Genomic DNA, 57,671 nt, shown 5'->3' with positions numbered 1-57,671 from the left:
TTCATCAATATTCTCGACAACAGCTTCAGGCTGGACCTCACAGCCGAGGGCGGACAGGCAACATTGCGCCTGCAGCGGCTGCCTGGTCGTCAGATCCTGAACAGCTTTGCCATCGAGCATCTGTTTCTGACCCTGTACCGGACGATTTGCTGGCTTGCGAATGCGCAAATTCCCATCGTCAGGGTCGATCTCGACTATGATCCGCCGGTACATGAAGCCGAGTATGGCTACATATTTTACAAGGCACCTGTCGTGTTCGATCAGGCCGCACCGGCAATGATCTTCAGCGAGAAAAGCCTCAACCTGCCAAACCTGCGCAACCGAAGTGACCTGAACGACTTCACAAAAGACACATCTCTTCGGCTCCTCTCCCAAACCTACAATTCCGACAATTACTCCATGCGCGTCCGTCTATGGCTTTCGAAGATGCTCATGCAGGAGAACTATGCGCCGGACATTGAAACCGCCGCGGACCATTTTCGGCTTCACCCTCAGGCACTGCGGCGCAAACTGAAGAAGGAGGGTTCATACTACAATGAGATCAAGACCGAGGCGCGCCGGGACATGGCGATCAATCTGATCAGCCACAAAACAGACACGGTCGAATCGATCGCCTTCCAACTTGGATTCTCAGAATCCCGAGCTTTTGTGCGCGCATTCAAATCTTGGACGGGCCTGACACCCCTAGCTTACCGAAAAATGAGCAATCAGTTGTGATTCCCAATTTTCAACTAAAAATAAAAACGCAGACTCTTCGACTTAAGTCGTCTCGGGAAAGACGCCCATAATTTAATCCAGCATGAGATTTGTCAGAGCGAGTATGCTGTCCGGCTTTGAGCGCAAATTGGCAGGCTTTCTAGCTTAGCCAACCGCGAAACAGCCATATAAGCGCGGGCATGACAATGTAGGTCATTAGAACCACGATGGCCCCGACAGCTATGACGGTGACGAGAAAATCCTGATGCGGAAGCATTCGGGACAATAGGCTGGGGATCAAATAGACAGGGGCTAGAAGCCCCACAAAAGTGAGCACCGCCATTTTGTTTTTCGGAGGCGGTTTGCAGTCGGGTTTTGCATTGTTGGATGGCATGGACACTGCTCATCTCCCTGTCTATTCCGGTGTCGATATGCGCAGCGGCGGAGCAATCGCGCCGCCTCGCGAGTTTCGAAACACTAGCTGGACCTTACTTGCTCAATGGCGCTGGCCCGAACCTGGCCAGCAAGTGTCGCCCAATCCATGTCGAGCGCAGAGTATAGCTCGAACGCTTTCGGCAAGGCATTGTCTGCAAGGATTTCGACCATAAGACTCGATCCATCAGCGACAACGACTCCGCTCTGAACGAGACGTGCAATCCCGGTTTCCCGCTTGGTGAGATTGAATGTGCCGCTTGCATCGACGGCGACGTAGGCTTCGTAACCTTCTCGGACAGCTCGCATGGCCGGAAGTGCAGCACAGACTTCTAGCGACACGCCTGCAAAGATTAGCTTGTTCCGACCAGTCGCGCGGATCGCAGCCTCAAAGCGGGCATCGTCCCATGCGTTCACCGTGGTTCGGTCGATAAATTCTTGGCCTGGCAGCGCAGCCTGCAACTCTGGAAAGGCGGGGCCCCACAGCGTGTCTGCCGACGTCGTTGTGGCTACGACAGGGACGTCAAGCACGCGCGCCGCCTTGGCGAGGCCAACCACGTTGTGCTTCAGTTCGGCAATTGAGAAATCTCGTATGCCGGTCATCAGGCCGACCTGGTGATCGACTAGGACGACGGCCGCATTCGCCGAGGTTAGCGGTTCGGGGTTATGGTGATTCAAAGACATTTTCTGCTCCTTTTTGAGTGTCTGAGCGGCTTGGTTTTTAGACTCAGCTTTCGTCGATCGATCCGAGTTTGCCGGCTGCGTGGGCGGCGAACATCGCGTCAACTTCTTCTTCCGAACTCATCGCGAAAGGCCCGCGCTGCACGAAGGGTTCGCGCAAGGGTTCGGCCTGAAGGATGACGAACAGGGCTCTGGAATTTCCGGTGATGATCGTGGCTTGGCCGTTTCCCTTACCGGTCAGCGCGATTGAAGCGCCGCGCCCCAGGGATAGCGATGTCTTGTCGTTCTGGACCTCGATCGATCCGCCTACACTCAATATCCAGGCGCTGTACCCCGATGGGATTTGATGCTCGAAGGATGCCCCCTCGTCCAACTGCACATCGAGAACGGTCATCGGGAGCGCCGGCGAGTCCGCCCCCGTATGTCCGCCGCTTTGCCCCAGCATGAGGCGCGCACGATACCCGTCGCCAAGAATCTGCGGCATGTCTGAGGCTTTGACATGAAGGGACTCTGGTGTGTCGTACTTCATGCGCGCCGGCAGGTTCACAAAGACTTGGAGCGCATGCGTGCGGGCGCCAGGACGAGGTTTTTCGTCATGTACCGCACCGCGCCCGGCCTTCAGCCAGTACAAATCGCCCGGCATCAGATCGATGTCATGGCCGAGACTGTCCTTGTTGTTGAACGCGCCTTCGCTGTCTTCAAACAGTATGGACACAGCCGACAGACCGGCATGGGCATGAGGCCCGAAAGTAGGCGCTGTCATTGTGAAATGATCCACCATTATGAGGGGATCCATCGATCCGGAAAACATCGTGTGCCTGAAACTCAGCGCTTCGAACCCGGTCCCGACGAAGAACGGTTTTCCTTGAACCGGTGACAGTTTTTCGCTGCCCCTATTCTCGCCTGGTTCTCGTAAACTCTGGGCCATTGGACTTCTCCTCTTATGCGAGAAGAACGTAGCAATGGAACAAAGTGGCTAGAATTACCTTTTCTTGGGACTTATCGTTCTGTAAATAGAACTATGATCCAGGATCCGACGTTCGATCTGAACGACTACGTCTATTTCTATCACGTGGTTGAACAGCGAGGATTCGCGCCTGCCGGCCGGGCGCTGGGCGTCCCCAAATCCCGCCTCAGCCGCCACATACAGCAGCTGGAGACCCGTCTGGACGCGCGGCTTATCCAACGCACGTCCCGGCAATTTGCAGTCACCGATGTCGGGGCCGAGTTTTTCCGGCACGCCAAGGCGGTCGTGGAAGAAGCTCAAGCGGCAGAAGCCGCGATAAAACGGCGAAGCGAGGCGCCGCAGGGCAAGGTCCGCATTTCCTGTTCGGTGGGTGTTGCGCAGTTTGCCCTCCAAACACTCGTCTCGGACTTTCTGAGGCAGCATCCGAAGGTCGAGATCGGGCAATTGGTCACAAATGAAATGGTCAATCTGATCGATGCCGGCATCGACCTGGCGATCAGAGGGCATGTGGAAAGCTTGCCCGATTCCAGCCTTATCCAGAAGCAGGTTGCGAACGTGGAGTGGTGCCTGTTCGCGTCTCCCCGCTACATAGAGGAGTCCGGCGAACCATCTACGCCCGAAGACCTGAACGGCCAAAGCGGACTGTGCCTTGGCTGGCGCAAAGACATTGATCAATGGCGCCTGCGTTCGAGCGGCAATAAATCGAAGATCATTCAATTTATCCCAAGACTTAGCAGCGACGATATGGTGACGCTCAAGGAAGCGTGTGCTGCAGGTCTGGGGATCGTCTCCCTTCCCGCCTATGTCTGCGCAAATGATGTAAGGATCGGCCGGCTTCTGCAGGTACTGCCAGAGTGGATCTCTGGCGAAGCGACGCTCAGCCTTCTGCAGCCAACACGGAAGGGCACCACGCCTGCAGTGAAGGCGTTCACAGAGCATGTAGCCCGAGAATTGCCTGAGCTTGTCTCGGTCAAATGACCACACGCCGCGGCTAGACATTCGTACAAAATCACGAAGCTTGGTAACTCCGAGACATCATGTGGGGATTATAAACAGCTCGATCACCTAGACTACACCCTGCCGGACGCGCGAACCTATTGGACCGCAAAGACCGTGACTGCAATACCCTATGTCGCTGCCTCTGTTCTGCTAATCGCGAGTGCTCAGGTTTGAAATCAAACCTTGCAATCCATTACCATTTGAAATGATAAAGTCGATTTCTGTTTCCGGGATGATCCGGACGTCTTCTATGGGCGCAGAAGGAGACATTAGAGTTTCTTGCGAACGCGCTGAATTCGAACGAAATCAAGCGTTCCGGTTAGATCGGACCAATCTTGGGAATGGAAGTCGAGACTGCATTCATCGATGCCCCAGCGGAAATCGCTGCGTTTTTTGAGAGGGACGAAACAGGGATCTATCCCTTTGATGATCTTTCGTGTTGCGCGGACGCGCTGACCGATCCTGCTGGTGCTGTCAGTCTAATGCGACCCCTTCTCCAGCATCGCTAGGCGCACCTGATCCTATCCAGCCAGAAGCTGGCGCCATTCTTGGAGAGCAGCGTCGCGGTTTGATTTGAAGGTCTGTCGGCGGTTGATGTGGCGGTCGAGATTGAAGTGATTATGGAACGAAGCGTGGGTCGAAGCGAACTTCTGGAGGTTTGACATCCGCCTGAACCTCAGCATCGCCCGCTCTCGTCGTCGGAATGGAAGGTGGCTGTTTTCAGCCCGATTATTGATGTGGCGACCGACCTCCTGTCGGTCTTGGTTGCCAATCTCTTTCATCGCAGCGCCGTAGGACCGCAGCCGGTCCGTGACGATGGTTCTGGGCGCGCCGTAGCGCTTCATGGCTTTCTTCAGGAAGCGCAAGGCCGCTGATTTAGCACGTGTTTTCGTGACGTAGCTTTCGAGGACTTCTCCCTCGTGATCGACTGCACGCCAGAGATAATGCGTCTCGCCTCGGATCTTCACGAAGACCTCGTCGAGGTGCCACTGCCATTGCGTGATTTGGCGCATGTAGCTTGCCCGCCGCACCGGGATCTTGCCGGCAAACATCGGCCCAAACCGATCTACCCAAGTTCGAACACTCTCATGGCAGACGTCAATTCCACGCTCGTGAAGGAGGTCTTCGACGTTGCGAAGGGACAGCGGAAAACGAACGTACATCATGACCGCGAGCTGGATAATCTCGGGCGACGTTTTGAAGTAGCGGAATGGATTGCGGGTCATGAAGCGAAGCTAGCGAGGCTGCCCTCCTCGCTCAATCGGCCTGTTCTCCTGACAATGCCTCACCGCAAGCTGGATGATCTCATGCGACGTCTTGAAGTAACGAAAAGGCGAGTTGGGCATTCCCTACCCTGGCGCATCCGACGAAATCGGGAAGTTCCGCTGACAATGCCCCCTTCAGAGCAACTCGACAACTGCATCATGATTTCCGCATCGACAGGCGACATCGGACATGCGGGCCTTCACGCCAGTGCCAAGGTCGACCACCGGTTCAGCTCTGACCTGTCTAGATGTCAGTCGAAGCTCATCACCTTCGGCCGAACCTGCCCATTCACGGGAGTCGAGATGGAGGTTGCCGCTCGCACAGTCAAACAGCAGTACCGGTCCAGCAAGAACGCAACGTCGTGCATCTAGACCTGGCATCGCTTTTACATCCTCGTAGGCGTCCGGCCGTGCCCAAATCGTCCTGCCCTTGAACACGCGTGCCGCATCGTGGCCCAACATCTTCAGGCCATCAAGCGTTTCCCTACCAACGCCCATCATCGCCACCGGATTGAATTGACGACTAAGCGATTCAACGCGCCCCGCATCGTACGGGCTGAGATCAGCGTTCGTGCCGTACATTCCCAGAATCTGGACAGCGTATTCGAAGGGTGCAAACTGAATGACTTCTGGTGTCGTCGAAACATTGGTGATCACGCTGCCGGGACTGAAACCGAAACTTTTCAGCGTACGGACCATGTTCACGCCCGCACGGTCGAGTTCGGTCCGGCGCGACCCATAAAAGTGCATTCTTCCGCCGACCGTATAGCTGCCGATGACGTCTGGCCGTGGTGTATTCATGACTTTGTTACCCGTGGAATCTTGTGAGGAGGTCCAAGCTTCAGTAATTCCTGTTCGTCGACGAGTTCGACAATCAGAGGCACACCAATCTCACTGGCGATTTTGTCATGAAGCCGGCCGCGAAGGGCGTCAGGCGACCCCGCAAGTCTCTCGGTGTTATAACCGATGCGAAGTTTCAGCGTGTCCATTTCCCGATGTGTACGGACGATCTGGAACAATGCTGCACGCGTTTCGCTCTCATTCTCAACCAGCCCCATGATTTCGCGAGGCAGAATGGAACGACCCTCAACAAGGATCTGATCCGTGGCGCGACCGAGCAGGTTGAATTTTGCATGAGTGCGTCCGCATCCGCAGGGTGTTCGGTCGATGACAACAAGATCCCCGGTTCGATATCGCACCAGCGGCGAGAGGCGATCCACCAGCGTTGTTACAACGAGTTCGCCAACTTCTCCATCTGCGACCGGTTCAGCAGTGATTGGATCGACGGCCTCAATGAAAGCGAGGTCCTCATACGCATGAAAACCGTCGTGCATGCGACATTGGCTGGCACCAGCAACATCGCCAAGGCTTGTAGTTTCGAAGATTTCCAATCCCCAGGATTTGGTCAAGTTCTTCAGCCTTTCGCCAAGGGGCTCACCGCCAAAGACCGCGCCTTTATAGGACTTGAACACGTCGACAGGATCGTCGCCGGTCTTTTCGAAATATTGCTCCATCGCCAAGATCAATGGTCCTGGGAATATGCTCATTGTGACCGGCCGATAGATTTTTGAAGCCTCGATCAGGCGAGGAATTTCTGTCGGTGACATCGAAAAGGCAATCTCGCACAGACCGAGTTCCATGGATGCACGACGCCTGTGACCTCCGCGAAAAGTGAACATGATATGGCAGATATGATCGCCGGGGCGCGCGCCGATATGCCAAAAATCACGACTGTAACTTTCTTCGGAGGGCATGCGCCGCCAATTGGGCACGGGCGTTGGATCTCCGGTTGTTCCGGACGTCGTTCCAATCGAAACGGTCTGACCCGGAATGCTCACGCTCATTCCACCCGATGGGTCACCGTTACGATCGCGAAACTCGCGGATATCATCCTTGGTGATGAACGGCGCCTTTTCCATGAAATCAGCGGTCGACTTTATGTCGGATGGACTGACCCCCGCTCTTTTCCATACTTCGTTTATCAGGGGGGCATTTTCGAAAGCATGCCGACTCATCGCCGTGATTGCGGCTTCCTGATGCGCGTCGAGGAATGAACGCGGCGCAACTTCGATCGGATCAAGTACGTCTGGCCATTCTGCTTGTGATTGTGACGCCATGATTGGTCGCCTCCTCCCTTTTCGGTGCCGGCTTTAGCCGACTTTTGGATAACCTCCGCCACCGTAGGCTTGGTCAACCTTGGCCCGGTCAACAACTCCGCCTGGACCGCGCGGAAGCGCTTGAGCGAATTCAACAATCTTCGGCTTTTTGTAGGATGCCAGGCGTTGGCGGCAGTGCTCGATGAAGTCCTCGGGCCCATGTTCGCTGCCAGGCTTCCTGACTATGATGGCCTTCACATTCTGGTCCCAGGTCGGGTCCGGCACACCAATGACGCAAACATCAGCGACCCCGTCGTGAGTTTTAAGGCAGGCCTCGACTTCAGCAGGATAAATGTTTTCGATGCCAGATTTGATCATCGTGGTTTTCGGCCCGACGAAAACGATTGATCCATCCTCCAGCCGCCTGCCCAGGTCATTGGTTCGATGCCATCCATTAACGACTCGTCGGGCGTTTTCCTCGGGGCGGTTCCAGTAGCCGCACATAACGAGCGGACCTCGCGCCAGGATTTCTCCCGTCTCGCCAATCGGTAATTCCTCGCCATTATCATCGGCGATCTTTGCCTGGAGGAAAGGCGATGGACGGCCGGCCGCTTCGCCTCCCATCCATTTGGTGATCGTCAGGCCGCCGATTTCCGTCTGGCCGTACCCACCCGGTGCACTCATCATAGGTGATGATCCAGGCATCACCAGAGGGATCCTGTAATCGGACATTTGGGCATCCCTGAAGATGCTCGAAACGTCGTATTTGCCATCCTTGTTGATAGCCCGCATCTGTTCGATCGTAGGCGGCGCAATAAAGGCATGGGTAAGCTTTTCGGATTCGACAATCTGCAGGAGTTCTTCAGGATCAACCCGGGCCACAAAGGCGTTCCGGCCTCCGGCCATGAATGTGGCGAGTGCGCCCATCAGCACACCGACATGAAACATGGGACCTGATACGAGGTAGCCTGATGTTTCCGTAACCCCCTGCCCCACCTGGTTCAACCAGGACACAATCAGCAGGGATTCATGACTGAGCAGAGCTGCGCCGGGTTTGCCGGAAAACCCGGCCGTATAAATCGCCAGCAAAGGCTTTGATGTCTCAACAGGGTCGAACTCCCTTGTCGGGTCGGCAGTCGCAATCAGATCCTCGTAATTCGTTTCGCCTTCACAACCATCATGGCAGATCCAGTTAGAATCAGGACGCCAAGCATCCCGGGCCCCGCGATTGATTTCACCAACATCCTTATTTTGCCACAGGACGACCTTGGGATCGAAATCATCCAGCGCAAACGCGATCTCTTCAGACGACCATCTCCAGTTTGCTGGACACATGATTGCGCCGACCCGGGCACTCGCCAGAAGAGCTTCCAGAACGCGGAAGCTATTTTGTCCAAGCCATAGCACCCGGTCACCCCGGCCAACGCCATGATTGCGAAGAACCGTGGCAAGCCGATTTACACGGTCGTCGACTTCTTGGAATGAAAAGCGGTGAGCACCATCGACGATGGCGGTCAGGTTCGGGCGACACCGCGCCTGTTCTTCCAGCAGATCACCCAGCCCATAGGCATGGACACTGAGATACGGTGCAAGCGCCTGATGCTGTTTCATGACACCTTGCTCCTTAAACTGGTCGGAAAACTGGCAACAGCCAGCCATCCTGAATCGGGTTCCAGTCGACCTTGACCTTCATGCCAATTTCGACTTTCTCCGCGTCGATGCCGACAAGATTTGACACGAGGCGGGCGCCAGGGGCACCGTCAAGATCAACAACAACCGGGACATAGATGAGTGGCTCGCCAGAATATGGCGAGCGGGTACAAATCGCGAAGCTGAAGACGGTCGCAGTCCCAGGCAGCTCGGGCCAGTTCATTTCCCGACTCTGACACTCAGGACAATAAGGCGTCGGCGGCATACGGAAATGACCGCATTTTGCGCACTGGCAGGCCGTGAGTTTCTTCTCCCTAGCCATCTGCCAGAAGGGCTCTGTCGACGTGTCTGTGCTGATCGCAATCTTGTCGCCGGGCAGCAATTGCGCGGGTCCATATTCCAGAGACATATCAGGCCCTCCTCAGAATGCAGCCGGACACGGGAAGGGACGCTGGCCCACCGGTTACGAGAGCGAATTCGGCGTCGTCGACCTGATTCACGGCAACCCCTCGCAATTGCTCGACCGCCTCGCGGGTATGGGTGGCCCCGATAATGTAGGCTTCCGACAATTGGCCACCATGAGTGTTTACCGGAATCGAACCGCCCTTGTAGCGAATGGCGCCGCTCAGAACGAAATCATTGCCCTCACCCTTTTCGCAGAAGCCGTAGTCTTCAAGCTGCATGAGAACCATCGCGCTGAAATGATCATAGATCAGCGCCACGTCCATATCGGCAGGTTTCAATCCGGATTGTTGCCAAAGGCGATCGCCGATCGGTTTGTGTCCGGAGGATCCGAAATGAGGGTCCGGCATGCCCATCCAGGCAAAGGCTCGCCCCCATTCGCGCTGCCCGCCATGCGCTGCCGCGTGGATGAGGACCGGCTTTTGCTTCAGATCCCTGGCTCTTTCTGTACTCGTCGCGATCCAGGCCACCGCACCGTCCGTTTCGAGGCAGAAATCGAGTCTGCACAGCGGGTCGGCCAGCATCGGGCTGGCAAAATACTCTTCCTTTGTCAGCGGGGTCCGCCGCATCGCGCCTTCCCGGTTCAAGGCATTCTCACGCTGGCTGATGACGATTTCAGCAAATGCGTCCCGCGTCGTGCCGTAGAGATGCATATGCCGGCGCGCGAGGACGGACATCAGATGGCCCGGCCCGACAAGGCCGGAAGGCTGCAGGAACGAATTTTCAGGGCTGGGCGCGCTCGCGCCGAATACAGTGCCAAGGCGCTGCTTATACTGCTGCAACGCCATGACGGTAACGACATGCGTCGCATCTTCATTCATGATGGCCGCCGTGGCGAGGCCAACAGCTCCAGCTGCACCGCCGCCGCCACTCGTCAGCGCCGCGGTAAATTTCACCTCGGGAATACCGAGCATTTCCATCAGGGACGCTGTGTCAGCCTTGTCTCCATAGCCCATCTGGGCACCAGAATAGTAGGCGAATCCGTCAATCTGTTTGACCGAAATACCGGCATCGTCGCAAGCCTTCAGAATGGCTTCGCCGACCATGTCGTTGATTGTGCGCGGATGGCTCTGTCCGCGGACATAATAGTCCGTTGCCCCGACGCCGACGATTGCGCACCTGTCCTGATTGATCCAGACCAAAGCTGGCCTCCCTATTATCGGATCCTCGGATCACTTATATAACTAGGTTATAGATAGACAGAATGCGCTTTGTCCAGCGCTACACGCCAGAAATTGCGATAAATCGACCTAAGAGAAGTGAAGGCGGCGGTATTTGCCACCAAAGTAGAGCAAGGGGTCTCGCCGCGGCTCAAACTTTGCGCGAAGCACTTCACCAATCAGGATTTCATGGTCGCCACCGTCAACGATCTCCTGTTGGCGGCACTCGAAGTTCGCCAGTGCCCCATTGATGAGGGGCACGTCATGGTTCCCCCGCTGCCAGGGGGTTTGGGCAAACCTGTCTTCACCTGGTTTTGCGAAGGTGTTCGAGATACCTTGCTGCCCTATGTGCAACACGTTGACGCCGAAGTGCGACGCTGCTTTCAGGGAGCTGAGAGATCCGGCCGATTTGGCGATGCAGACTAGCAGTAGCGCCGGATCAAGAGACACTGATGTGAAGGAGTTGGCCGTCAGTCCGATTGGCGACTGTTCTCCAGTCATGGCTGTAACGACTGTGACCCCCGTCGCGAAGCAGCCAAGCGCATCCCGAAGGGTTCGCGCATCCGAACCGGATCTATACTCAGGCGTGAACCTCGGAACTCGCCGCTCCAGGAAATCGACAATCGCGGCATTGAAAAGATCTGAGCGTTCTTCTGTTACAAGATGACGCGATTCCTTGATCTCGGCGAATTCCGGATTCTTGAAGCTCTCAAGAAAACGAGTCGCAGCTTCATGTTCAGTAAGCTCTGAAAGCGCACCCCTGACGAAAAGGACAGGAAGCTTGATATTGGTCGCGCTGCGCGTGATGCGGGCCAGGGTCGACTCGATATCAAATCCATCCAGAAACCGAACATCCCAGGGCAATGATCCGGCGTCCGTTTCAGCGCGTTTCTTGAGCGCATCCGATATCTTCCGAGCCTTCCTCACATCTATTTCGGGCGGCGCATCAACCAAGACCAGACCCGTTGCAAGGTGACTGCCCTCTTCACCAAGTGCGACACTGGCGATCCAGCCGCCAAGCGAGGCTGCAACAATGACCGGCCGCGACCCAAGTTCATTGAGGACGGACTTGAGGTCGCCAACATACGCATCCAGATCGTAGCGCCCGTCTTCGGGCCAGTCGCTTTCACCATGGCCGCGCAGGTCAAGACTGATGACATAGCGACCGGCCTTGACCAGAGACTCCACGGTTGGCTTCCACATGTCCCGTGTCTGGCCTCCGCCATGCAACATCAGGACTGCGGGGTCCTCGGGCCATCCCTGCACATCCGCCTGAAGTCGTGCCCCTGCGAACCCGATATATTCCTGAAGTGGCATAAGATCTTCCTCCCTCATTCATGCTTTCGCAGATGCATCTCTGTTCAACCATTCGGTAATCATTCTGGACCGCCGCTTGATCATGAGACGAGCGATCTCCTCATCTCTCGCTAGTACAGCATCGCAAAGAGCCAACTGGAGCTCGCGGGCGCGGCGGCGATCTTCCACTGTCTGGAAGAAGCGCAGATTCTGTTCCTTGCGACCAAAGGTGTAGCCGATCTCGATAAACAGCATGAAAGCAGGGTTGCCGCTCATTTGCGCCAACAGCCTGGCCAGCTCTGTTTCCTTCCTGATCAAAAGGTCGGGCGTTTCATCAGTCTGCAGCGCGTTTTCTGCATCCGCTCTAAACATGGCAAGCTTCTGCCAAAGCCCGGCATCGGCACAGCTACACGCCGCGGCAGCCGCTTCTTCTGCGAGAGGAAGAGTGACCGCCTGGATATTTTCAATTGTCGCTCCTTTTAGCCGAAGATACCGGGCGGGCGCCCTGATCACATCAACAGCATTGGGGCGCGATGCAAAGAACCCTCCGCCTTGCCCCTTGCGAACGTCGATCATGCGGTCTGCCGCCACAAGCTTGGCTGCCTGACGCAAGGTTGGGCGGGATACGTCGAAACGAGCGAGCAGGTCTGGCTCGGAACCGAGAAAATCGCCCTCGCCAGCGGTCATGGACATTTCGGTGAGCTGGCGTGCGGTTCGCTCCACGAGCGAAAGCCTTGTTTCATCAGGTTCGTCAAACGGCATCATGCGATCTCCGATATAATAGTTACCTTTTAGGTGAGTGATATTAAATAATCAATGTTGATATTTGTGGAACTTAGTTATATTAGTTACCCATTAAGGCGGACTGGATGAACCGCCCCAACTAAGCGGAGTGTTCCATGCAACCATTCGTATTCAGCGCAGACAGCCATGTCGTCGAACCGAATAGCCTCTTTCTCGACGGACTTCCGGCATCGCTAAAAAAACACGCGATCCACGCCTACAAGAAAGACGATTACATCATCACCGGCACCGAGGACAAAACCATCTACCGACTCCGGGTTGGTAAGAAAGGCGAGAAGGAACTCGGCGACCGCGAGCGGCGCGGCGTTCGGGAAATTCCTGGCCGAATCCTCGACATGGAGCTGGATGGCATTGATGCCGAAATAGTGTTCCCATCGCTCGGCCTCTGGCTTTATTGCCTTGATGACCCGGAGGCTGAAGCTGCCTCGTGCCAGGTTTATAATGATTGGAACCATGACTACTTTGCCGACCATCTTGACCGGTTCGTCAGGTGCGGTGTCCTGCCAGTTCTAGATTTCTCCAACACGATGGCTGAAATGAAGCGCCTGGTCGGCATGGGGATCAAAGCGGCGATGCTTCCCGCAGTGACACCGAAAGCGATTGCCAAGTATAATGACCCTGCCTGGGATCCGGTCTTCAATCTGGCAGGCGAGCTTGGCATGGTCTTCGTGCTGCACACTGGCACAGGACTTGAAACCGTAATTCACGAGCGCGGGCCCGGCGCGGCCGTCATCAATTATTCAAATCAGATGAATGACGCCATCAACTCGTGCCAGTACCTCGTCGCCGGCGGTGTGCTCGATCGTAATCCGAAGGCAAAAGTAGCGTTTATCGAAAGCGGCGCAAGCTGGCTCGCAGCCGTTGCCGAACGCATGGACGAAGTCTACGTGGCGCACCATCATTTCGTGCATCCGAAACTTTCAATGATGCCGAGCGAGATCATCAAGCGCCAAGTATACGCCTCCTTTCAGCACGATCGGGCCTGCATCGTCCATCGCCATGAAATCGGCGTTGAAAACATCATGTGGGCGTCGGATTATCCGCATGCAGAAGGCACGTTCCCGAAATCCAAGGAAATCGTCGACGGGCTGTTCGCAGGCATCGATATTCCAGAGCGCGAAAAGCGACTTATTCTCGGCGGAAATGCAGCGCGCCTGTTTGGACTGAAGAATCCCGCTGTCGCCGATCTCGTTGCTAGCTGATCAAGGTTTTCGGGAGCAGTGGTTTCTCCTCCCGTCCGGTCTTCACTCTGATCTGCCAAGCGGCGACCTCCGGGGGTGAAGGCTATAACTCGATGGACCTGGCCTCGTGGGCCAGGTCCTTTTTTTGCTCCGATCATAAAGTTTATTCAGATGGCAACTGTCGCGTTCTCTTTTTCTTTAGCCCGCGCGACTGAACGTGCTGCCATGATGCAGGCAAATGCGCCAACGATCAGGCCACTGCTCATCGTCAGCAGAGCATATCGAAGCGAATTTGCGCCGAATGCCTGCGAATAGGCGTCACTTAGCGCACCAGCGACTATGAAGCCGAAACCAATGCCAGACAGAATCACGATGGCATTCATCAGCGAATTAATCGTCGCCCGCATGCGAACCGGAACCAGGGTAAATGTCAGGGCAATTGTTGGCGCCATCCATAGTGTCATGGCAAATTTGAGCACGACAAAACATACTATCGCAGCATAGGCATTAGGCAGGAGGGCAAACCCAGCTGCGAAAGGCACAGCGATCAGCAAGCCGCTGGCGGCAAGAATAGCATTGAAGCGGGGATGCCTGCTGCCATACTGATCCCCAAGCCAACCGGCCGTCAGATTGCCGGATACAAGTCCGGCAAGGATAGCCCAGCCAAACCAGGTGACCTCCTGCATGTTGAAGCCATGCACACGTTGCAGGAAGGACGGCCCCCACATCAGGAACCCGAACCCGGTCATGGGGACGGCTATACAAAGTAATGCGAGCCAGCGAAGCGCGGGGGTTCCCGCAATGATGCGGACAGCTTCGCCAAGAGGTATTGGAGCATCATCCGTCTTGCTCGAAGACGACGCTTCCAATTTCTCCTTCCGGCGTGGCTCCGCCGCGAGGAAATAAACCAGCAAGGCCAGCAGGATGCCCGGAAGACCGATGGCAATAAATGTGTGTCGCCAAGACAGGAACGTTGCCAGCCAAGCCGTCAGGACGACGCCCACAGACAGACCGATCGAGCTCGCCGCCTGGATCGTTCCAAGAACCAGGACTCTTCTGTTGTCTGGGAAGATTTCAGCGGCCAGAGCAACGCCGGCCGGTCCCGACCCGGACTCGCCGACCGCAATTCCCATCCGGGCAATCGCAATGTGCCAAGCGTTTGCAGCAAGACCGCAGGCGGCTGTCGCCAAGCTCCAGAAACCGAGACAGATCGCTATAACCAGAGGCCTGTCCGTGCGATCGGCGATGCGGGCAATCGGAATTGCCGCCAGGGCATAAATGACGCCAAAGACCAGTCCGCCAATGAGACCAAGAACCGTGTCATTCAGCACGAACTCGGTCTTGATATCTTCCATCAGCACAGTGAAAGCCTGCCGGTCGACGTAATTGATAATGGCGACAAGACCGATGAGCGCCAGCGTCAGATTTCGTCGAAAAGGCGATATCGACTTCGCTGCTTCGCTTTGTGGTCGCGCGGGCAAAGGCTGGGTCGCCATATATCTATCCCCCGATCTCTTTTAGGAGATCGCCAAGCAGATCCGCGGTCTGGTGCTCTCTCAGCGCATCTATCATGGTTGTTGCCCGGCGGCGGACCGCAGCATCGGCATGCCCGTACCCGCCTCGCGTATAAGTCTTCATGTGGGCATCCCACGAATCCAGAAGAAACAAGGCATATAGGCGGCGGGCGTAGTCTTCCTCCAGCTTCACGCCGTGGCGCTGCAAGGACATCAGGTAGGATGATATGAGCTTGTCTTCGAACTCTGCCCTTTGATCGCGAGTGAGGGCTGACAAAACAAAGTAAGCAACATCCCTCATTGCGTGCGACCGGAACACAACCTGCCAATCAAACATTCCGGCTTTTCCATCAGGATAGGCGAAACTGTTTCCAAGATGGCTGTCACCATGAATCAACGTCAACGGTTGGCTGTCCCACCAAGCATAGACGTTTCGAAATACCTCTGACCATGTTCCAAGCAGCGCACGAATATCTTCGGGTAGGGCCTGACCAAGATCCGTCTGCAGATAGGCGCTACGGGCCTGCACGAATGAAGCTTCGTGCCATCGCGCGCCGAATTTCAAAGCGCGGGGTCGCACCCATGCAAGGTCGGTTTGAAAACGGTCGGTTTCCCAATATCGCGCGTGCAATTCTGCGAGGGCCTCAAGAACTGCACATGCATGTTCGAATGAACAGTCATGATGCATCCAGTAGGGCGTCAGCCCCCGATCCTCGAGTGTCTCAAGCACTAGAATAAAGCGTCCGCCGGCCCAGGACTTCCCGTAAAAGCTCTGCGGCGCGAGATGCGGAATTTCATCGCGCAGCTCGTTGTAAAAGCGCACTTCCGCTTCCGCCATGTGCAGCATTGACAAGGTTTCCCTGAGATAGGGTTGAGAGGGCGTTGCCTTGATGAAGATAGACGCCGGCAATCCAGCGGCACGGCCCTGCGCATTCCAACTTAGATTCCATTGACGCCGGTCGGTCATTCCATCATGACCTTGCTTCTGCACGGCGTTCTCTAACAAGGCCCCGTCGACATTCCCTCCGATCACGTGCCCAAGCCACTCCGAAGAAATCTTTTCGGCCGTGTGAACCTCTTCGATATCAAGAGAGCGAGCATGGGCCGCTGCCATGTCAGCGACCTCCAGTCGATCAAGCGCCTCACGATGGAGCGCTTCTAGTAATTCTGGCGACATGACACAGCTCCCGATCTCAAAGCATGAAGGCGGGGTCTTCAGGCCCCGCCCTCTGTTCCCCCCGAAATTAGCTCCGGGTTACCGTTGGCCGAAACGGTAGGTCGCCGTGATCCCATAGGTCAAAGGCTCGCGTGGGATAACCGACGCATATCCAAGACCGCCGATCAGGAGCGTATTCACGTACGCGTCTTCGTCCGTGAGGTTCTTGCCCCAGACCGTCAGGTCGAACTGGTCCGTCACTGACAGAGTCGCCCGCGCGCCGAGGATGCCGGCTGCTTCGCCGATCGCTACGTCCGTAACCTGCGGCAAGGCCGGATTATTGAATCCGTCATAAGGGGTTTCGCCCTGCCACGAATAGTCGAGACGAGCTGTGAGGTGACCGAACCGGGTTGGTGTTTCGTAGATGCCAGCCAGGGTGAACATCTCCTCCGGGACATAGGTGAAGTTCTCGTTCGAACGATCATTGCCCTGCCCGTCCACGAATTTGTCGTATTCCGGATTGTTCAATGCAGCCGATGCCTGGAACGTGAAATTGTCACTGAGCAACGCCACCAGCTCGGCTTCGATACCCTGATTTGATGCTTCAGCAGCGTTCTCAAGCAATGTATAATTGATGCCTCGACCATCGGTGAAGATTGTTGACCGCTGCAGGTCCTGCACTTCGTTGATATAAGCAGCGACGTTCAGGCGAACGCGCGACTGCATCAGATCCGCTTTGAAGCCGACTTCGACCTCATCGACAATTTCCGGATCAAAGGGCGCCTGGGTTGCAGTACTCACGGCGCGAAGCTGCTGGCCACCGGCCCGGTACCCGTGACTGAACTTGCCATAGATGAGCCAGTCATCATTCGGACTATAATCCAGCCCGATCATGTAGGGCACCTCTTCAAATTCGTCCGTGCTCTTGGGCGCGACGCAATCTGGCGGTGTCGCGACATCGACCAGACAAAGGTTCACAGCTCCGGTGGCCCGGACAACCCGAACGCCCGACGTGGTGATCCCTTTTTCGTCTTGCGCGAAACGCAAGCCAGCGTTGAGGTTAAGCTTGTCAGTCAGCTCGTAGGTACCCTGAACAAAAAGTCCGAGGCTCTGATTGTCGATGTCACCAAAGAAGGTTGTATCGAGTGGATTGAGCGGGGTCAGCGCGATCGTCGTTGACGAATCAGTACCCCCTTCCTCGAAATAGGTTGCGCCGACAACATAGGAGAGACGACCATCAAACGCCTCTCGAGCAAGCTGGACCTCAGCGCTGAACTGATCGAGCTCCTGTGTCAGCGTCGTTGCGTGAACCGGCCAGGGCGAACCATCAAGGTCGAGCTGGTTCTGATTTTCAACTTTCCGGTAGCCCGTAATGAAGGTCACTTCACCAATGTCGGTCGACCACACCGCCTCACCTGTATAGGTCTCGGTACTGATATCGATGAACGGAGCTGCGTTGAGCGCCACCTTGCTCTTGCCTTCGCTTGGCCCGGTCAGGTCAAGATAATTGTCGACCGTAACGAATGGCGTTGGAATGAATGTACTGAGCAGGCGCGGGCCTGGTGTGGGAGGAAATGGATAAGCATAATCGGTGACAAAGACACCTTGCCTGGTATCTGAATCGTACCATTCACCGGAAACGGTAATGTCCAGGTCGTTGCTCGGCTTCCAGCGGGCCTTGATCCGGCCCTGCGTATTGTCACGGTTCTGGTAATCCTGACCGGTCAGCACGTCTTCAACATAGCCATCACGCTGACTAACTTGCAGCGCGCCGCGAACAGCAAACTTGTCCTCAACGATAGGAATATTGACGACTGCAGTTCCGGTCCTCTCACTCAGATTGCCAACACGTCCCTGCAACATGCCGGAGATACCGCCGCTGAGCACTGGATCGTTTGTATTCAGCAGCACAGCACCGCCAGTCGTATTGCGGCCGAACAGCGTCCCTTGGGGGCCTTTCAGAACCTGGACATTCTGAATGTCGAGCAGATCCTGGTTTAGGCCATATGCCCGTGCCCAGTAGAGCCCATCAACGTAAGTGCCGATGGACGGCTCCAGTGTCGCCAGAACGTCGTTCTGGACTTGTCCGCGAATGGAGAGAGCGAAGGAGCTTGGATTGGCTGTACCCGGCACAGTTGCGAAACCGGGGGTGAAGGCGGCAACATCCGAGAACTCGACAGCCCCTTGAGCCTCAAGCTCCGCCCCATCAAATGCCGTAACAGCGACGGGCACATCCTGGAGGTTTTCTTCGACTTTCCGCGCATTGACCGTAACCGTGCCCAGCCGGCGCGTCTCTTCGGGCGCACCATCGTCGCCTTCTTGAGCATGAGCTGGCGCAAGCGAGACAGTTGACGCCAGAACGGCCAGCGACGCACTGCCAAGCCATATTCTCAGATTTCTCCGCCCGGAACCGGTGCAAAATTCAACTGCAGTGTTTTGTTTAAAAGACATATTTTCCTCCCATGGGTCAGATCAATTGCCCGACCTTCACTACTTGTATAACTAGGTGTACCCTGCAAAACAAGACGCAACGTCAAGCAGGCATCAGTTTTCTTGTTTCGGCTGCGCTTTTTCGATCACACTTATTGCACGCGGAATATCGGCCAGAGCCCTCAGGACATCATTGAGATGCGTGCAGCCAAGTGTGCCGGGCAAGGTCTCGATCACGTCCCGACGAAAAGCGCTTATTCGCTTGCCGAGCAAACGTTCCGTATGCCCCACAGCTCCTGAACATGCTGCATAGGGCAGAATTCTTGGGTCGGCTTCGAGGCTCGTCAGTATGAGATCCCGAGGGTCTATCAGCGCATCAACCCGGTATTCGTGGACTGCAACGCGCCCTCCGCCAGGGTCGGTAGCGCGGTCCTGAAACCCTGTTTGGACCGCAATGCCGACACTGGTAGCCGACACATCCAACCAACGCGCCCGCCGCATGCCAACACCGGTCTGCCGCGGACAGACATGCAGGCCATCATGGTCGTCAGGGTTTCTCAGGTCGGGAACAGGCGCGGAGGACTGTATGTCATGTCGGGGCGTACCCTCTTCCGTCAACGATCCGGCACCCGGCCGAAAGCCAGCGCAGATACCAACCATTTTGGGCAGTTTCGGCCTATCTGAAGACGAGCGCGATTCCGCCCACAGGTCAGTCCATCTTGACCAAGCCCAACCCGCAACCAGGCTCGCTCCTGCGAAATCGTCGAGCAGCTGATAGATAACTTTTCCATCAGCCTGCTGCTCGGCGAGCGCTTCAGCGAGCAGGGCGCGCGAGTGCCCGCCGGCACGAGCCCCGACGAGCTGTTCAATGCCACCAACAAGCGGGTCGCACGCTATTTCCAGTATCTCTCGACGCGGCGATGCAGTGATGTCGAAGCGAGCTTCGTCGATCACTTCAAAGCTCTTGGCATCCGATCCCGTGACAATGTCGCGGCCCAGCCCGACCATCTTCATTGGTCCTTGCCGCCCCTCCGGCCAGCTGGTGTCGATCGATGTCGTGCGCCTGAAGGAGTTTGCCGACCTTGCGGGAATATGACCGCCGGGCGAACGAGGAGCTTGAGAAACCGTATCGGGCAAGTTTTTTTCTTCCATCAGCCTTATCTTGGTGCCATGCGAATGGCGCCATCCAGCCTAATGGTCTGGCCGTTGAAGTATGAGTTGCGAACGAATTCCATGACCAGCGACGCAAACTCTTCCGGATGCCCCAGTCGCTTGGGAAACGGAACTGAAGCCGCAAGCGATTCAAGCACCTTTTCCGGCACCCCGAGCATGGGCGGAGTACGGAAAATACCCGGCATGATGGAGTTGATCCGAATACCTTCATTCATGAGATCGCGAGCGATTGGCAGGACGAGGCCATTAATCCCAGCCTTTGCCGCAGCATAAGCCACCTGCCCGATCTGTCCGTCTTGCGCAGCGACAGATGCTGTCAGCGTAATGACGCCGCGCTCCCCATCCTCAAGAGGCTCAAGAGTTGCCATGCCGGCGGCGGTCATCGCCGCGCATCTGAAGGACGCTACTGTGTTCAGCTTGATAACCTGTTCAAACCTGTCTGTTGGACACCGCTTGATCGCGCCGGTTTCCTTGTCCCGTGAGATGATCTTGCCAGCATTACCGCCACCGGCGCATCCGACGAAGATCCGCTCCTGACCGTTGGCAGCACGCGCCTTTTCGAAGCCGGCTTCACAGCTGGCTTCGTCCATGACGTTCACCTCACAGAAGACAGCGCCGATTTCTTCGGCGGCAGCCATGCCTTTCTCGGCATCGATGTCGAAAATTGCGACTTTCAGGCCCGCATTCCTCAACGCTCTGGCCGTGGCATTTCCAAGCCCGGACGCCCCACCCGTCACAATAGCAGCCGTGTTTTGATCGACCTTCATTCAGCAGATCTCCTCGTTCACATTTCTCTAGTTATATAACTAGGTGCTACTTTTCGGAGTGGGGCGCAAACAATTTCTTGAGCGGCAACGTGGCAGGCTTCATGCTTGGCGTTCGAGGAATGTCATCGACGATGCGGTAGTGAACAGGCACCTGATAGGGAACCAGGCGCTCGCGCAGATAAGCGCGCATGTCGTCACTCTTCAGCGCCTCGGCCCCATCTTTCAGGATAATGGCTGCGGCAGGCACCTCGCCGAGACGTTCGTCAGGGACTCCGACAATTGCTGCTTCGCGAACTGCTGGGTGAGACTCTATCGCCCTGACAATGTCATCCGGATGAACCTTGAAGCCACCGCGAATAATCGCATTGTCAGCGCGCCCTCTGATGAAAAGAAATCTGTCTTCATCAATCACTGCCCGGTCCGTGGTCCGCAGCCAGGACTCGCCCGTCCCGAGCTGGGCCCCTTTGAGTTCCAGCACACCCTCTTGCCCATCTGGCAGGACCTTCCCTGATTCAGGCTCAACAATCCGAGCTTGCAAGCTCGAATGAAGCCGTCCGGCAGCGCCCTTCTTGTCTCTCCAATGGGCCTTGAAATCAGGAAGAGACCAGGCGGCTACGGCGCCTGCGAACTCCGTTGCCCCATAATTAGAAAGGACCGGAACCCCATATTTTTCGAGAAAGGTATCCACGACATCCGGCGATAAAGGCGCCGTTCCACTGATGATCGCCGACAGGCTTGAGAAGTGCTCCCGTGGGAGGTCTGCTTCAATCAGCATTCTGAGCGCGGCTGGTACGGCCGGGGCCACTTTGGGCCTATGACGGGTCACGGCCCGAACCCAGTTTTCCACTGAAAAGCGTTCAACCAGGCAAATCCTCCGGCCCGCCATCAGAGCCCCAATGACACCATAAATGCCACCGATGTGGGTTACCGGATTCAGTATCAGTGTCGTTGAAGAGCGAAGCTTGACCTCTTCATCAGGATCGCGGCTTTTGTCATGGCTCGCAATTGCAGCGAAGCTTGCGTCGAAGGCCGATCGGCTGAGGGGGACGCGTTTTGGTTTGCCAGTGGTCCCGCTTGTCAGCATTTCAATTGCGACATCCCCATTAGAACCAGCTGCCGCATTTCGACCAGTGCGCGCCAGCTTCACCGTCTCGAGGTCTGGAGCAATCTCAATTACGCTAGCATCGAGAAGATCGATCGCAGCCTGAACGCCCACCCGCTCGAGATCTGACGGCTCGCCAATAACAAGTGGAATATCAAGCGCCTGAATATCAGGACCCAGAGTTTCATCCGGATAAACCGGATTAAGAGTGACGAGACAACGATCCGACGCGAGCACCGCGAGTATGGATGCAACATGACCTGGTCGGTTGTGCAGCAACGCACCAATCCGCGCGCCTTGCGGGAGACCCAGTTCTGCAAAGATCACCTCAATGTCGTCGACTCGGGAAGCAAGTTTCCCCCAATCAATCCATTTTTCATTGAAGTCGATTGCCTTCGCGGCGCGATCAAGTGCCATGACCCGCCTCAGTCTCTCGGTTATCTCCGCCATATCTTACGTCTCCTGCCCTCGTACTACCAGCCTATACCTATATGACCTAGTAATCGAGCTATATGACAGGAAACATCGATGCCCCCGCGCGGACCGAAGGCTAGCCCTTGTCTATCGCGGACTGAAAACAATTGGCGAGCCACTGTCTTGTCGCTGGATCAAGCGGGCCGGTCATCGACGCGAGCGGCAACAGACTTCGATAGATAAAGAAGCCCGAAGCCACCATCATGACCCGGGCCGCGCGCGTTTCAGCATCATCTTCTCCGAGCCACGCCGATAGCGGCACGACAATCCGATCCTGCAACAAACGCAAAGCCATGGACTGCAGGCCCGCTTCGGCCGTCGAAAATATCAACATTGACAGGGGATTCACCCGACCTCGATCGGGGCTTAAAAAGGCGCTGACCACCTGCTCGCCGAATGATTCACGCGATGCGGGCATGAGGGGACCAGCATCAAGTGAAGCTTCTAGCGCCGCTTCGAAGAGTTTTTCCTTCGATCCAAAATAACGGCTGACAAGGGCGGGATTGGCTCCCGCCTTAGCAGTAATCTCCTTGAGTGATGCCTCTGCATAGGGCCGTCGTGAAAATATTTCCTGCGCGGCAGAAAGGATGGACTGGCGTGTCCGCTCAGGATTCCGCCGCCTGACACTGTCTTCCATGTTTGACCTGGTTAGATACCTATTGACCCGCAAGTAAATCTGAATTTACTTAATGGCACAAGAACGGGAGGGAGAACAAGATGGGCGCGATGCCAGAATCCGACATTCCTGAGCATGTCCCGCCAGAGAGGGTCGTCGAGTTCGATTTCTATAATGACGCACGCATCCAGAAGGACATTCATGACGGTCTGATTGCGTTGCGATCTGAAGCGCCCGGCCTGTTCTGGACCCCTTTCAATGGCGGACACTGGGTCGTTCTGGATACGAGCGCGATCTCGACTGTGCTTCGGACGCCGAAAGTGTTCTCAAGCCGTCAGCTTCAGATTCCACCTCGGCAGAACGCCCCAGTCATGATCCCGGAATCGCTCGATCCCCCTGAGCATTTGCTCTATAGACGCCTCATGATGAGCTGGTTTGAACCGCGCCAGATTGCGCATCTCAAATCTCGCGTCGATCACTGGACCAAACATTTCGTTGCAAACGTAAAGGACAAGGGCGGATGCGAATTCGTCGAGGCTGTCGCCTCCCGTATACCTGTTACGGTTTTCATGGAGTTCGTTGGCTTTCCACTCGACCGACATGAAGACTTTCGAAGTCTGATTGACGGCATGTTCAGGTCCAGCTCACCGGAAGAGTCACAGACCTATGCCATGAAGATCATGGGCGAGCTGCAGACCCTGATTTCGGCGCGCATGGACAAGCGCGAGGATGACCTTCTCTCTCGCCTCATCGACGCAGACTTTGAGGGCCGCAAACTCACATTCGAGGAGCTGATGTCGATCGGCTTCCTGCTGTTTCTCGCAGGGCTCGATACGGTGACCAATGCGATGTCATTCGGCACGCGCCATCTCGCCCGATATCCAGACTTCCAGACACAGCTTCGCGCCCATCCTGAACGATGCGCCGAAGCAGCTGAGGAGCTGCTGCGCCGGTATACATTTCCGAACCTGCCAAGGCAGGTCGCCAAAGATACAGAACTCGATGGCGTCGCGCTCAAAGCTGGCGAAATGGTTCTTTGCGTCATCGCCATGGCCGGTCTCGACGAGTCACTCAACCCAAACGCCACGGACGTCAGGCTGGATCGCGAAAAGCGCAACCATTTCGCATTCGGGTATGGCGGGCATACCTGTCTCGGCCGCCACCTGGCGAAAATGGAGCTTGAAGCTTTCTACCGGCATTGGCTCGCCGAAATTCCACCCTTTCGGATCGATTCCTCAAAGCCACCAAGCGGCGTTCGAGGCGGATCCGTTATGGGTCTCTCATCACTACACCTGACCTGGTCCTGAACCTAAACCCCATCATAGAAGAAACACCCATGCCCGATATAACCGCCCTGGCTCCGATAAAACTGCGCATCGGCCACACTGACCTAGAAGAAGGCTCTGGTGGCACTTATCAACACCTCAATCCGGTGACACAAGACGTGCAGGCTTCGTTCCCGCTTGCAGGAAAAAAGGAGATTGACGAAGCAGTAGCAAAGGCGGAGACGGCCCGCGAAGCTTGGCGAACGACGCCCCCCGAAGTGCGCCGGGACATTTTGTTCAGGCTCGCGGATCTCATCGAACAGAACGCCGAGGCCTTTGCACAGCGCGGCGCGATCGATGGCGGCACACCGCTTATCAACGGGTTACGGATGGTGGAAACATCGGTGGCTTGGGCCAGGTATTATGCTGGCTGGTGTGACAAGCTTTCAGGCGAACTCATCTCCACGCTCGATACAAGGGGTGAGTTTTCCTACACAGTGCCCGAGCCAAAGGGCATTGTCGGCATCATCATTACCTGGAATGGCCCCCTCATTTCGCTCTGCATGAAAGTTGTCCCCGCCTTGGCTGCAGGTAATTGCTGTGTGGTCAAACCGGCGGAACTGACGCCGTTTGCACCTGATCTGTTTGCAACGCTCTGCCGCGAGGCCGGCATTCCAGATGGCGTTGTCTCAATCCTGCCCGGCACAGGCGAAGCCGGACAGGCGCTGGTTGCGCATCCGAAAGTAGCGCTGATCTCGTTCACCGGTGGTCCGATCACGGCACGGAAGATCATGGCGACCTGCGCCGAGCACATCAAACCGTCGATAATGGAATTGGGTGGCAAATCCGCTTCACTGCTATTTCCAGACGTTGACATCTCGGCAGCTTGTCAGCGCGCCATCTTCTGGACGATTGGCATTATGGCTGGCCAAGGATGCGCGCTGCCAACCCGTCTGCTCGTCCACGAGGACGTCTTTGACGAAACCGTTGAAAAGCTCAAGGCGATTGCGTCTGGGTTCAAGGTCGGCGACCCTTTTGAAGAGGGCGTCTTGGTCGGCCCTGTGATCAACACCGCTGCCCGGGACCGCATCATGGGCATGCTCGAACGGGTCAAGTCGAATAACAACGGAAACATTGTCTTGGGAGGAAACCTTTGCGGCGGCCCACTTGCCGGGGGCAACTTCATTGAGCCCACAATCATCGTTGACGCTCCACTGGATAGCGAGATTTCCCAGCAGGAAATCTTCGGGCCAGTCTTGCTGGTGAACCGTTTCAAAGATGAGGACGAGGCAGTGGAAATGGCCAATGCAACGGCTTATGGACTAGCCGCCTATATCCAGACCAATGACCTGAAAAGAGCCCATCGTCTATCGGAAAGACTCGTTGCAGGGGGCGTCTACATCAATGGCGCGACCCAGATCAATCCACATACACCATTCGGCGGCGTCGGTATTTCCGGTTTTGGAAAGGAAGGCGGCCGCGCCGGGATTGATGCTTACCTACACTACAAGACCGTAACGATAGCCAACAACTAGGGCACCCTTATATGATCAAGCCCACCGCTGTTCATGCTGTGCGTTTCTTGTCGGCAATAGCCTGGCTGCTGACTGCCTTCATGACCGTCCGTGCAATAAGTCAAGCCGGACTATCGGGAGCCGGAGCGCTCTTTTTCGGCGACTTTGTCCATCCATGGCGCGGCCAGTTTAATCTGGATTTCGCATGGCATCTGGTCTTCATGGCTGCCTGGGTTGCGTGGCGTGAAACTGCTTCCGTGAAGCGTATTGTTTTTGGGCTGGCCTCTATCTTCCTTGGGGGCCTCTTTTCGTTCGCCTACATTTTCGCCGCATCTTTTGCGCCAAACGCCTCGATCCGTCGCTTGCTCGTCGGACCTCCCCTCACCACAAACAAAGGATAGCCGATATGGCATTTTCACTCGATCAATTCCGTGTCGACGGGCAGGTCGCCATCGTCACTGGCGCTGGCGGGCGCGGCAATTCAATTGGCCGGGCATATGCACTTGGCCTTGCCAGTGCTGGCGCGAAAGTCGTCGTCGCAGACCTTAACAAAGAAGGTGCGGCAAAGGTCGCCGACGAGATCAGGCAATCGGGTGGAGAGGCGATTTCGGTTCAGGTCGACATTACTGATCGATCCAGCGTGAACGCCATGGTGGCAGAGACCACGGCCGCATTCAGTGGGGTCGATATCCTCGTGAACAATGCCGCCCTCATGGTCGAAATTGTTTCCAAACCGGCCATTCAGATCGATCTTGAATCGTGGAACAAGGCGATTGCGGTCAATCTCACAGGGGCGCTCAACTGCTCTCAGGCAGTCGCGCCGCTTATGGCTGAACGCGGTGGCGGACGCATCGTTAACCAGGTTTCCGGCGGCGCGTTTCCCGCACAAACAGTGTATGGAATCACAAAGATCGCACTCGTTGGACTGACAACCACGCTGTCGCGGGAGCTGGGCAGCCAGAAGATCGCCGTCAACGCAATCGCGCCTGGCAATACCATGTCGGACGCGGGCGCGACCCTGACGCCTGAGGATTCGCCCTTTGTGAAGATGCTTGAAGGTATGGTGACGTTGCGACTGCGCGGTGAACCCGACGAACTGGTCGGTGCACTTCTTCTTCTTGTTTCTCCGGCCGGCGGCTGGATTTCCGGACAGGTCTTACACGTCGATGGCGGCTGGATCCTGCGCCCCTGACATGAATTGGCCTATGGATGCCCTTGCTGACAATCCGAGCGATCTACGCCGAGACAAGCCCCATAAACATACGCGGCGTAGTCGCTGGCGAGATAGGCCGCGAGCGCACCGAGCGCACGTAGCTTCTTAAGCGGTCCACCGTACGCATAATTGGTCGCGATCGCATTTGCTCTAAGCCTTGGGCCCGACAGTTCAACAAGCGCCTGCCTTACATCCGTCCCGGCAGGCTCGAGCAGCAAGAATGCACCATTCAGCTCCCTGTTCTCGAGATAAACCGTAAACGCCTTGCCATATGCGGTTGCAGCAACATCCTGGCCGCCAGATGCATGCAGGACGATGGTGACCGGGTCCCTGGCCGCCTTTTCGGCAGCTTCAATTGCGCCAAGCGCGGCGGCCGGGTCTGACGTGATGGGTCCTCGCGCGATCGTTGCGCCGGCCGCCGCTAACTCATGGGCGGCTGCCTCAACCCCATCTCCATGACCAACGACAACGCACACAGGATCATCAAGCCAGCTCGGAACTGTGCGGCTCATACCATTCCCCCATCAAGCCTTAGCCTTTGACCATCGATCTCACGGGCATAGGGAGAACAGAAAAAGGCAACGGCCCATCCGAGCTCGAAGGTCCCGCCGGCCCGGCCCACCAGACCTTCCGCGCCTCGGCTTAGATCAACCTCAATATGATTTATCCGAAATTGTCTCGTCCCGTTTGTAACCTGGTCCGATTTACCAGGAGACGAAATGATCACACAGTTTCGCATAATTCCCGGATCGGACGGATCCCCTTCAAAAGCCTTGAGGAATGCCGAAAGCACTTTGTCATCGACGTTAACTGGAACCATGTTGTTTATGGGTCCCAAGTCCCCGGCGGCCTTCCTGAGAAGGCTACTTGGATCTGCTGCCCAGACTGCCTCGAGGCTCTTTCGGCCATGCCCGGCCGCAATGCCCGAAACCCGTTTTGCGGCCGGTAGGTCGGGCCCGACTGCGGCGACCGATGCGCCTACAGATGCGAACGCATCGGCAATAGCCTGGGCGCTTTCGCTTCCGTCAGACAGGATCATCACAACGTCTTCGGAAAAGACCGCATCTGGCAGAAAATTGCGGTCCGGCCCAAAAGCGGGCGGGTCAAGTTTAAGCACATGTTCGCTCATCGCTTCCGGTCTCCCTTTGCTGGAATTTCGTGTTTAAAGTCCGCGCGCGATCAACACTTTCATGATCTCATTCGACCCGCCGTATATTTTCTGGATTCGGGAATTTCTGAACTGGCGAGCGATGGGGTATTCGTTGACATAACCATAGCCGCCGTGGAGCTGTAGGCATTCGTCAACGACCTCCCACTCGGTATCGGTCACCCACATCTTGGCGATGGCCGAGGTATCATTGTCGAGCGTGCCGGCGATTGCTTTCTCGATGCAATCATTCACGAAGGTTCGCGCTACGACCGCTTTCGCCTTGCAGTCGGCGAGCTTGAATTGCGTGTTCTGAAAGTCAAACACAGGCTGGCCGAACGCCTTGCGCTCCTTTGTGTAATCAATCGTCCAGTTGATCGCCTTTTCCATGGAAATCACGGAATTCACAGCAATGATGAGCCGCTCTCTCGGCAACTCGGCCATGAGCTGGAAGAAGCCCTTTCCTTCTTCCCCACCAAGTAGGTTATCAGCCGGAACGAAAACGTCGTCGAAGAAGAGCTCCGACGTATCCTGTGCTTCGTGACCAATCTTGTCGAGTTTCTTGCCCCGACGGAATCCTTCCAAGCCTTCGGTTTCGATGACCAGGAGCGAGACGCCACGCGCTCCTTTTGTCGGGTCGGTCTTGCAGACAACAACGATAAAGTCAGCAATCTGTCCGTTTGAAATGAACGTCTTTGATCCATTCAACCTGTAGCCATTCCCATCACGAACAGCCGTGGTTCGAATGGCCTGCAGGTCAGAGCCGGCGCCCGGTTCACTCATGGCGATCGCGCATACCCGGTCACCGGAAACGAGTTTCGGAAGCCAGCGTTCCTTTTGCTCTTTTGTGCCGTGGAGCTGGATATAGGGCGTGACGATGACGTTATGCAAAGTGATTGCAAACCCTTCCAGACCTAGGCGCTGGCAGGTCTCGCACAGGACGATATCATGGCGAAAGTCTCCGCCAGGTCCACCATATTCCTCGGGCACGCTAACGCCCAGAAAGCCGGCTTCTCCCACCTCTTTCCAGAATTCACGCTCGACCTGCCCATCCTCGACCCATTTGGACACGCGTTCCGGGGGCGCAGCGCGAGAAAAGAACTTCTGAGCTGCGTCTGCGAACATGCGGATTTCCTCATCCTGCATGAACGCGGCCTCGGGGAGTTTGAGATCGCTCATTCCGGTATCGCCTTCCTATCGCATCTATCGCGGCGGCGCCGCGACCAGTTTAATAGAAAGCACACCTAGTTAAATAACTCAATGCGCAAGGTAGCGCTAGTGGCGACGATTGCGCAGCTCGACCTTGAGCACCTTGCCGTTGTCATTGCGAGGCAACGTATCGATTATCTCAAGAAATTCTGGAATTTTCTGGGAAGCTACGCCTTGCGCACGGTAATGGGCCTGCATTGCGTCCAAGGTCATAGTCTCGCCGCTCTCCATCTCGACAAAAAGTTTGATGCGCTCGCCCAGACGGTCATCGGGGACAGCAACCGCCGCCGAATCGCGAACTCCTGATATCAACCGAGCGACATCCTCGACATCACGAGACGAGATATTCTCACCGCCCCTGATGATAATGTCCTTCTTTCGGTCAGTGATCAGAAGGAATCCATCCTCGTCCAGACGACCTACATCGCCGGTGCGATACCATCCCCCCGGAAGAAAGGCCTGCTTGTCGAGGTCCTTGTCCAGATAACCCAGGAAGCGTTCGGGCCCTCGCGTGAGGATTTCCCCGGGCTCGCCAACAGGCAAATCACTTCCAGCCTCGTCGACGATCCGGATTTCGTTTCCGTGCATTGGGCGGCCTTCGGTGTGGAGGCGCTTTTCCAGCGGGTCATCATTAGCCGCCATCGTCACGGTCGGATGCTCACTGGACCCGTATGAGTGAACCGTCACAATCCCTCTATCCTCGCACGCCTGGACCAGTGCAGCAGGCACAGGCGCCGCGCCAAGGACGTAGCTTTGAAGACTGGACAAGCTACGCCCATCCTCTTCTGCCGCGTCAAGCAAGCCAGCCATGTGGAACGGCGTACCGGACGATGTGGTCGCCTTGTGCGTCTCAATCAGCCTGGCGGCTTCCGCTGCGTCCCATTTCTCCATGACAATGAGCGGCGTACCGGAAACCAGAAAGCGCAGCATTTGCAAAGCGCCTGCGACGTGTCCGGGCGGCCAGGGGCAGAGGATAGTCTCGTTGGAAATGTCTGCGCGAGCAGCTTTTTGGGCTTCAATCTCGCCAAGCAATGTGGACGCAGAATGAAGGACGCCTTTCGGAGCCGATGTCGTACCCGATGTGAAGACCATGAAAGCAACGTCGCGACTCGACGTTTCTGCAGGCGTCGTTCCTGCGCTTTCGCTTTCTTCGAGCGCATGCCAACTGCTGGGAGCGGAAGGGTCGACGAGGAAACGGTGATTCAGCGCCGGCAAGTCTCCGCAATCTTCGAGGAGACGCGCATAATCGACGCCCCGATAGCTTGTAGGTGTCACGATGACGGATGCCCGCGACTGGCGAAGGATGAAGCTCAATTCCCGGGTCTTGTAGATTGTCGAAACCGGCATGAACACCGCTCCGGCATAGCTTGCCCCGATAAAGGCCGTCAGCCATTCAGGCCAGCCTGGAAGCATGGTGGCGACCACGTCTCCCTTGCCAATTCCCATGGATTGCAGGGCCCGGCCGACACGGCAGCCCTTCCGGTAGATGTCGACAAGCATCATCACGCGTTCGCCGGCGTCGGGTGAATGGAACCGGATCACGGCCTCCGGTTGCTTTTCAGCCGCCACCGCAAAAGCGTTTATAAAGCCCCGGTCAGTAGGCATTGATGGCATCGACGACGCGTTCGCCTTCGCCAGCTCTCGCCCAAGATGCGTGAGCGTTCTTCAGGTGCAGTCGCCAATGCGCCACGGCAGCCTCTTCTTCTTTGTCAGCAATCAGCTTAATAAGCTTGCGATAGGATTTGATCGCACTGTTAAGCCGCTTCTTACGCGCGTCCTTTTCAATGGGGTCACGTCGCATAAGGTCCGCTTTATGGTTGGCCATCAAATCCTGAAGCAGCTGCGTGATAAGGGTAAGAGTCTTGTTCCCTGTCAGCTTCACAAGCAGGCTGTGGAATTCCGCAACGCCTTTAGTAAAGGCGTCTATCCGTTCGTCCTCAATGAGGGTGACAAGGTATTCGCAATGCTCACTGAGGGCCGTCACAGCAGCCTTATTGTTTCGCATCCGGCAAAGGCTTCGTACCGTGAACGGCTCGATTGCCATCTGTGATGCGTAAAGATCTGCAATTGTTGTGCCCTGAGATTGAAGGATATAGCCTGCGTATCGTGCAGCAACTTCGACTTGAGGCTGATGGACTTGCGCGCCTGATCTGGAACCACGAGTTACGCTGATGAAGTTCTCAGCTTCCAGTATACGATAAGCCTCTCGCAGAGTCGGACGTGAAACGCCGAGTGTTTCCATAAGCTGCCCTTCAGGCGGCAGCGTATCACCTTCCACAAGTTCACCTCTGACGATTTGCGCCCGGATCTGGTCAGCAACGACTTCCGATGTCTTGGGTGTGCGAATACGCGGGGTTGTCCCTTTCCGGGCTCCGGTACGGCTACTTACTGCAGTCGTCTTGGTGACCATGTCTCAATTCCTTCCGCCATACCTGTCTATTAAGCAGCGCTCTTTCCGCTTTGTGACATAATATATATAACTAGGTCTAACAGCTTGATCGTTTATTTGCCAGTTTGTGGCGACGGGACAGTCCAGGGAGCAATAGCATGTCGCATCCAAGGGAACACGCCGCGCGAAACCCCGACCATCCAGCCGTAATAATGGCCGCGAGCGCAGATTGTCTGACGTATGGCGATTTGGAGGCAAAAGCAAATCAGGCCGCCCATCTTCTTCGAGAGCTCGGCCTCAATGCCGGCGACACGATTGCCATCTTCCTGAAGAACGGTGTCGACTATTTTGTAGTTTATTGGGCCGCCCAGCGCATCGGCCTTTATATTGCTCCCATTTCAACATCCTTCAACGCAGACGAAGCCGCCTACATCCTGTCCGACAGCGGAGCACGGGTATTGGTCACAAGCGCAGACGTGCAGCACGCCAGAAACCTGGCCGAAGACCATCTTCCCGAATGCGTAGAACATGTCTTCTCGATCAATGTCAGCCTCGCGGGCAGTGATGACTGGCATGCCGCGATCTCCGGACAGCCTTCGCATCCGCTTCCGAATGAAACTGCCGGATTCCACATGGTTTATTCATCGGGCACCACCGGCAAGCCGAAGGGCATTCGCCAGCCTCTGTCAGGCGGCCCCGCAACCGCGCCTCACCCGCTCGCCGAAAGGGCGAGGGAGAATTACGGCATAGGACCGGATACCGTCTATCTCAGTCCAGCCCCGCTTTATCATACCGCACCGCTGGCGTTTTCGACCTCATGCCATCGCTTGGGGGCCACGGTAATTGTCATGGAGCGATTCACGCCCGATCGTGCGCTTGCGGCAATCGAAAAATACAAGGTGTCAGTCACCCAGATGGTGCCAACCATGTTCGTCCGTATGCTGCGCATGCCGGAAGAGGAAAGGCTGAGCTACGACGTGTCGAGCCTGACAACACTCATCCACGCGGCCGCTCCCTGCCCTGTCGACATCAAACACCAGATGATCGAATGGCTCGGTCCCATTCTTCTGGAATATTATGGTGGCTCGGAGGGCAACGGATCGACATCCATCACATCTGAAGAGTGGCTTAAAAAGCCGGGCTCCGTAGGCAGGGCCAATTGGGGCACGATCCACATTTGCTCGGATGATGGAACGGAGCTGCCCGCCGGCGAACCAGGACTTATCTATTTCGAGGGTGGCTGGGACTTCAAATATCTGAACGACGACAAGAAAACCCGCGAGGCACGTCACCCAGATCACCCCGGCTGGTCGACACTGGGTGACGTCGGTTATCTTGATTCAGACGGATATCTGTTCCTAACCGACCGCAAATCGTTCATGATCATATCGGGCGGGGTAAACATCTATCCGCAGGAAATCGAAGACAGGCTGATTTCCCATCCGGGCGTGCTCGACGCGGCCGTAATCGGCGTGCCGAATGCTGAGATGGGCGAAGAGGTGAAAGCCGTAGTTCAGCCAGTCAATGCAACGGATGCGAACCCAGACTTTGCTGACGCGCTCATCGAATGGTGCCGGGCGGATCTGTCAACGGTCAAATGCCCGAGATCAATCGATTTCGCGGCATCGTTGCCGCGTGGCGAGAACGGCAAGCTCTACAAAAAGAAAATTCGCGAAGCCTACTGGGCTGGTCACACTTCAAGGCTCGTCTAACGTTCGGAGCCAGTGCCACCCGGCAAACAGTCCACGGATGCCGCTGGCTCGGAACGTTTTCAATTGTCACGACCTCCCCGTTCGAGCTGACAATCAGGCTAGCTCAGCTGCTCGCGCGGCGACTTGCGACTCCAGACCTGCTCTCTTGAAAAGCCTTGCGGCGTTTCCGCCAAGAATGGCCACAAAATCATCTGCACTAGCATCCGGATTTTCTTCCATCATCCGCTGCACAACATTTCTGGAGAACGGGAATGTCCCTTCAGAATGAGGATAGTCGGTCGCGAACAACAGGGCTTCAACGCCGACCCCTTTCCGGGTTGCGACTGATCCCACGTCATTCTGCAGGGCGCAATGAACCTGGTCGCGGATGATTTCGCTCGGCAGCCTCGACAGCTTCGGATGCACAACGGGGGCGTGCCCGTGATAAATCTCATCCATCCGCTCGGCCAACCCCCACAGCCAGCCCGCAGAATGCTCGGCAAAAAGGATATGGGCGTTCGGGTTACGGTCCAAGACGCCTCCAGCCACCAGCTGGGCAATGATGTCGACCGCGTCATTCATCTGGCGGGTATAGTTGAACATGGCACTGCCCGGCCCTTTCAGGGCCCTTATGTCTGTCACGCCGACGCCAGTATGGAATACAAGCGGAATGCCATGGTTGCCGGCAAAGGCAAAAATCGGGTCCCAACGCGGGTCATTGTAATTGTTCATGCCCTCCCAGAGGCAGAAGGCTGCATAGCCCATGGCGGCGGCGCGCTTGCATTCAACGAGGGCATCTTCAAAATCGATGCAGGGGATCATGGCGGCGGGCACCAAGCGCCCGTCGGACTCTGAACAATAATCCCAGGCCCAGTCATTGTAGACCTTGCAAGCTTCGCGCTGACCGTCGCGGTCAGCTATTCGTGGTAGCATCAGGCCGAGAGACGGAAAGACGAGTTCAGCATCAACCCCGTCTCGGTCCATATCCTCAAAACGCAGATTCAGGTCGCGAGCGCCTCGCCGTGTTGTATCGACTTCATTTGACATCGCCTGCTGAGCAAATCCGGCATCGCTCTGGCCGGTCTTGTGGCTATGAAAATTCGCTTTGACCTTCAGGATGACCTGATCTCCGATCCGCGTAATCCTGTAGTCACCATCTTTCTGGCCATTGATTGCATACTGTTTAAGCGAATCCGGCATGGCACGCGTGAAGAGATCGGGGGGCTCCGCAATGTGCGCGTCGCAGCTGAACACGAAAGGTCTCATCGGCTTTCTCCTTAGACAGTCAGATGACACCGGAAAGAGTAAGCACGCCCCCCCAAAACCGGAATAAGGAACACTACGTAATTAGGTACCTTTTAAAGGGCTAATTATAATAATATCAGCCACGAGGCGAAATTATAATAACTAATAGAAACCTTTTAATGACGTGATGCTCTCATTTTGACGAGTCTGTCATCGAGAATGGCATCCGCCTCGCCAATGATCCGGTCTACAAGTTCCTGAACTGTCGGAATATCGTGGATCAGGCCCTGGACCATGCTTGCCCAAAAGACGCCCTTCGAGAGATCTCCCGTTTTCAGAAGTTCGCGTCCTGCAGAGCCGGCAACAAGTTCTGCTACGTCCTTGAACTTCGAGTCCGGTTCTGCCAGCCGACGTACAACCTCGTCTGACACCTCGCTCTTGCCGACGCGAGCCGTATTCTTGAATTTGCGGAAAATCAGATGCGTGCCGCGCTCGTCATTGTCGACGTAGGCCTGCTTCACATTGGGATGGATTTGCGCTTCCTGGGTTGCGCAAAAACGCGTCCCCATATTGATGCCGTCGGCGCCAAGCGCCAAGGCAGCAACCAGTCCCCGTCCATCCCCAAAACCGCCTGAGGCAATCATGGGAATTTTGACCTGATCAGCAGCGCAGGGAATAAGAACAAGGCCGGGAATATCATCTTCACCGGGATGTCCCGCGCATTCAAAACCATCAATCGATATAGCATCCACACCCTTTCGCTCAGCAGACAGGGAATGGCGCACCGAAGTGCATTTGTGCAGGATGCGAATACCGTGCGGTTTCATCATGTCCCAAAATTCGGCCACCGCTGACGTTCCGGCCGTTTCCACAATCGTCACACCACTCTCGATGATGGCATTCGTATAGGCGGCATAGTCAGGAGAGTTCATCGTGGGAAAAACGGTCAGGTTCACGCCGAATGGCTTGTCCGTCATCGACCGGCATTTATCGATCTCTTCTCTCAACGCATCGGGAGACGGTTGGGTTAGCGCAGTGAGGATGCCCAGTCCTCCAGCATTTGAAACTGCTGAGGCCAACTCGGCGACGCCAACGCTCTGCATGCCACCCTGTACGATTGGGTGCTCGATATCGAGAAGCTCGGTAATACGTGTCTTGAAGGCCATTTGCAGCTCCCTGAAATTCGACATACTTATATGACTTGGTTATATAATTGTCTATCAAAGAAGGATATGGGGAATGTCGTCGAGAATAGCGCAATTTGGCCTACGCTTACCTCTTATGGCCGCCCCCATGTCGATTGCTTCTGTTCCGGCGCTCATAAAAGCTTGTATGGAAGCCGGCATTATCGGTTGCTTTCCTACCCACAATGCAGCGCAGGATCGCGGTCTGCGCGCCTGGGTCGAGGAGCTGCTCGACTTTCAGCAAGCGCTCCGCCACGCAGGCGGGTCACCGCCAACCTTTGCGGTCAATATCAATGTTTCCCGCCACAAGCCCGCTGACCGGCTCAAACATGAGATCTCGGTCTGCAGAGCGTCGAGATTACCAATCATAACCAGCAATGCCGGGAACCCGGCCGAGCTCGTCAAACAGGTGCATGATTGGGGGGGCATCGTCATTCACGATGCAACGACAGTCGAACAGGCCGAGAAGGCGGTCGCTGTCGGCGTCGATGGACTGATGCTGGTCTGCGCAGGTGCCGGCGGCCTTGGCGGCCTGCTCAGCCCCTTCGCCTTTGTGCCCGCAGTCCGCCGCTTCTTCGACGGAATTATCCAGCTGGCAGGCGGTGTCGCCAGTGGTGAAGGCATCGCGGCCGCCGAGCTTCTTGGAGCAGACATGGTCTGCATGGGTACCCGCTTCATCGCGACCAAGGAATCGGGTGTGCCACCGGGTCACAAGCAAATGCTGGCAGAAGCATCACTATCGGACGTCTGTTGGACTGAGAGATTGGTTGGGATTGGAGCGAATTTCCTCAAACCCTCGCTTACCAATCATGGAATCGACCCGAACGGCAAAGGCGACGCCCGTTACATCCTACCAGATGGAGTGAAGCCGTGGCGAGACGTCTGGAGTGGTGGACACAGCACCGCCCTGGTCGACGACATTCTTTCCGTCGAAGACGTTATTTCGAAACTAGAGCGCGAATATGTCGCCGCTCGATCATACCAGATTGCTCCTGTGGACTGACTACCAACCGGCAAGCGTAGCGGCGCGCTCTCGATGGACTGAGGGACTGCCAAGCACAGCCCGGTCAAAGACCGATCGCCGGAACCAGATATTCAGTCCGTATTCCCACGTGTAACCTATACCGCCATGCGTCGCGATGGCGTCGCGGGTCACCTCGACGAAACGATCACACAAGTGCGCCTTTGCCAGCGCAGCCGTGCGAGATGCATCTTTCTGTTCCTCGTCCCAGGCATGCGCGGCATACCAGACGAGCGAGCGAGACGGCTCCACGTTAAGCGCCATAGTCGACAACTGGTGCTTCAGGGCCTGAAAACGGCCAATCGGCTGACCAAACTGCTCACGCTCCTTCGCATAGGAAACCGACAGATCCGTGCAGTATTGCGCGCCGCCGAGCGCGTCAGCCGCGATCAGGACCAGCGCCGCATCAAAGAGGCGCTGGACCAATGGATCACCCGGCTCGAACAGAGTGTGGGCGGCAGCTTCATCGAACTTAACCGCTGATGCAGGCCTGCTGCGATCAGTCGATCGATGACGGTTTATGGCTACCTCGTCGCCCGCTTCAACGAGCGCGATCCCGCCATTCTTTGTGCCAGTCAGGAAGAGACTGGCCGCGTTCGCCGAAGGCACAAAACGCACCTCGCCGCGAGCGCTCTTTCCATCCGATTCGACACTCCAACTCTCCGGCAACCAGTTGCCGCCAAATGCAAATGTCGAGATTGTTTTACCCTTGGCCACCCCATCGAGAAAAGCATCCCTCGCCGTCTCATTGGTTGTGGATGAGAGGGCGATAGCAGTCAGGAACTGACCGATGAATGGCCCCGGGGCCGCAGCACGTCCAAGCGATTCCGATACGAGGGCTGCCTCTAGGAGGCCAAGGCCCGATCCGCCCAGCGCCTCAGGTACCATAAGGCCGAAAAATTCCAGCTCGCTGACCGCAGCCCAGCTATCGGGTTCGAAATCACCTTCGCCATCAATGAATGCATCGAGTTTTTCACGAGTCAGGACTTCTGAGACCACACCGAAGAGCGTGTCCTGTATGGCGATCTGATCGCTGTCGAGATGAAATCTCATTGGCCTCGCTCCATGGCAAGGTCGCGGGGAAGGTCGAGGCCCCGCTCCCCGATAATGTTTCGCTGTATATTGGTCGTGCCGCCAGCGATCGAATTGCCAAGCGAGCCCATGATCTGATCCAGCCACTTTTCAGGGCCGCGCCCACGCGTGCCGGCTGGCGCTGGCTCGACAAGGCCCTCATCACCAATGAGATCCTGCGCGGTCAGAGCGATATCGTGACCGATTTCCGTCAGAAGAAGCTTCATCATCAGCGAGATTATCCCTGCCTCGTCGCCATGAATGGCATTCGACATGATCCGGTATGATGAATATCGGTGAGACATGACCCAGCCCTCGATCCGCGTTAGCGCCTGGCGGACTTCGGGGTCCTTGATGGCCGGCTGCCCGTTGCGGGTCATTTCCTTGGCAAGCTCGACCAGTTTTTCAAATTGATTGCCGAGCATTGCCGCGGAACCGATCGACGCGCGTTCGTGCTTCAGCGTGGTACGCGATACATTCCAGCCCTGCCCACGTTCGCCGACAATCCAACTTGCAGGTGTTTCGGCATTATCAAAGAAGAATTCAAAGAAGCCGCTCTCGCCTGTCATCTGGCGAATGGGTCGGCGTGATACGCCGGGCTGATCCAGATCAATCAGAAGATAGGAAATACCATCATGCTTACCGGCATCTGGCTCCGTGCGGACCAGCGCGAACATGTGTGTTGCCTTGCCGCCCTGGCTCGTCCAGATCTTCTGGCCATTGATGATCCACTTGTCACCAACCAGTTCAGCCCGAGTTCTGACGGACGCCAGATCAGAACCAGTCCCCGGTTCTGAATAGCCCTGTCCCCATATATAATCCCCTGCCATAGTCGGCGGTATGAACAGCCTTTTCTGCTCTTCGGTTCCGCGCTCCAGCAAGGTCGGCACCAGCATATTCATGCCGTTGCCCGGTACTTCCATAGGCGCCCGTGCCCGGGTAAATTCCTCTCGGATGACCTGCGCCTTGATCACATCGGGAGACTGTTCCGAACCGCCCCACTTTTTTGGAATTGCCCGGTAGAGGTAGCCCGCTTCAGTTGCCGCTTTTCTGAAGGCAGCCACATAAGCTTTCATGTCACTTCGTTCGACGGACTGGGGCGTCCATCTTTCCTTGATGAAAGCGCGAACTTCCTTGCGAAACGCTTCCGCAGCCTGACCATAGCTGAGATCCATACCTATCTCCCGGTGATTTTCGTCGCGCGGCGTGTCCAGAAGGCATCGAGCGGTTCACGAAGTTCGGCGAGAGCGTGGTCGCGCAGCTCATTCCGTCCGTCAAACCGGCTGGCCGTGACCGTTGCCTCAACGTCGTAGCAACTGACTCGAATGTCCTCGAAATCCGTCACGGCTTTTCGCTTTTCATGGCCTTGTAGATCCGAGCCGTCGCTTGCGTCGACAGGCCCATGAAAAGGCTTTCCTGGTCGAGATGGGCTTCAAACTGCGCATCCTCGGCGAGATTGAGATTCGCCTTCATGTAGCGCCAGCCCATCCGCGGCCCGGCCGCCATTTTCTTTGCGAACTTGAGCGATTCCTCGCGCAAGGTTTCGTCCGGAAAGACCCGCGTATAGAGCCCGAACGCAAGCGCGGCGTCCGCATCGAACTTTTCGCCCATGAACATAAGTTCACGCGCCTTCGCTGTGCCGAGGATCTTGGTCCAGAACCAGGTCGAACCGAAGTCGCCGCCCCCCCCAATCCGGTCAAATGCCGACAGGAAGGTTGCGGACTGGGCCGCGAAGCGAAGATCGCAGGCACCCGCAATGCCGATACCAGCGCCCGCGACTGGACCATTGATCATGGCAATGGTCGGTTTGCCCATTTCGTGCAGAAGACGTGGCGTTTCCATATGAGACCGCAATCTAGCGTGTCCCTGCTCCACAGGACCACCAAGTTCCGGTGTCACATCAGCCGGCGCCCGGTCACCTTTAAGATCGCCGCCCGAACAGAAGCCCCGACCGGCACCTGTGATCACGACACACCCAACAGCGGGGTCCTGAGCCGCCTCGCGCGTCGCATCCGCCAGCGGCGCCATGATGGAATCGTTAAGAGCGTTGAGCCGGTCTGGCCTGTTCAACGTGATGATCCGGACGCCATCAGTGTCTTCAACGAGGACCGTTTTCTCGTCGCTCATCCCTTTGACAGTTCCCAGTGGCGGGCCATCATTCGCGCCGCTTCTTCAGCAAGGTCAGCCGGAACTTCCGGATACATCGCCATTCTACCTTTCTTGGGCAGCGCGATGGTTGCTGTTGCCTTGACGGTGACCTCATCGCGCTGATTCACAAACTGCGCCATAACGTCGATCAGCGCTTGGCCGTTTTCCTCGCGCTTGCCGACAACTTCACCCGTGATGAACTGGGTGTCGCCCATATAGTTGAATTTCCGGATTTCATCATGGACGTGCGTGATGATCCCATCGTCTCCGGCCCAGTCCTGTAGATAGTGGAAGAGATAGTTTTCACGCATGACGCCGTAATCATAAGCCATCGGATTACCGATTGCCTGCGCCCAGACCGGATCCCAATGGAGGCGCTGGGCAACGTCGGGAATTCCCTGCTCGTTCTTGATGTAAAAGGGCGCAATGCGCTGTCTGTTCTTGTAGGCAAGCCGACCGACCGTCGGCGCATACGGAACAAATCCGTAGCCTCCGGAATGGAAACAGATAACGTCCGTGACAGTCAGCGGCCCCTTGGCCATTTTGCCGAGACTGTCACCGACCTCCACATCGTCCCAATAGCGGGGCACAGCGCCACGCACCTGTTCCTGCTCATAAACAGCATCGATGGCGGCAATATCCTCATCGGTATAGGTTGCAGGTTCGATATGGCTATACTTGCCCTTTTTCTTCGCAGTCTTGCGCTCTGTCAGAATACGGAGAATTCGATAGACGGCCACTACCTCCGCATTCTGATTGACCTTCACATCCTTTCGGACGCAAATTACAGATCGTCCGCCGAACTCCGAACTTTTTACCTCGCATGTCTCGTCGCCATTGTACGAGTAAATCGTATCTCCGGGCCTCATCGGCCGATAGAAATCCCATTTCGAGCCTGACACGAAAACGTGGATGCCGCGGAAGAGTGACTTTCTCAACTTCTTGATATGGTCGGGCGTCGGGTCGCCTTTCATTGGCGAGTTTACCGAACCAATCATCATCCCAGGCGCGATCACGCCGCCCCAGCGCGTTCCCTTCGCATAGTCCGGATCGCAAAAGAGCGGATTGTCGTCCCCGCAGCCATGCGACCAGTTACGGATATTGTCGACCGTTGCGGTCTGGTTGTACTCGCGATGTTTCGAAGGCGACATGAAACCAAGCAACTGGTTCTGCCGCTCGATATCTTCATCGGTGATCTCGTACTCGGTGGCCTTTTGCCATTCTTCGCTTTCGAGGATGTCAGACTTGCTCTTGGCCATCTCGGGCCTCCCTGTTTTATACGTTTGCGTGATCGTTTTCAGCCGCAAGGAACATGTCCCGGACACCAGGCAAAGCCGGCTTCAGGGACGGAGTGCGCGGAACGTCCTCGACGACCTTCCATCGCACGGGCACCTGGTAGGCAGTGAGGTGTTCCTTAGCGAATGCCTTGAGCTCGTCATCGCTTGGTACTGACGCGCCTTTCTTGAGCATAACCGCACAGACCGGCACAGCACCCAGGCGCCTATCGGGTATACCTACGACGACTGCTTCCCGAATGGCCGGATGCTTTTCCAGGGTCGCGGCGACATCGTCCGGATGGACCTTGAATCCGCCCCTGATAATGGCGTTGTCAGCCCGGCCTCTTATAAAAAGAAATCCGTCTTCGTCGATCACGGCCCGATCAGTCGTCCTTAGCCATTTGTCGCCAATGCCGAACTGGCGCGCCTTCATCTCCAGAACGCCCTCTTCGCCGGGCTTGAGAAGTTCACCAGTCTCAGGATCGACGACACGTCCTGTCACACCTGGCTGAAACCGACCGACACTACCGGGTTTGTCCCTGTAATACTTACGAAAGGCACCGAGCGACCACCCGGCCACGGCACCCGAAAATTCCGTCGCCCCATAATTCTGGAGAACCGGTAAGTCGTAGCGGTCAAGGAATTCCTGCGTGATGGCCGGATCAAGTGGCTGCGCACCTGTTCGCAAGGCTTTTAGGCTGGAGAAAACATCCGCCGGCAAGTTTGCGTCGAGGATCATTCGCAGTCCGGTCGGGACAGCGCCAGCGACCACCGGACGGTGCCGGGTCACAGCGTCGACCCAAGCTTCGACCGAAAACTTTTCGACAATGCAGAGCTTGCGTCCACCGAGTATAGTATTGAGCGCGCCCCAAAGCCCACCAATGTGAGCCATAGGATTTGTCAGCAGCTGTACGCCGCTTCGCAATTGTGGCGGATCATCGGGTGAGCGGTCCTTCTCATAGGACATGGCAGACCGAAAACTCTCGATGAAAGCATCGCGCTTCAAAGGGATACGTTTGGGCGCACCTGTCGTACCACTTGTCAGCATTTCGATGATGACGCCCGGCTGGGTATAGACTGTTTGTGTGCCTGTTATCCGCTCAAATCCAGGCTTCAGACCCGCCCCCTTCAGCACGGATTTTGTCTCTATGACCGCTGTGCCCGCCTTTTTGAGCACGGGCAGGATGCCCGGCCGCTCGAGATCGGAGCGGGTTCCGATGACCACGGGAAGATTCAGGCTCTCGAGGTCTGCCCTAAGCTTGTCTTCCGGGAGCATCGGATTGATCGAGACCATAACCCCATCAATCCCGACCGCGCTTAATACACCGGCCAGCACATCGGGATGATTACGAACAAAAACCCCTATTCTGGCCCCTTCGCCGAGTCCGAGCCCGTCAAGCTCGGCCTTTATTGCCCTGATTGTTCGCGCAAGATCACCCCATGAGTACCACTGGCCCTCATAGTCGATGACATCTTTAGAATGATCAATATCGAGAACGCCATTCAGCAGGTCCGATAGAAATGACATGAGTGAGCCTCCGGGACCATTAAAACCGCGTTCCCGATTTCTTATATAACTAAGTGCACCTTCTGAAAAGGGGCAAGGCTTGAATGTTGTATTTTATTTCAGTTGATCGAACGGTACGCCCTTATCGGCGCGCATTTCTCCCGGCATGCCAAGAACCCGCTCGGAAATCTGGTTTCGAAGCACTTCATCGGCACCGCCTGCGATACGCAGGGCAGTAGACCAGATATAGTCATGCCAGATTTCCCTCGTGGCGACGGCGTCACTATCCGGCGCGAGTGCATCTGTGCCTCGAATCTCCATCGCCAGTCCTGACGTCTTCTGGAGACGGCTTGCATAGGTGAGCTTCATCATCGACGCTAATGCCCCCGGGTTTTCACCGCGTGACACCATGGTTCGCAGACGCGCCTGGAAATACTTCGCAGCGCGCTCTTCTGCATATGCGGTTGCAAGCGAGAGGCGAACAGCTGGATCATCGAGCGCTGTGGCCCCATCCCGCGGCGTCTGCGCCGCATACTGCATCAGCTCCTCGATCCGCCCTTCTTCACCCTGATTGAGCCGCTCGCCCATCAGCACCGTCATGCAGCAGGCCCAGCCCTCACCTTCCGCTCCGATCCTGCAGTCTTCTGGTACTCGGACATCGGTAAGGAAGGTTTCGTTGAAGTCGGATGCGCCGGAAATTTGACGAATGGGTCGCACATCCACGCCCGGCGACTTCATATCGAGAACAAAGAAAGTAAGCCCCTTGTGCTTGACCACTTTGGGATCGGTACGCACGACGAGAATACCCCAATCGGAATGGTGCGCCCAGGACGACCAGACTTTCTGACCGTTCACTACATAGGCATCCCCATCCTTTATCGCCCGCGTGCGAACGGCCGCCAGATCCGAGCCTGCGGCTGGTTCGGAAAACAGTTGGCACCAGGTCAGCTCGCCTTTCAGCGTGGGCTCAACAAACTTTCGGATCTGATCTTCAGTACCATGCTTGCCGATGACCGGGAGCGCCATGCCAAGGCCGATGCCTATATATGGACCTTTTGGCAGATTGTACTTGCGCTCCTCCTCATCGAACACAACGGCTTCAATGATCGTTCCGCCGCGCCCACCAAGCGATTTCGGCAACAGGATACCGGCATAGCCGCCATCATATAGCTCCCGTTGCCAAGCCTTGCCCCGCGCCACTTCCTCGGAGTCGTCCAGCACGGCTCCGTCCGGCAACTCGTGTGCTGGCGCGTGCGCGGCGAGCCAGGCTTTGACCTCAGACCGGAATTCGGCCTCTTCAGCCGTGTCGTTGAAATCCATGTCAAGCGGCCTCCATCTGATTGCCCGGAATCTGGCCGACAAGCCTGTCAGCCCAATACTGGCGCGGCCCGAGTGTGAGCGCGAGCGTGCGTTCGCGGCGATAATGAAAGTGACAGTCGGCCTCGAATGTATAGCCGATGCCGCCATGTATCTGTAGGTTTTCACGAGCTGCCTGCTCATAGGCGTTGCTTGCGCTCAGGCGTGCGGCAGAGGCTGCCACGGCGAGGTCATCCGGCGAGTTATCTGAAGCCCAACCCGCAAAGAATGCATTGGAACGAGCAAATTCGGTTGCTACCAATATATCGGCGAGCTTGTGCTTGATTGCCTGGTAGCTGGCCAAGGGTCGTCCAAAAATCTGGCGATCCATAGCGTAGTCTCGGGCCATGTAGACGCAGGCTTCTGCGCCACCAACGGCTTCAAAGGACGTCTGCACCGATATCCGGTCGATCAGGGATCGGATCGCTTCCTCGTCGTCCACGCTTGCATCCAGCAAGGAGGCGGGCGCGTCATGAAATTCGATCGCAAAATGGGCGCGAAGCTGGTCGAAGGAATCAAGCTTCCGGCGCGTTACCCGATCTGAAGTGAGGTCCACCGCCGCGAGTGCGGGCACTCCCTTAACGTTGCAGTAGACAACCGCCATCTCCGCAAGGCCAGCGTCTCCGACAGGTGTCTTGATGCCGGATACTGTACCGTTTTCAAAGCTGACCCCTGCCCCGCGCGGCCACCAACCTTGGCGCCCCTCAGCATGCGCGAGGGTTCCGACGGTGTCACCAGATGCAAGACGCGGAAGCCAGACCTCTTTCTGATCTGCGCCCCCGAATGTCTGGATCGCGTCTGCGGCGCAGACAATCGACGCATAGAAGGGCACTGCAGCAACGGCGCGCCCCATCTCCTCGCTGATGACGCCAAGGTCCAGAGCACCAAGGCCGAGGCCGCCATACTCTTCGGAAATACTCGCTCCCAGAAAGCCAAGCTCTGCGACGGCGCGCCAGAGCTGCTCGTCCGATTCTGCGTTGCCATCAATAAGCTCGCGAAGCCGGTCCGGCGGGGATAGCTCGGCAAGCAGGCCTCTGGCCTGTTCAGCCAGCATCTTCTGCTCTTCAGCAAGGTCGAAATTCATGCTTGCCTACCCTCCTTGGCGTTTTACGCATAATTACCCACTTATATAACTAGGTCAATTAACACTTCCCGTTTTGAAGGCATCATGTCAATCTGAATAACAGAACAGAAATCCAAGGGAGTCCCTGATGAAATTTGAAACAATCCTGTTCGAGGTGAATGATCACGTCGCCACAGTTACCATCAACAGGCCTGGCGCGATGAACTCATTCACCCGGCAGATGATGTCCGACTTTTCCACAGTCTGGCGTCATATTGCCGAAACGAGTGATATCCACTGCACCGTGTTGCGCGCTGCGCCGGGTCGGGCGTTTTCGAGTGGGGTCGACGTCAAGGCCGCAAACCAGCCAGGCGGCGCTGTGATGCATGACGATATCTGGGTTGCCGAAGATCCAGGAGAACAGCTGGGTCCGAAGTCCAACCGTTGCTGGAAACCTGTCATTTGCGCCGTACACGGAATGGCCGCCGGCGGGGCGTTCTACTGGATCAATGAGAGCGACATCGTAATCTGTTCTGAAGATGCAACCTTTTTCGACCCACATGTCACCTATGGCATGACGGCGGCGCTCGAACCGATCGGCGCCACCTACCGAATGCCGCTCGGCGACGTCATGCGGATGACCCTTCTTGGAAATGACGAGCGCATTTCGGCGCATACCGCGTTGCGGCTCGGTCTTGTTTCTGAGGTTACTCCAAATGAGGAATTATGGTCACGCGCGGCGGAACTGGCGGCAATCATTGCGTCCAAGCCACCGGCTGCAACAGCCGGATCGGTCAAGGCGATCTGGGAATCCCTCGATATGCCACGATCCGTGGCCCTCAGAACCGCGCTGAAATATTGCCAGATCGGTAATCCGATAGGCACTGCACAGGTCGATAGGGCTGCCATTATGGGAAAAGCCAAGTCATTCACAACTCGATGACAGAGATAGATCCATTAGGCTTGCCGAATTCTTTCACTTGTGTAACTAGGTAATACAAATAAACCTTGTGTGAGGATTTCGATATGCCGGAAGCATACATTATCGACGCCGTTCGTACCCCGCGAGGGATCGGCAAGGTGGGGAAAGGATCCCTGGCCCATCTTCATCCTCAAGTACTGGGCGCGACCGTGCTCAAGGCCATCAAGGATCGCAACAATCTCAAGACCGATGAAGTCGACGACATCATCTGGGGCTGCGCAACCCAGGTGGACAAGCAGGGCGCGGACCTTGGACGGATGTCCGCCCTTCTTGCAGGATATGATGTGAAAGCCTCTGGTGTCACTCTGGACCGGTTTTGCGGCTCTGGCATTACCTCTGTCAGCTTCGGCGCCGGTCAGATCATGTCAGGCATGGAGGACCTCGTCGTTGCCGGCGGAACTGACATGATGTCCTTCACGGCCTCACTGGCAGATCCGACGCGTCTGCCCCTCATGGACAAGGACAATCCGCAACTTCGGGAACTGCATCCTCAATCCAATCAGGGTGTGTGCGCCGACGCCATTGCAACGATTGAGGGCATCAGCCGCGAAGCAACCGAAGAGCTCGCTGTCGAAAGTCAGAAACGTGCAACAAGAGCCATAGCGGAAGGATGGTTCGAAAAGAGCCTTGTAGCCGTCCATAACGAAGACGGCTCGGTTGCACTTGATCACGAGGAATTTCCTCGTCCCAACACAACCAGGGAAAGTCTTGCGGGCCTGAAAGCTTCCTTTGCCGCTCTTGCGGACATCCCTGTCGATGACAAGGGCAATACGTATCGGTCGCTGATCAACAAGAAGTATCCCGACGTCGATATCCAGCATATTCACCATGCTGGAAATTCCTCCGGCGTGGTTGATGGATCGGCCGCAATTCTCTTGGCTTCGCCTGAATACGCGAAGAAGCACGGTTGGAGACCGCGGGCCAAGATCGTGACCGCGGTCAATGTCGGTGACTGCCCGACCCTGATGCTCAACGCGCCCGTCCCTGCTGCGAAAAAGGCCCTTCAGCGTGCCGGTCTGACGAAGAACGATATCGATGTGTGGGAAATCAACGAAGCTTTCGCCGTTGTGGCTGAAAAATTCATCCGGGATCTCGACCTGCCGCGCGACAAGGTCAACATCAATGGTGGCGCGATGGCCCTCGGCCATCCGATCGGCGCGACCGGCTCGATCCTTATCGGCACCGCGCTCGACGAACTCGAACGGACAGGAGGCAAGTACGCGCTTGTCACCATGTGCGCTGCGGGCGGCATGGCTCCTGCCATAATCATAGAACGTCTCTGAGCTGCTCCGGCTTCGGTGAACTCAGGAAAAGTCCCTCTGTCGCGATCAAGACTGTCTTTCGTCTCAGAGACGCACTGGTGACAGGGTCTTACAAGGTGTGCAACAAGCTGGAGCATCCGAGTGATCTCACAAACAACAGTCAGAGGCCCGCTCAAGGGTGTGAAGGTCGTGGAATTTGCGAGCATTGGCCCGGGCCCATTTTGCTGCATGCTCCTCTCGGACATGGGGGCCGACATCCTCCGCATCGACCGACCATCTGGTGTTGCTGGAACAGGCCCAAACCCCGTCCTGCAGCGGGGCCGTCCCTCGATTGTTTTGGATCTGAAATCGCGGGGCGGCCTGGCGCGCGCGAGGCAGGCTTGCGCAATTGCAGATGTCGTGGTCGAGGGCAATCGGCCCGGCGTCATGGAGCGATTGGGTCTGGGTCCGGACGACCTTCACTCTATCAATCCATCCCTAATCTATGGCCGCATGACGGGCTTTGGACAGGAAGGGCCGGATGCCTCTCATGCCGGCCATGATATCAACTATCTCGCCGCGACCGGCGCACTTCATGAGCTGTCTGAACCTGGTCGGCCACCCAAGCCTCCACTCAACCTGCTTGCCGACTTTGGTGGCGGAGCGCTCTATCTCGCGCTCGGAATTGCGGCAGCTTTGTTCGAGCGGACCTCATCCGGAAGAGGACAGATCGTAGATGCAGCCATCGTGGATGGCGTGACCAGTCTTCTTGGAATGGTCACGGGCGCGTACCAATCTGGTTCCTTGAAGCCTGGATATGAGCAGAACATCCTCAGCGGCGCAGCGCCCTTCTATCGCACATATGAATGTTCCGACGGTCGCCATGTCGCCGTCGGCTCTCTCGAACCACAATTCTACGCGCGCTTTTTGCACGCCATGGATGCAACTGACTTTCTTGAATTCGAGCAACGCGACACTGGCCACTGGCCCGCGCTGACCGCGCTGCTTGAATCCAGGTTCAGGACCAAGACAGCCGATGAGTGGATGGAGGTGCTCGTGCCGCTCGACGCCTGCATCAATAAGGTGCTTACGCTCGACGAGGCCCAGAAGAGCCCCGCTTCTCGCGAGCGAGGGATGTATGCGAATATTGGCGGGTTTGAGCAACCCGTTCCCGCTCCCCGTCTTTCGCGCACACCCTCGGCCATTCAGTCACCAGCCGCCGCGCCCGGTGAAGCCGGCGAGCAAACTCTTCTTCGCTGGAAAGAAACGTCACCTAGCAATCCTTAGGAGCCCCCAAGCCATGCCACGTGCCGCTATCGTCAGCCCTGTTCGAACACCAGTTGGTTCCTTCGGAAAATCGCTCCTACCCGTCCCCGTCGAAAAGCTTGGCGGCATTGTTACACGCGAAGTCCTGAAACGTTCCGGTATCGAACCTTCGCTTATCGAGGACGTTGTCTTCGCGCAGTCCTATGCAAACAGCGAAACGCCATGCGTCGGCCGGTGGATAGCGCTTGATGCGGGACTTCCAATCGAAGTACCGGGGCTGCAGATCGACCGCCGCTGCGGGGGCGGCCTTCAGTCCATCGTCACAGCCGCAATGATGGTCGAGTCGGGGGCATGCGACGTCGTCCTTGCTGGCGGCGTCGAAAGCATGTCCAATATCGAATACTACACCACGGATATGCGCTGGGGTGCACGTTCGGGCACCACCCGCTTTTACGACCGACTGGACCGTGGTCGCGAACGATCTCAGCCCGTCGAACGCTTCGGACCGATATCCGGTATGATCGAAACAGCCGAAAACCTGGCGCGCGATTTTCAGATTTCCCGGGAAGACGCCGACGCATTCGCGGCCCGGAGCCATCAGAGAGCCGCAGCGGCCTGGGAGAGCGGCAAATTCGATGATGAAGTCGTTTCCGTCGAAGTTCCTCAACGCAAAGGGGATTCGATTACCTTCGATCGCGACGAGGGTGTCCGTGCCGAAAGCACGCCGGCGTCTCTAAGCAAGCTGCGTGTCCTGATGAAGGACGGAACCGTGACAGCTGGAAATGCTGCGCAGCAGAACGATGCCGCTGCCGCCTGCCTTGTCGTTTCCGAAGACAGACTCCAGGAGTTCGGACTCGAGCCGATGGCCTTTCTGAAGGGGTGGTCGGCGGTAGGATGCGATCCGTCGAGAATGGGTATAGGCCCTGTGCCGGCAACCCGGAAAGTGCTCAAGAAGACCGGCCTTTCAATTCACGACATGGGATTGGTTGAGATAAATGAGGCCTTTGCCGCTCAGGTTCTGGCTTGCCTGAAAAGCCTGGACTGGGATGACCAATCCATCCTCAATGTAAATGGATCCGGCATTTCCCTTGGTCATCCTATTGGCGCTACCGGTGTGCGCATCATGGCCACCCTGTTGCATGAGATGAAGCGTCGGGACGTCCGCTATGGACTTGAAACCATGTGTATTGGCGGTGGGCAGGGAATGGCTGCGATATTCGAAAGAGCCTGATTAATCACGCTGACATCACCAGTTGGCCATCGTGAAAAAGCCGGAAAACTCTAACCGGCAGTGGTCCAGACTTGGGTCTCAAAGCACAAACAATGTAAACACGGTCTGACAGTGCGGGGAAGCGCGGGACGAAGGAAAGCAAAGCTTCTCAATGTCTGCTTTCGGGATCTAGCGGACGGCAGAAAGTAAACTCTCAGCTTTTTCGATTTTCCGTACAGCATTTTCGATCCGCTCCCTTAAAGCCGCCAGGCTAAGCGCAATCTCGCGCTTGCCTGACGCCGGCGCCTGCGCCGGCAGACCAGCGACCAGCGCTTGCTCTAGCTCGGCCATCGCTTCAACGACCAGTGCTCGGATTGGGTCTAGTTCGTCCATGTCGGCCACATGGCGCGACCTCACGCTACCAGTCCACGCAGCTTTTTCGACAGCCGCTGGACTTGCCGCGCATTCGGAGCATTGCTGTCTTCGACAATATAAAGCGCGGCCCGGTATCGGCCCGGGCTTGTCTCAGTGGGAGCGGATGATCGCGCCCACAATCCAAAGGAGACAAGCCATGACTGATCAACACACAATCGACGCCCCGAGAGACGGCACCAAGGAAGCGCGCCTGGTCGCGGCCCTGACCGGTAAAGGCCAGACCCTCAAACATCTATCCAACTTGCTTGCCTGGCAGCCACACACGGTCCGCGCTGCGATGACCCGGCTCCGCAAGCGAGGCTACGTCATCGACCGGATCGCAAAGACCGAAAAGTCTGCCGCCCGGTTCAAGCTGCGCGGAGACAAGGCGTGAGCCGGACCGACTTCAAGCGTCTTTCGCGAGACGACCTCATCGCTTGCTGGACCGAGATGATCGGTTCAGCGCCGCCGCCCAAGCTCCGCTCGCCCATGATGGCGAAGATCCTGACCTGCGAAAACCAATGGCAAGCCTCGAGTCGGCCACGGGCGGCGCTTGTTCGCAAGCTGCGACGGCTAGCTGGGTCCGCGGCCGACAGCACCTTGCCGGCCAGCAGCGGCCAGCGCCTCATTCGGGAATGGAACGGCGTCGAGCACACCGTCGATATCACCGAGGCCGGCTATCGCTGGAACGGCAAGACCTGGCGATCGCTGAGCGCAATCGCCAAGGAGATCACCGGGACCAAGTGGTCCGGGCCTCGCTTCTTCGGTGTGCAGACATGAAAAAGGTCCGCTGCGCCATCTATACGCGGAAGTCCTCCGACGAAGGCCTCGACCAGGCCTTCAACTCGCTCGATGCGCAGCGGGAGGCCTGTGAGGCCTATATCCGGTCGCAGCGACACGAAGGCTGGAAGCTTCTGCCGCAGCGATATGATGATGGCGGGATATCCGGTGGAACCATGGACCGCCCTGCCCTTAAGGCCCTTCTCGCTGAAATCGAAGCCGACCGCATAGACATGGTCGTCGTCTACAAGATCGATCGCCTGACACGCTCGCTCGCCGACTTTGCCCGGCTGGTCGAACGGTTCGAGGCCACAGGCGCATCCTTCGTCTCGGTGACCCAGCAGTTCAACACGGCCTCCAGCATGGGCCGGCTGACGCTGAACGTCCTGCTTTCCTTCGCCCAATTTGAGCGGGAGGTCACGGCCGAACGGATCCGCGACAAGATCGCGGCCTCCAAGAAGAAGGGCATGTGGATGGGCGGCGTCCTACCACTGGGCTACGACAAGACCGATGGCGGCCTCGTGATCAACAAGTGTGAGGCTGAGACGATTAGAACCCTGTTCGAGACCTATGTCGATCTAGGCACAGTCCGGAAACTGAAGGACTATGCCGAAACTTCAGGACTGCGAACCAAGCAGCATGTGTTCGCCTCGGGCCGTGTGGCCGGCGGCAAGCCATTCACAACGGGCCATCTTTATCAGCTGCTCTCCAACCCGCTCTATCGGGGTAAGATCAAGCATCGTGACCAGGTCTATGATGGCCTGCATGAAGCGATCATTTCGGAAGCGCTTTGGGGCCGGGTTCAGGAGACGCTCGCGAACAACCGTGTGGCCAGGACGACAAGGAAGAATGCCGCCAATCCCTCCCCACTCGCTGGCAAAGTGTTCGACGAGAATGGACGGTCGTTCTACGCCCATCATGCTCAAAAAGGGCAGCGGCGATATCGCTACTATGTCTCAGCCGACGATGAGCTGCGCTTACCCGCCATCCAGCTGGAACAGGCTGCGTTCAATGCGCTGATCCATCACCCTGACGTTCGACAACAATCCGCTGATGTCGCACCATCGCAGCGCGAAGCGCTGGAACAGATCGACCGGCTGGTGGTTGGTCCGAAAGAGCTCGAAATCCACCCCGCCGGACAAGAGAGCGCCCACCCAATCCGCGTTCCATTTATGCAACGCCGCCGCGGCGTTGAGCGGAAACTCGTACTCGAAAATGCTGGCATGTCTCGAAAGGTCGATCGGGCCCTGATCCGTCGGATCGTCCAAGCCATGGATTGGCTCGACGCCATCAAAGCCGGACGCGCGATCAGCGACATCGCAGCCGAGCAGAATGTTTCGCCATCCTACATCACGCACAATCTGGATCTGGCATTTCTGTCGCCGAGAATTCTCGAAGCGATCAGTGAAGGACGCCAGGCGCCTCACATCTCAGCCTACCAGCTTTCCAAGATTTCGATCCCGGTGAATTGGGAAGATCAGGAACCGATTTTCCTGGGCTGATCGGCTTCCCTGATCCATTGGTGAAGCTTCCCTGTTATCTCGGAAAAATTCCCTGTTCCTGAAATTAAATTCCCTGTTCCTGCGTTTAGGGAATTTCGCCCAAAACCCCAATGGTGACGGGCGATTTGGAGGAGCCAGAATCCGGCATTCCCTGTTAAATTCGCGAAATTCCCTGTAAATCGGCCATTATCAGGGAATTCCTCGCCAAACTTGACTGAAAAAATCGGCCGCGGAGACTTTTGCCTGAAAGGCGACAATTGGTTCGGAATGGAGACGGGAAATCCCGAAATCAGTCGCTGATAGCGCCGGCAAGTCCCGGAATTATCGGGACTATTCGGGGACGTCTCGAATTCGTTGATTTTCGGGAAACTGGCTGGCGGAGAGGAAGGGATTCTTACCCACCACACATTTTTCTCTATAATTTACATAAGCTTGTTATTTTACAGTGACTTGTGTTGAAATATTTTCACACACATTGCATCACAATCAGATGTCCAAACCCCTTCCCTACATCATTCGAAACCCGAACGGTCGATTATATTTCCGGCGTCGTTATCCGGCCAAGGACCGACGAGCCAACCCTAATCTTCCTGAGGCATTTCAGGTCAGTTTAGGTACATCAGAAATCGAAGAAGCGCTGCCTGCCTGGAACGAAGCGCTGGCAACCTACAAATCGATTTGCGCTCAATTGCGCGAAACGGTCGATCCGTCATCCAAGAAAATCGATACCGCTACGCGTCGTCAGAAGCTGATAAAGCTGCGTGTCCCCAAACGGTCAGAGATACGACTATCCGTCGAACGGTGGTATACTGATTATTTGGCTCAATACAATTTCGACAACGACCTTCGGGACAATCGTGAGTTTGGTCATATCGGCGGCAAGATTATTGGCGGCTTAAACGAGTCGATTTGGGACGATCGGCTTGAGAAGCTCAATCAGACCCTTCCTGAGAGAAGCGCCGAGTTCGCCGCCGAAATTTGGGAACGGAACAACTGGGACACGACTGACCAGGACGAGCTTATTGAATACACTGTGGACCTTCTCACTAGGGCTGAGAAGAGAGCGATCAAGGTTATTTTCGAGCGTGCCGCCTCGAACGACATCGAGTTCGAGTCAGATCGACGACGCAAAGAAACCGAGCGGAAGCAACGAGACTTCACCATTCATGATGCTATCGAGGATTATAAGCGTAGATTTCCCGAAAAGACCGACATGCTGAAAAAGCTTGAGGCGGCTGGTTCCGCCTGGCGCTCATTGATGAGCTACGAGGAGCTCAGCAAGATCACCCGTAGCGATGCAATCGACTTTATTGATCTAATGGGACAAGTTCCAGCTCGCTACGACTTGCGCTTTAAGGGGTTGCCACTGAATGCAGCGATCGACGCTAACAATCGACGAGAAACTCCATATCCGCGCCTTAAAGCGAAAACGGTAAAGACAAATTACATCGGTCCACTGAGCACTGCAGTCACCGAGGCGGTGACAAGGAAATTGGTTTCTACCAATCCATTCTATGGCATCAAAGTAAGTGGCTCGACTAAACAAGCACCGCATCGCCGTTCATTTTACATAGATGAGCTGCGGCTTATATTTAGCCAACCTGTCTTTACAGGATTCCGCGACAAAGCTCGCAGAAACAGACCTGGCAATACTCTGATCAAGGACCACTTTTATTGGCCGGCGATCATTGCACTGTACACCGGCCTGCGGGCTTCGGAGATAGGAGCACTGACACCAAGCAGCCTTCAGTTCGTCGATCCCGTACAGCGATTGAAGCCTTACCTCGAAATAAAGGGAACCAAGACTGACAGCGCATACCGCTGGGTGCCAATTCACCCTGATCTCGAGCGACTAGGTTTCATCCGATACATTGACGAACAGCAAGCTATGGGCAGCGAGCGCCTGTTTCCGGGCTGGACTGCACCAAAGGGCAAGAAGCTGTCAGACGCTCGCTGCATTCGGAACTTTAACCTTAAGGTCGCAAGTGTCGTCGGAGGCTCGCCTAATCCGAGCTTCCACTGTTTGCGTCACACGTTGTCGACGGAATTGATCAACACACATTTCAATCCAATCCACAGACGCTTTGTTCTCGGACATGCAGTAGCCAAGAAGGATATTTCTGACATCTACTACACGTCGATGATGGACAGGATTTACGACGAATTCGTTGTCAGCGTTCGGTACGAGCAATTGGACCTACCCAGTCAACTCGCGTGAGCACAGGGTTTGCAATCGCGGATGTGGAACGCTACCGCATCCATCATGCGAACACCGACCCCGGCTGATATCAAAAAAGCTAAACGGAGAATCGACAATAACCTTGAGGCTGGCATGCGTCGGGCGAAGCGACGCAAGCAGAGTGCGCTGGAAAAAGAAGAGCTCAAAGCTCAACGAGCTAAATACGCGAGCGGCGCTGCTGAATCTCCGACACTACCGCCGCGTGCCAGCTTGGATAGAGACGAAAAAACCCTTCAAATACTGAGCATTGTAGAAGATGAGGCCACTGATAGCGGTGGCTATGTATTAGTTGATGCGCTCGCACAAAAATTTCTCAACGAGCAGAATCTCATCAACATCAAGCTCGCTACAGTCCCGCTAACATCCTTCGATGACCTACTAGTCCAAATCACTCGGTTGGCCTCGTCCCCAGATCCGAAAAAGAAGAAGGTTCTGAAGAGACGGCTCAAACTGAGGGAGAAGCTGACCAGGCAAAAAGTTAGGGTCTATGGTTGGGATAAGTGCACTCACCTCCTTCGGTCTTGTTTCATCAGCTGGGCAATGAACCCTCAGTCGATCGTACCATTCACTGTAAATCTTTCGGACAAAGCGATCGACGGCGCAAAACTCGCAAAGACTGGCTTTGCAACCCACCTCCAAGATCGTCTCAGGAGCACTCTCAAGCGTCGGCTCGGAGGCCATGCTCCTGATTTCTGGTTTGCCGTGGAGCGAGGCTCAAAGTTTGGCTTTCATTTGCACGGCGCAATCGCATGCGGAACAGACGCCAAGATCCAGGCACAAACGAAAGCAGCTCTTCAATCATTCAGCGGCTTAAAATCCAGCAAGGCCGTGGAGCTGAGTGCAGCCGGGCCTCGTTTGCGCTGGTCGGAATACTCTCTGAAACACAGCGTGACGACGCAGAAACTAATCAATGGCGATAACTTCTCGTGCACACTTGGATGTCGTCGGCAGGGTAAAGCAATGTACGAAGCTTTTCGATCCGAAGTCAGACAATGGATGAAAGCGTGAGCCTCGGCGATGCATAGGCTATCCCGAGGCTCTGCCAGGATCATCGATGTCATAGAAAAATCGCAACCTGCCAAACCGGAGTGCCGCCAGATTTTCCCGCGCACTGCCACACTCCCTTATAGTTACTCAATCGCACAAACTGCAATGGACGCTACAGTGATAGGCGCACAAACCGACAGAGAAGGCCGCTGACGCGCGCTTAAGGCCTCCAGCGCACTCTTAGGCCTTTTTCTACGAACCGCGCTGTGTGAGCTTATGTGTCGTTTCTAGCCGTATAAGTAATCTCAGACCTTCAGGTTGGATCTTTATTCACCCCGTGAATGCGGTCTCCAAGGCGTCCGGTTCAGCAAAATCAAAAATGGTGATTATTCCCGCTGAAGGAGATTTTTCTTGACATTGAGCGCGTGAATTTCCTGTAATCTTGGTTAATTGCAAAGCCAAATGGGGGGGGACGCGTTTATGGCTGCACTAGGAAATGTAGTTTGGCATATTCCTTTTCTGGGATTTATGACCGCATTGGGAATGTTTCTGGTTGGCGGTGCTCTGCCCCACAGGGGTGGTCCACCGGTAATGTTAGTCCGGCGGTTTCCACGTAGCGGCGTTCATGCCGCTACCTCGTCACAGTAAGGCGGTATGAACGCCGCGGGCAAGATGGTTTGTGGAGCGGGTGGCCGGTAGCCCAGAGAAGAGTGTGGGCGCGCGGTGTTGTAGTGCCGCCGCCAGGTTTCGATCAGGACTTTGGCCTCCCTGAGATCATAGAAGATCTCCCTCGCCAGCAACTCGTCCCTGAGCTTGGAGTTGAAGCTTTCGCAGTATCCGTTTTCCCATGGGCTTCCCGGTTCGATATAGAGCGTCTTCACGCCGATACGTGCCAGCCAGTCCCGTAGAGCTGTGGCGATGAACTCGGGGCCATTATCGGAGCGGATATGCTCCGGCGGGCCATGATGCACGAACAGCTCGCCCAGCGTGTCGAGCACATCACGCGAGTTGAGCTTGCGTTCGACGCGGATGGCGAGACATTCGCGGGTGAACTCATCTATGACGCACAGCATGCGGAACACCTTGCCGTCATGGGTGCGGTCCTGCACGAAGTCATATGACCAGACATGGCCCTTGTGCGCTGGCCGAAGTCTTACGCACGAACCGTCATTCAGCCAGAGGCGTCCACGTTTCGGTTGTTTCATTGGCACTTTCAGCCCCTCACGCCGCCAGATGCGATAGACGCGCTTCTCGTTCACATGCCAGCCATCCCGTCTCAGCAGGGCCGTGATCCGGCGGTAGCCATACCGGCCGAACCGTTCCGCCAGGGCGATGATGGCTGCTGTCAGCACATCCTCGTCCTGACGCGGCACGCGCGGCTTGCGCTGAGTGGAACGGTGCTGGCCGATCACACGGCAGGCCCGGCGCTCGGTTGCGCCGAGTGTCTCAACCACATGATCGACCGCTTCGCGTTTGCGTGAAGGGCTTAGAACTTTCCCTTGATGACTTCCTGAAGGATCTGGTTGTCGAGGGTCAGATCGGAGATCGCCCGGCGAAGCCGCGCATTCTCCTTCTCGATCTCCTTCATCCGCTTGGCCTGGCCAACCTGCAGCCCGCCATACTCCTTGCGCCACCGGTAGTAGGTCTGCTCCGTCACGCCGATCGAACGCACGGCCTGACCCGTCGTCTCACCGCGAGCAAGGCGCACCTCCACCTCCCGCAGCTTCGCAATAATCTCTTCAGGCGTAGATCTCTTGCCCATGTCTCAGCTCCATATCTGAAGCCGGAACTAACTCAAATAATGGACCACTTTTCAGGGAGCAGACCAC

General features: G+C 56.3%; 52 protein-coding genes and 1 pseudogene (1 of these 53 running past the window's edge). 18 read left to right on the top strand and 35 right to left on the bottom strand.

Translation table 11 applies throughout. From position 1 onward, the window contains the following. Positions 1 to 717: the 3' portion of an AraC family transcriptional regulator gene (locus tag D1223_RS09175; RefSeq protein WP_119376150.1), read on the top strand. The gene continues 324 nt to the left of window position 1, outside the view; only the last 717 of its 1,041 coding nucleotides appear in the window; its start codon lies beyond the left edge, outside the window; its stop codon occupies positions 715 to 717. Between the two features lie 456 nt (positions 718 to 1,173). On the opposite strand, the gene D1223_RS09165 is transcribed toward D1223_RS09175, so the two are convergent. Continuing rightward, positions 1,174 to 1,812, bottom strand: a complete 639-nt coding sequence (locus D1223_RS09165; RefSeq protein ID WP_119376148.1) for an isochorismatase family protein — start codon at positions 1,810 to 1,812, stop codon at positions 1,174 to 1,176. A 43-nt stretch (positions 1,813 to 1,855) separates the two neighbouring features. Continuing rightward, positions 1,856 to 2,605: a pirin family protein gene (locus D1223_RS09160; RefSeq protein WP_267896307.1), complete on the bottom strand. Its 750-nt coding sequence runs from the start codon at positions 2,603 to 2,605 to the stop codon at positions 1,856 to 1,858. 225 nt (positions 2,606 to 2,830) lie between these two features. On the opposite strand from D1223_RS09160, the gene D1223_RS09155 reads away from it, so the two are divergent. Further along, positions 2,831 to 3,754 carry a LysR substrate-binding domain-containing protein gene (locus tag D1223_RS09155; RefSeq protein WP_119376146.1) on the top strand — a complete coding sequence of 308 codons (924 nt, stop codon included), beginning with the start codon at positions 2,831 to 2,833 and terminating at the stop codon, positions 3,752 to 3,754. A 542-nt stretch (positions 3,755 to 4,296) separates the two neighbouring features. On the opposite strand, the gene D1223_RS09150 is transcribed toward D1223_RS09155, so the two are convergent. From D1223_RS09150 to D1223_RS09115, 9 genes and pseudogenes are all read right to left on the bottom strand, one after another. Beyond that, positions 4,297 to 5,001 carry an IS6 family transposase gene (locus D1223_RS09150; RefSeq protein ID WP_119376145.1) on the bottom strand — a complete coding sequence of 235 codons (705 nt, stop codon included), beginning with the start codon at positions 4,999 to 5,001 and terminating at the stop codon, positions 4,297 to 4,299. Positions 5,002 to 5,175: 174 nt separating this feature from the next. Further along, a complete protein-coding gene (locus D1223_RS09145; protein ID WP_119376144.1) occupies positions 5,176 to 5,841 on the bottom strand; it encodes a hypothetical protein in 666 nt (221 codons plus the stop codon). Next, entirely contained in the window at positions 5,838 to 7,157 is a 1,320-nt protein-coding gene (locus tag D1223_RS09140) for a phenylacetate--CoA ligase family protein (protein WP_119376143.1), read from the bottom strand. Before D1223_RS09140 ends, D1223_RS09145 begins: the two co-directional genes overlap by 4 nt. A gap of 33 nt (positions 7,158 to 7,190) precedes the next feature. Beyond that, positions 7,191 to 8,747 (bottom strand): AMP-binding protein, encoded by a 1,557-nt coding sequence (locus tag D1223_RS09135; protein ID WP_119376142.1) that lies wholly within the window; start codon positions 8,745 to 8,747, stop codon positions 7,191 to 7,193. A 13-nt stretch (positions 8,748 to 8,760) separates the two neighbouring features. Beyond that, positions 8,761 to 9,009 (bottom strand): Zn-ribbon domain-containing OB-fold protein, encoded by a 249-nt coding sequence (locus D1223_RS19045; RefSeq protein WP_233353109.1) that lies wholly within the window; start codon positions 9,007 to 9,009, stop codon positions 8,761 to 8,763. A gap of 9 nt (positions 9,010 to 9,018) precedes the next feature. Then, a pseudogene (locus D1223_RS19265) lies at positions 9,019 to 9,108 on the bottom strand (zinc ribbon domain-containing protein); the annotation flags it as partial. A gap of 88 nt (positions 9,109 to 9,196) precedes the next feature. Further along, positions 9,197 to 10,390, bottom strand: coding sequence for a thiolase C-terminal domain-containing protein (locus D1223_RS09125; RefSeq protein WP_119376140.1), 1,194 nt, complete (start codon positions 10,388 to 10,390; stop codon positions 9,197 to 9,199). Between the two features lie 108 nt (positions 10,391 to 10,498). Next, complete coding sequence (locus D1223_RS09120; protein WP_119376139.1) at positions 10,499 to 11,725, bottom strand: alpha/beta fold hydrolase; 1,227 nt, start codon at positions 11,723 to 11,725, stop codon at positions 10,499 to 10,501. A gap of 18 nt (positions 11,726 to 11,743) precedes the next feature. Then, the gene (locus D1223_RS09115) at positions 11,744 to 12,469 is read right to left on the bottom strand and encodes a FadR/GntR family transcriptional regulator (RefSeq protein WP_119376138.1); all 726 of its coding nucleotides are present in this window, start codon (positions 12,467 to 12,469) and stop codon (positions 11,744 to 11,746) included. Positions 12,470 to 12,603: 134 nt separating this feature from the next. Between D1223_RS09115 and D1223_RS09110 the strand changes: the two genes are divergently transcribed. Continuing rightward, positions 12,604 to 13,710: an amidohydrolase family protein gene (locus D1223_RS09110; protein WP_119376137.1), complete on the top strand. Its 1,107-nt coding sequence runs from the start codon at positions 12,604 to 12,606 to the stop codon at positions 13,708 to 13,710. Positions 13,711 to 13,856: 146 nt separating this feature from the next. On the opposite strand, the gene D1223_RS09105 is transcribed toward D1223_RS09110, so the two are convergent. From D1223_RS09105 to D1223_RS09075, 7 genes are all read right to left on the bottom strand, one after another. Next, a complete protein-coding gene (locus tag D1223_RS09105) occupies positions 13,857 to 15,185 on the bottom strand; it encodes a spinster family MFS transporter (RefSeq protein WP_119376136.1) in 1,329 nt (442 codons plus the stop codon). Between the two features lie 4 nt (positions 15,186 to 15,189). Beyond that, entirely contained in the window at positions 15,190 to 16,380 is a 1,191-nt protein-coding gene (locus D1223_RS09100) for a phosphotransferase (protein WP_119376135.1), read from the bottom strand. 78 nt (positions 16,381 to 16,458) lie between these two features. Further along, positions 16,459 to 18,810: a TonB-dependent receptor gene (locus D1223_RS09095; protein WP_119376134.1), complete on the bottom strand. Its 2,352-nt coding sequence runs from the start codon at positions 18,808 to 18,810 to the stop codon at positions 16,459 to 16,461. A gap of 93 nt (positions 18,811 to 18,903) precedes the next feature. Then, positions 18,904 to 19,941: a DUF2889 domain-containing protein gene (locus D1223_RS09090; protein WP_119376133.1), complete on the bottom strand. Its 1,038-nt coding sequence runs from the start codon at positions 19,939 to 19,941 to the stop codon at positions 18,904 to 18,906. Between the two features lie 5 nt (positions 19,942 to 19,946). Further along, complete coding sequence (locus tag D1223_RS09085; RefSeq protein ID WP_119376132.1) at positions 19,947 to 20,729, bottom strand: SDR family NAD(P)-dependent oxidoreductase; 783 nt, start codon at positions 20,727 to 20,729, stop codon at positions 19,947 to 19,949. Between the two features lie 46 nt (positions 20,730 to 20,775). Beyond that, positions 20,776 to 22,248 carry a class I adenylate-forming enzyme family protein gene (locus D1223_RS09080; protein ID WP_158588441.1) on the bottom strand — a complete coding sequence of 491 codons (1,473 nt, stop codon included), beginning with the start codon at positions 22,246 to 22,248 and terminating at the stop codon, positions 20,776 to 20,778. Between the two features lie 133 nt (positions 22,249 to 22,381). Continuing rightward, positions 22,382 to 22,942, bottom strand: coding sequence for a TetR/AcrR family transcriptional regulator (locus tag D1223_RS09075; protein WP_119376130.1), 561 nt, complete (start codon positions 22,940 to 22,942; stop codon positions 22,382 to 22,384). Positions 22,943 to 23,022: 80 nt separating this feature from the next. Here D1223_RS09075 and D1223_RS09070 point away from each other — a divergent pair, with 80 nt between their 5' ends. The 4 genes from D1223_RS09070 to D1223_RS09055 are packed head-to-tail and all read left to right on the top strand — an operon-like array spanning position 23,023 to position 26,892. Further along, positions 23,023 to 24,228 carry a cytochrome P450 gene (locus D1223_RS09070; protein ID WP_119376129.1) on the top strand — a complete coding sequence of 402 codons (1,206 nt, stop codon included), beginning with the start codon at positions 23,023 to 23,025 and terminating at the stop codon, positions 24,226 to 24,228. 29 nt (positions 24,229 to 24,257) lie between these two features. Then, positions 24,258 to 25,721 (top strand): aldehyde dehydrogenase family protein, encoded by a 1,464-nt coding sequence (locus D1223_RS09065; RefSeq protein ID WP_199288205.1) that lies wholly within the window; start codon positions 24,258 to 24,260, stop codon positions 25,719 to 25,721. Positions 25,722 to 25,732: 11 nt separating this feature from the next. Beyond that, on the top strand, positions 25,733 to 26,101 hold the full coding sequence (locus tag D1223_RS09060; RefSeq protein WP_119376128.1) for a hypothetical protein: 369 nt from the start codon (positions 25,733 to 25,735) through the stop codon (positions 26,099 to 26,101). Between the two features lie 5 nt (positions 26,102 to 26,106). Then, positions 26,107 to 26,892 (top strand): SDR family oxidoreductase, encoded by a 786-nt coding sequence (locus D1223_RS09055; protein WP_119376127.1) that lies wholly within the window; start codon positions 26,107 to 26,109, stop codon positions 26,890 to 26,892. An 11-nt stretch (positions 26,893 to 26,903) separates the two neighbouring features. Here D1223_RS09055 and D1223_RS09050 read toward each other — a convergent pair whose 3' ends face one another. The 5 genes from D1223_RS09050 to D1223_RS09030 form a co-directional block, all read right to left on the bottom strand. Further along, a complete protein-coding gene (locus D1223_RS09050; protein ID WP_119376126.1) occupies positions 26,904 to 27,425 on the bottom strand; it encodes a hypothetical protein in 522 nt (173 codons plus the stop codon). Then, complete coding sequence (locus D1223_RS09045; RefSeq protein WP_119376125.1) at positions 27,422 to 28,042, bottom strand: Rossmann-fold NAD(P)-binding domain-containing protein; 621 nt, start codon at positions 28,040 to 28,042, stop codon at positions 27,422 to 27,424. The genes D1223_RS09050 and D1223_RS09045 overlap by 4 nt, the downstream gene beginning before the upstream one ends. Positions 28,043 to 28,075: 33 nt before the next feature. Then, positions 28,076 to 29,239, bottom strand: a complete 1,164-nt coding sequence (locus D1223_RS09040; RefSeq protein WP_119376124.1) for an acyl-CoA dehydrogenase family protein — start codon at positions 29,237 to 29,239, stop codon at positions 28,076 to 28,078. 96 nt (positions 29,240 to 29,335) lie between these two features. Beyond that, on the bottom strand, positions 29,336 to 30,874 hold the full coding sequence (locus D1223_RS09035; protein WP_158588440.1) for a class I adenylate-forming enzyme family protein: 1,539 nt from the start codon (positions 30,872 to 30,874) through the stop codon (positions 29,336 to 29,338). Further along, on the bottom strand, positions 30,864 to 31,679 hold the full coding sequence (locus D1223_RS09030) for a FadR/GntR family transcriptional regulator (protein WP_119376122.1): 816 nt from the start codon (positions 31,677 to 31,679) through the stop codon (positions 30,864 to 30,866). Before D1223_RS09030 ends, D1223_RS09035 begins: the two co-directional genes overlap by 11 nt. A 137-nt stretch (positions 31,680 to 31,816) precedes the next feature. Here D1223_RS09030 and D1223_RS09025 point away from each other — a divergent pair, with 137 nt between their 5' ends. Further along, on the top strand, positions 31,817 to 33,370 hold the full coding sequence (locus D1223_RS09025; RefSeq protein ID WP_119376121.1) for an acyl-CoA synthetase: 1,554 nt from the start codon (positions 31,817 to 31,819) through the stop codon (positions 33,368 to 33,370). Positions 33,371 to 33,463: 93 nt separating this feature from the next. On the opposite strand, the gene D1223_RS09020 is transcribed toward D1223_RS09025, so the two are convergent. Both D1223_RS09020 and D1223_RS09015 read right to left on the bottom strand, forming a co-directional pair. Beyond that, positions 33,464 to 34,615: an amidohydrolase family protein gene (locus D1223_RS09020; RefSeq protein WP_119376120.1), complete on the bottom strand. Its 1,152-nt coding sequence runs from the start codon at positions 34,613 to 34,615 to the stop codon at positions 33,464 to 33,466. A 155-nt stretch (positions 34,616 to 34,770) separates the two neighbouring features. Beyond that, positions 34,771 to 35,760 carry an NAD(P)H-dependent flavin oxidoreductase gene (locus D1223_RS09015; protein WP_119376119.1) on the bottom strand — a complete coding sequence of 330 codons (990 nt, stop codon included), beginning with the start codon at positions 35,758 to 35,760 and terminating at the stop codon, positions 34,771 to 34,773. 73 nt (positions 35,761 to 35,833) lie between these two features. On the opposite strand from D1223_RS09015, the gene D1223_RS09010 reads away from it, so the two are divergent. Further along, entirely contained in the window at positions 35,834 to 36,781 is a 948-nt protein-coding gene (locus D1223_RS09010; RefSeq protein WP_119376118.1) for an NAD(P)H-dependent flavin oxidoreductase, read from the top strand. On the opposite strand, the gene D1223_RS09005 is transcribed toward D1223_RS09010, so the two are convergent. The 8 genes from D1223_RS09005 to D1223_RS08975 all read right to left on the bottom strand — a co-directional run bounded on the left by D1223_RS09005 (position 36,782) and on the right by D1223_RS08975 (position 45,242). Then, entirely contained in the window at positions 36,782 to 37,852 is a 1,071-nt protein-coding gene (locus D1223_RS09005; protein WP_119376117.1) for an acyl-CoA dehydrogenase family protein, read from the bottom strand. Then, complete coding sequence (locus D1223_RS09000) at positions 37,849 to 39,045, bottom strand: acyl-CoA dehydrogenase family protein (RefSeq protein WP_119376116.1); 1,197 nt, start codon at positions 39,043 to 39,045, stop codon at positions 37,849 to 37,851. Before D1223_RS09000 ends, D1223_RS09005 begins: the two co-directional genes overlap by 4 nt. Positions 39,046 to 39,047: 2 nt before the next feature. Beyond that, positions 39,048 to 39,215 carry a hypothetical protein gene (locus tag D1223_RS18830; protein ID WP_158588439.1) on the bottom strand — a complete coding sequence of 56 codons (168 nt, stop codon included), beginning with the start codon at positions 39,213 to 39,215 and terminating at the stop codon, positions 39,048 to 39,050. After that, entirely contained in the window at positions 39,212 to 39,997 is a 786-nt protein-coding gene (locus D1223_RS08995; protein ID WP_119376115.1) for an enoyl-CoA hydratase-related protein, read from the bottom strand. The genes D1223_RS18830 and D1223_RS08995 overlap by 4 nt, the downstream gene beginning before the upstream one ends. Beyond that, positions 39,994 to 41,277 carry an FAS1-like dehydratase domain-containing protein gene (locus tag D1223_RS08990; RefSeq protein ID WP_119376114.1) on the bottom strand — a complete coding sequence of 428 codons (1,284 nt, stop codon included), beginning with the start codon at positions 41,275 to 41,277 and terminating at the stop codon, positions 39,994 to 39,996. Before D1223_RS08990 ends, D1223_RS08995 begins: the two co-directional genes overlap by 4 nt. Before the next feature lie 16 nt (positions 41,278 to 41,293). Next, positions 41,294 to 42,823 (bottom strand): class I adenylate-forming enzyme family protein, encoded by a 1,530-nt coding sequence (locus D1223_RS08985; RefSeq protein ID WP_119376113.1) that lies wholly within the window; start codon positions 42,821 to 42,823, stop codon positions 41,294 to 41,296. 93 nt (positions 42,824 to 42,916) lie between these two features. Continuing rightward, positions 42,917 to 44,122 carry an acyl-CoA dehydrogenase family protein gene (locus tag D1223_RS08980; RefSeq protein WP_119376112.1) on the bottom strand — a complete coding sequence of 402 codons (1,206 nt, stop codon included), beginning with the start codon at positions 44,120 to 44,122 and terminating at the stop codon, positions 42,917 to 42,919. A 1-nt stretch (position 44,123) separates the two neighbouring features. Beyond that, entirely contained in the window at positions 44,124 to 45,242 is a 1,119-nt protein-coding gene (locus tag D1223_RS08975) for an acyl-CoA dehydrogenase family protein (protein WP_119376111.1), read from the bottom strand. Between the two features lie 127 nt (positions 45,243 to 45,369). Here D1223_RS08975 and D1223_RS08970 point away from each other — a divergent pair, with 127 nt between their 5' ends. The 4 genes from D1223_RS08970 (at position 45,370) to D1223_RS08955 (ending at position 49,941) form a co-directional block, all read left to right on the top strand. Further along, positions 45,370 to 46,164: an enoyl-CoA hydratase/isomerase family protein gene (locus D1223_RS08970; protein WP_119376110.1), complete on the top strand. Its 795-nt coding sequence runs from the start codon at positions 45,370 to 45,372 to the stop codon at positions 46,162 to 46,164. A gap of 83 nt (positions 46,165 to 46,247) precedes the next feature. Beyond that, a complete protein-coding gene (locus D1223_RS08965) occupies positions 46,248 to 47,486 on the top strand; it encodes an acetyl-CoA C-acetyltransferase (protein ID WP_119376109.1) in 1,239 nt (412 codons plus the stop codon). A gap of 120 nt (positions 47,487 to 47,606) precedes the next feature. Beyond that, positions 47,607 to 48,731: a CaiB/BaiF CoA transferase family protein gene (locus D1223_RS08960; protein ID WP_119376108.1), complete on the top strand. Its 1,125-nt coding sequence runs from the start codon at positions 47,607 to 47,609 to the stop codon at positions 48,729 to 48,731. A gap of 13 nt (positions 48,732 to 48,744) precedes the next feature. Beyond that, complete coding sequence (locus D1223_RS08955) at positions 48,745 to 49,941, top strand: acetyl-CoA C-acetyltransferase (RefSeq protein WP_119376107.1); 1,197 nt, start codon at positions 48,745 to 48,747, stop codon at positions 49,939 to 49,941. Between the two features lie 168 nt (positions 49,942 to 50,109). Here D1223_RS08955 and D1223_RS08950 read toward each other — a convergent pair whose 3' ends face one another. After that, entirely contained in the window at positions 50,110 to 50,313 is a 204-nt protein-coding gene (locus D1223_RS08950) for a hypothetical protein (protein ID WP_119376106.1), read from the bottom strand. Positions 50,314 to 50,491: 178 nt separating this feature from the next. On the opposite strand from D1223_RS08950, the gene D1223_RS08945 reads away from it, so the two are divergent. The 5 genes from D1223_RS08945 to D1223_RS08925 all read left to right on the top strand — a co-directional run bounded on the left by D1223_RS08945 (position 50,492) and on the right by D1223_RS08925 (position 55,863). Then, positions 50,492 to 50,728 (top strand): DUF3489 domain-containing protein, encoded by a 237-nt coding sequence (locus D1223_RS08945; RefSeq protein WP_119376105.1) that lies wholly within the window; start codon positions 50,492 to 50,494, stop codon positions 50,726 to 50,728. After that, positions 50,725 to 51,114, top strand: a complete 390-nt coding sequence (locus tag D1223_RS08940) for a DUF2924 domain-containing protein (protein WP_119376104.1) — start codon at positions 50,725 to 50,727, stop codon at positions 51,112 to 51,114. The genes D1223_RS08945 and D1223_RS08940 overlap by 4 nt, the downstream gene beginning before the upstream one ends. Then, positions 51,111 to 52,616, top strand: a complete 1,506-nt coding sequence (locus D1223_RS08935; RefSeq protein WP_119376103.1) for a recombinase family protein — start codon at positions 51,111 to 51,113, stop codon at positions 52,614 to 52,616. The genes D1223_RS08940 and D1223_RS08935 overlap by 4 nt, the downstream gene beginning before the upstream one ends. 490 nt (positions 52,617 to 53,106) lie before the next feature. Then, a complete protein-coding gene (locus tag D1223_RS08930) occupies positions 53,107 to 54,834 on the top strand; it encodes a tyrosine-type recombinase/integrase (RefSeq protein WP_119376102.1) in 1,728 nt (575 codons plus the stop codon). A gap of 45 nt (positions 54,835 to 54,879) precedes the next feature. After that, a complete protein-coding gene (locus tag D1223_RS08925; RefSeq protein ID WP_147372746.1) occupies positions 54,880 to 55,863 on the top strand; it encodes a hypothetical protein in 984 nt (327 codons plus the stop codon). A gap of 602 nt (positions 55,864 to 56,465) precedes the next feature. On the opposite strand, the gene D1223_RS08920 is transcribed toward D1223_RS08925, so the two are convergent. Beyond that, positions 56,466 to 57,604 (bottom strand): IS3 family transposase gene (locus tag D1223_RS08920; protein WP_119375279.1). Its coding sequence is split into 2 segments (ribosomal slippage): positions 56,466 to 57,346 and positions 57,346 to 57,604, totalling 1,140 coding nucleotides; the frame shifts between segments, so codons are not numbered across the junction. Positions 57,605 to 57,671: the final 67 nt, after the last annotated feature.

The organism is Henriciella mobilis, assembly GCF_003576285.1.
GTDB lineage: Bacteria > Pseudomonadota > Alphaproteobacteria > Caulobacterales > Hyphomonadaceae > Henriciella > Henriciella mobilis.
The sequence above is the reverse complement of the archived record's forward strand: the minus strand, read 5'-3'. Positions and strand labels throughout refer to the sequence as shown.

Excerpts from the sequence above, each read along its gene's own strand:
- D1223_RS09165 (WP_119376148.1), bottom strand. The coding sequence starts at position 1,812 with ATGTCTTTGAATCACCATAACCCCGAACCGCTAACCTCGGCGAATGCG.
- D1223_RS09160 (WP_267896307.1), bottom strand. The coding sequence starts at position 2,605 with ATGGATCCCCTCATAATGGTGGATCATTTCACAATGACAGCGCCTACT.
- D1223_RS09155 (WP_119376146.1), top strand. The coding sequence starts at position 2,831 with ATGATCCAGGATCCGACGTTCGATCTGAACGACTACGTCTATTTCTAT.
- D1223_RS09150 (WP_119376145.1), bottom strand. The coding sequence starts at position 5,001 with ATGACCCGCAATCCATTCCGCTACTTCAAAACGTCGCCCGAGATTATC.
- D1223_RS09145 (WP_119376144.1), bottom strand. The coding sequence starts at position 5,841 with ATGAATACACCACGGCCAGACGTCATCGGCAGCTATACGGTCGGCGGA.
- D1223_RS09140 (WP_119376143.1), bottom strand. The coding sequence starts at position 7,157 with ATGGCGTCACAATCACAAGCAGAATGGCCAGACGTACTTGATCCGATC.
- D1223_RS09135 (WP_119376142.1), bottom strand. The coding sequence starts at position 8,747 with ATGAAACAGCATCAGGCGCTTGCACCGTATCTCAGTGTCCATGCCTAT.
- D1223_RS19045 (WP_233353109.1), bottom strand. The coding sequence starts at position 9,009 with ATGAACTGGCCCGAGCTGCCTGGGACTGCGACCGTCTTCAGCTTCGCG.
- D1223_RS09120 (WP_119376139.1), bottom strand. The coding sequence starts at position 11,725 with ATGCCACTTCAGGAATATATCGGGTTCGCAGGGGCACGACTTCAGGCG.
- D1223_RS09115 (WP_119376138.1), bottom strand. The coding sequence starts at position 12,469 with ATGATGCCGTTTGACGAACCTGATGAAACAAGGCTTTCGCTCGTGGAG.
- D1223_RS09110 (WP_119376137.1), top strand. The coding sequence starts at position 12,604 with ATGCAACCATTCGTATTCAGCGCAGACAGCCATGTCGTCGAACCGAAT.
- D1223_RS09105 (WP_119376136.1), bottom strand. The coding sequence starts at position 15,185 with ATGGCGACCCAGCCTTTGCCCGCGCGACCACAAAGCGAAGCAGCGAAG.
- D1223_RS09100 (WP_119376135.1), bottom strand. The coding sequence starts at position 16,380 with ATGTCGCCAGAATTACTAGAAGCGCTCCATCGTGAGGCGCTTGATCGA.
- D1223_RS09095 (WP_119376134.1), bottom strand. The coding sequence starts at position 18,810 with ATGTCTTTTAAACAAAACACTGCAGTTGAATTTTGCACCGGTTCCGGG.
- D1223_RS09090 (WP_119376133.1), bottom strand. The coding sequence starts at position 19,941 with ATGGAAGAAAAAAACTTGCCCGATACGGTTTCTCAAGCTCCTCGTTCG.
- D1223_RS09085 (WP_119376132.1), bottom strand. The coding sequence starts at position 20,729 with ATGAAGGTCGATCAAAACACGGCTGCTATTGTGACGGGTGGGGCGTCC.
- D1223_RS09080 (WP_158588441.1), bottom strand. The coding sequence starts at position 22,248 with ATGGCACTTGATCGCGCCGCGAAGGCAATCGACTTCAATGAAAAATGG.
- D1223_RS09075 (WP_119376130.1), bottom strand. The coding sequence starts at position 22,942 with ATGGAAGACAGTGTCAGGCGGCGGAATCCTGAGCGGACACGCCAGTCC.
- D1223_RS09070 (WP_119376129.1), top strand. The coding sequence starts at position 23,023 with ATGGGCGCGATGCCAGAATCCGACATTCCTGAGCATGTCCCGCCAGAG.
- D1223_RS09065 (WP_199288205.1), top strand. The coding sequence starts at position 24,258 with ATGCCCGATATAACCGCCCTGGCTCCGATAAAACTGCGCATCGGCCAC.
- D1223_RS09060 (WP_119376128.1), top strand. The coding sequence starts at position 25,733 with ATGATCAAGCCCACCGCTGTTCATGCTGTGCGTTTCTTGTCGGCAATA.
- D1223_RS09055 (WP_119376127.1), top strand. The coding sequence starts at position 26,107 with ATGGCATTTTCACTCGATCAATTCCGTGTCGACGGGCAGGTCGCCATC.
- D1223_RS09050 (WP_119376126.1), bottom strand. The coding sequence starts at position 27,425 with ATGAGCCGCACAGTTCCGAGCTGGCTTGATGATCCTGTGTGCGTTGTC.
- D1223_RS09045 (WP_119376125.1), bottom strand. The coding sequence starts at position 28,042 with ATGAGCGAACATGTGCTTAAACTTGACCCGCCCGCTTTTGGGCCGGAC.
- D1223_RS09040 (WP_119376124.1), bottom strand. The coding sequence starts at position 29,239 with ATGAGCGATCTCAAACTCCCCGAGGCCGCGTTCATGCAGGATGAGGAA.
- D1223_RS09035 (WP_158588440.1), bottom strand. The coding sequence starts at position 30,874 with ATGCCTACTGACCGGGGCTTTATAAACGCTTTTGCGGTGGCGGCTGAA.
- D1223_RS09030 (WP_119376122.1), bottom strand. The coding sequence starts at position 31,679 with ATGGTCACCAAGACGACTGCAGTAAGTAGCCGTACCGGAGCCCGGAAA.
- D1223_RS09025 (WP_119376121.1), top strand. The coding sequence starts at position 31,817 with ATGTCGCATCCAAGGGAACACGCCGCGCGAAACCCCGACCATCCAGCC.
- D1223_RS09020 (WP_119376120.1), bottom strand. The coding sequence starts at position 34,615 with ATGAGACCTTTCGTGTTCAGCTGCGACGCGCACATTGCGGAGCCCCCC.
- D1223_RS09015 (WP_119376119.1), bottom strand. The coding sequence starts at position 35,760 with ATGGCCTTCAAGACACGTATTACCGAGCTTCTCGATATCGAGCACCCA.
- D1223_RS09010 (WP_119376118.1), top strand. The coding sequence starts at position 35,834 with ATGTCGTCGAGAATAGCGCAATTTGGCCTACGCTTACCTCTTATGGCC.
- D1223_RS09005 (WP_119376117.1), bottom strand. The coding sequence starts at position 37,852 with ATGAGATTTCATCTCGACAGCGATCAGATCGCCATACAGGACACGCTC.
- D1223_RS09000 (WP_119376116.1), bottom strand. The coding sequence starts at position 39,045 with ATGGATCTCAGCTATGGTCAGGCTGCGGAAGCGTTTCGCAAGGAAGTT.
- D1223_RS08995 (WP_119376115.1), bottom strand. The coding sequence starts at position 39,997 with ATGAGCGACGAGAAAACGGTCCTCGTTGAAGACACTGATGGCGTCCGG.
- D1223_RS08990 (WP_119376114.1), bottom strand. The coding sequence starts at position 41,277 with ATGGCCAAGAGCAAGTCTGACATCCTCGAAAGCGAAGAATGGCAAAAG.
- D1223_RS08985 (WP_119376113.1), bottom strand. The coding sequence starts at position 42,823 with ATGTCATTTCTATCGGACCTGCTGAATGGCGTTCTCGATATTGATCAT.
- D1223_RS08980 (WP_119376112.1), bottom strand. The coding sequence starts at position 44,122 with ATGGATTTCAACGACACGGCTGAAGAGGCCGAATTCCGGTCTGAGGTC.
- D1223_RS08975 (WP_119376111.1), bottom strand. The coding sequence starts at position 45,242 with ATGAATTTCGACCTTGCTGAAGAGCAGAAGATGCTGGCTGAACAGGCC.
- D1223_RS08970 (WP_119376110.1), top strand. The coding sequence starts at position 45,370 with ATGAAATTTGAAACAATCCTGTTCGAGGTGAATGATCACGTCGCCACA.
- D1223_RS08965 (WP_119376109.1), top strand. The coding sequence starts at position 46,248 with ATGCCGGAAGCATACATTATCGACGCCGTTCGTACCCCGCGAGGGATC.
- D1223_RS08955 (WP_119376107.1), top strand. The coding sequence starts at position 48,745 with ATGCCACGTGCCGCTATCGTCAGCCCTGTTCGAACACCAGTTGGTTCC.
- D1223_RS08950 (WP_119376106.1), bottom strand. The coding sequence starts at position 50,313 with ATGGACGAACTAGACCCAATCCGAGCACTGGTCGTTGAAGCGATGGCC.
- D1223_RS08945 (WP_119376105.1), top strand. The coding sequence starts at position 50,492 with ATGACTGATCAACACACAATCGACGCCCCGAGAGACGGCACCAAGGAA.
- D1223_RS08935 (WP_119376103.1), top strand. The coding sequence starts at position 51,111 with ATGAAAAAGGTCCGCTGCGCCATCTATACGCGGAAGTCCTCCGACGAA.
- D1223_RS08930 (WP_119376102.1), top strand. The coding sequence starts at position 53,107 with ATGTCCAAACCCCTTCCCTACATCATTCGAAACCCGAACGGTCGATTA.
- D1223_RS08925 (WP_147372746.1), top strand. The coding sequence starts at position 54,880 with ATGCGAACACCGACCCCGGCTGATATCAAAAAAGCTAAACGGAGAATC.